At 63.0% G+C, this 57,671-nt stretch carries 49 protein-coding genes (1 of these 49 cut by a window edge); 40 read left to right on the top strand and 9 right to left on the bottom strand.

Annotation, left to right across the window (positions count from 1 at the left end; translation table 11 throughout):
• A protein-coding gene (locus tag CBW50_RS06335; RefSeq protein ID WP_301178799.1) for an NAD(P)-dependent oxidoreductase crosses the window boundary here: on the top strand, positions 1–177 show its end. It extends 708 nt beyond the left edge of the window; only the last 177 of its 885 coding nucleotides appear in the window; its start codon lies beyond the left edge, outside the window; its stop codon occupies positions 175–177.
• A 1-nt stretch (position 178) separates the two neighbouring features.
• Here CBW50_RS06335 and CBW50_RS06330 read toward each other — a convergent pair whose 3' ends face one another.
• Positions 179–1,372 carry a M20 aminoacylase family protein gene (locus CBW50_RS06330; protein WP_086144747.1) on the bottom strand — a complete coding sequence of 398 codons (1,194 nt, stop codon included), beginning with the start codon at positions 1,370–1,372 and terminating at the stop codon, positions 179–181.
• Between the two features lie 206 nt (positions 1,373–1,578).
• On the opposite strand from CBW50_RS06330, the gene CBW50_RS06325 reads away from it, so the two are divergent.
• The 4 genes from CBW50_RS06325 (at position 1,579) to CBW50_RS06310 (ending at position 8,401) form a co-directional block, all read left to right on the top strand.
• Entirely contained in the window at positions 1,579–3,654 is a 2,076-nt protein-coding gene (locus CBW50_RS06325) for a molybdopterin-dependent oxidoreductase (RefSeq protein ID WP_086144746.1), read from the top strand.
• A 1-nt stretch (position 3,655) separates the two neighbouring features.
• On the top strand, positions 3,656–4,705 hold the full coding sequence (locus CBW50_RS06320) for an aminopeptidase (RefSeq protein ID WP_086144745.1): 1,050 nt from the start codon (positions 3,656–3,658) through the stop codon (positions 4,703–4,705).
• 276 nt (positions 4,706–4,981) lie between these two features.
• Entirely contained in the window at positions 4,982–6,664 is a 1,683-nt protein-coding gene (locus CBW50_RS06315) for a long-chain fatty acid--CoA ligase (protein WP_086144744.1), read from the top strand.
• 54 nt (positions 6,665–6,718) lie between these two features.
• The gene (locus CBW50_RS06310) at positions 6,719–8,401 is read left to right on the top strand and encodes a long-chain-fatty-acid--CoA ligase (RefSeq protein WP_086144743.1); all 1,683 of its coding nucleotides are present in this window, start codon (positions 6,719–6,721) and stop codon (positions 8,399–8,401) included.
• Here the strand turns inward: CBW50_RS06310 and CBW50_RS06305 are convergent.
• Positions 8,398–9,570: an acyltransferase family protein gene (locus tag CBW50_RS06305; RefSeq protein WP_086144742.1), complete on the bottom strand. Its 1,173-nt coding sequence runs from the start codon at positions 9,568–9,570 to the stop codon at positions 8,398–8,400. The two genes, CBW50_RS06310 and CBW50_RS06305, sit on opposite strands and share 4 nt — an antisense overlap.
• A gap of 156 nt (positions 9,571–9,726) precedes the next feature.
• Here CBW50_RS06305 and CBW50_RS06300 point away from each other — a divergent pair, with 156 nt between their 5' ends.
• On the top strand, positions 9,727–10,593 hold the full coding sequence (locus CBW50_RS06300) for a LytTR family DNA-binding domain-containing protein (RefSeq protein WP_086144741.1): 867 nt from the start codon (positions 9,727–9,729) through the stop codon (positions 10,591–10,593).
• Here CBW50_RS06300 and CBW50_RS06295 read toward each other — a convergent pair.
• Together CBW50_RS06295 and CBW50_RS06290 are read right to left on the bottom strand one after the other, a co-directional pair.
• Positions 10,590–12,182 carry an alkaline phosphatase gene (locus tag CBW50_RS06295; protein ID WP_086144740.1) on the bottom strand — a complete coding sequence of 531 codons (1,593 nt, stop codon included), beginning with the start codon at positions 12,180–12,182 and terminating at the stop codon, positions 10,590–10,592. The two genes, CBW50_RS06300 and CBW50_RS06295, sit on opposite strands and share 4 nt — an antisense overlap.
• 36 nt (positions 12,183–12,218) lie before the next feature.
• The gene (locus tag CBW50_RS06290; RefSeq protein ID WP_086144739.1) at positions 12,219–12,659 is read right to left on the bottom strand and encodes an acyl-CoA thioesterase; all 441 of its coding nucleotides are present in this window, start codon (positions 12,657–12,659) and stop codon (positions 12,219–12,221) included.
• Positions 12,660–12,720: 61 nt separating this feature from the next.
• Here CBW50_RS06290 and CBW50_RS06285 point away from each other — a divergent pair, with 61 nt between their 5' ends.
• The 11 genes from CBW50_RS06285 (at position 12,721) to CBW50_RS30155 (ending at position 23,877) form a co-directional block, all read left to right on the top strand.
• Positions 12,721–14,580: an ABC transporter ATP-binding protein/permease gene (locus tag CBW50_RS06285; RefSeq protein ID WP_086144760.1), complete on the top strand. Its 1,860-nt coding sequence runs from the start codon at positions 12,721–12,723 to the stop codon at positions 14,578–14,580.
• Positions 14,581–14,775: 195 nt separating this feature from the next.
• On the top strand, positions 14,776–15,732 hold the full coding sequence (locus tag CBW50_RS06280) for an amino acid ABC transporter substrate-binding protein (protein ID WP_086144738.1): 957 nt from the start codon (positions 14,776–14,778) through the stop codon (positions 15,730–15,732).
• A gap of 98 nt (positions 15,733–15,830) precedes the next feature.
• Positions 15,831–16,580: an amino acid ABC transporter permease gene (locus CBW50_RS06275; protein WP_086144759.1), complete on the top strand. Its 750-nt coding sequence runs from the start codon at positions 15,831–15,833 to the stop codon at positions 16,578–16,580.
• 1 nt (position 16,581) lies between these two features.
• Complete coding sequence (locus tag CBW50_RS06270) at positions 16,582–17,274, top strand: ABC transporter permease subunit (protein ID WP_086144737.1); 693 nt, start codon at positions 16,582–16,584, stop codon at positions 17,272–17,274.
• A gap of 19 nt (positions 17,275–17,293) precedes the next feature.
• Positions 17,294–18,019 carry an amino acid ABC transporter ATP-binding protein gene (locus tag CBW50_RS06265; protein ID WP_086144736.1) on the top strand — a complete coding sequence of 242 codons (726 nt, stop codon included), beginning with the start codon at positions 17,294–17,296 and terminating at the stop codon, positions 18,017–18,019.
• Between the two features lie 37 nt (positions 18,020–18,056).
• Positions 18,057–19,505, top strand: coding sequence for an amidohydrolase family protein (locus tag CBW50_RS06260; RefSeq protein ID WP_226936396.1), 1,449 nt, complete (start codon positions 18,057–18,059; stop codon positions 19,503–19,505).
• Between the two features lie 150 nt (positions 19,506–19,655).
• Positions 19,656–20,708 carry a dihydroorotase gene (gene pyrC / locus CBW50_RS06255; RefSeq protein ID WP_086144734.1) on the top strand — a complete coding sequence of 351 codons (1,053 nt, stop codon included), beginning with the start codon at positions 19,656–19,658 and terminating at the stop codon, positions 20,706–20,708.
• 7 nt (positions 20,709–20,715) lie between these two features.
• On the top strand, positions 20,716–21,531 hold the full coding sequence (locus tag CBW50_RS06250; protein ID WP_086144733.1) for a DUF3025 domain-containing protein: 816 nt from the start codon (positions 20,716–20,718) through the stop codon (positions 21,529–21,531).
• A 3-nt stretch (positions 21,532–21,534) separates the two neighbouring features.
• Entirely contained in the window at positions 21,535–22,524 is a 990-nt protein-coding gene (locus tag CBW50_RS06245; RefSeq protein WP_086144732.1) for a Gfo/Idh/MocA family protein, read from the top strand.
• 13 nt (positions 22,525–22,537) lie between these two features.
• Positions 22,538–23,752, top strand: coding sequence for an MFS transporter (locus CBW50_RS06240; protein ID WP_086144731.1), 1,215 nt, complete (start codon positions 22,538–22,540; stop codon positions 23,750–23,752).
• Positions 23,752–23,877, top strand: coding sequence for a hypothetical protein (locus CBW50_RS30155; protein ID WP_264296513.1), 126 nt, complete (start codon positions 23,752–23,754; stop codon positions 23,875–23,877). Before CBW50_RS06240 ends, CBW50_RS30155 begins: the two co-directional genes overlap by 1 nt.
• 11 nt (positions 23,878–23,888) lie before the next feature.
• Here the strand turns inward: CBW50_RS30155 and recG are convergent, their stop codons facing one another.
• The gene (recG, locus tag CBW50_RS06235; protein ID WP_086144730.1) at positions 23,889–25,991 is read right to left on the bottom strand and encodes an ATP-dependent DNA helicase RecG; all 2,103 of its coding nucleotides are present in this window, start codon (positions 25,989–25,991) and stop codon (positions 23,889–23,891) included.
• Between the two features lie 173 nt (positions 25,992–26,164).
• Here recG and queA point away from each other — a divergent pair, with 173 nt between their 5' ends.
• From queA to CBW50_RS29275, 9 genes are all read left to right on the top strand, one after another.
• A complete protein-coding gene (queA, locus tag CBW50_RS06230) occupies positions 26,165–27,220 on the top strand; it encodes a tRNA preQ1(34) S-adenosylmethionine ribosyltransferase-isomerase QueA (RefSeq protein ID WP_086144729.1) in 1,056 nt (351 codons plus the stop codon).
• Positions 27,221–27,222: 2 nt separating this feature from the next.
• Entirely contained in the window at positions 27,223–28,362 is a 1,140-nt protein-coding gene (gene tgt / locus CBW50_RS06225; RefSeq protein ID WP_086144728.1) for a tRNA guanosine(34) transglycosylase Tgt, read from the top strand.
• A gap of 195 nt (positions 28,363–28,557) precedes the next feature.
• Positions 28,558–28,890 (top strand): preprotein translocase subunit YajC, encoded by a 333-nt coding sequence (gene yajC, locus CBW50_RS06220; RefSeq protein WP_076571845.1) that lies wholly within the window; start codon positions 28,558–28,560, stop codon positions 28,888–28,890.
• Between the two features lie 96 nt (positions 28,891–28,986).
• Entirely contained in the window at positions 28,987–30,852 is a 1,866-nt protein-coding gene (secD, locus tag CBW50_RS06215; protein WP_086144727.1) for a protein translocase subunit SecD, read from the top strand.
• Positions 30,853–30,942: 90 nt separating this feature from the next.
• On the top strand, positions 30,943–31,965 hold the full coding sequence (gene secF / locus CBW50_RS06210; protein WP_086144726.1) for a protein translocase subunit SecF: 1,023 nt from the start codon (positions 30,943–30,945) through the stop codon (positions 31,963–31,965).
• A 74-nt stretch (positions 31,966–32,039) separates the two neighbouring features.
• Entirely contained in the window at positions 32,040–32,789 is a 750-nt protein-coding gene (locus CBW50_RS06205) for a hypothetical protein (protein ID WP_139842413.1), read from the top strand.
• Positions 32,786–33,487, top strand: coding sequence for a YafY family protein (locus CBW50_RS06200; protein ID WP_172404690.1), 702 nt, complete (start codon positions 32,786–32,788; stop codon positions 33,485–33,487). The genes CBW50_RS06205 and CBW50_RS06200 overlap by 4 nt, the downstream gene beginning before the upstream one ends.
• A gap of 89 nt (positions 33,488–33,576) precedes the next feature.
• Positions 33,577–34,203 carry a glutathione S-transferase family protein gene (locus tag CBW50_RS06195; protein ID WP_086144724.1) on the top strand — a complete coding sequence of 209 codons (627 nt, stop codon included), beginning with the start codon at positions 33,577–33,579 and terminating at the stop codon, positions 34,201–34,203.
• A gap of 199 nt (positions 34,204–34,402) precedes the next feature.
• Positions 34,403–34,561 (top strand): hypothetical protein, encoded by a 159-nt coding sequence (locus CBW50_RS29275; protein WP_172404689.1) that lies wholly within the window; start codon positions 34,403–34,405, stop codon positions 34,559–34,561.
• Here the strand turns inward: CBW50_RS29275 and CBW50_RS06190 are convergent.
• The 3 genes from CBW50_RS06190 to CBW50_RS06180 all read right to left on the bottom strand — a co-directional run bounded on the left by CBW50_RS06190 (position 34,558) and on the right by CBW50_RS06180 (position 36,372).
• Complete coding sequence (locus CBW50_RS06190; protein ID WP_086144723.1) at positions 34,558–35,406, bottom strand: HDOD domain-containing protein; 849 nt, start codon at positions 35,404–35,406, stop codon at positions 34,558–34,560. The genes CBW50_RS29275 and CBW50_RS06190 overlap by 4 nt on opposite strands.
• A gap of 198 nt (positions 35,407–35,604) precedes the next feature.
• The gene (locus CBW50_RS06185) at positions 35,605–35,889 is read right to left on the bottom strand and encodes a hypothetical protein (protein WP_070290811.1); all 285 of its coding nucleotides are present in this window, start codon (positions 35,887–35,889) and stop codon (positions 35,605–35,607) included.
• Between the two features lie 48 nt (positions 35,890–35,937).
• Entirely contained in the window at positions 35,938–36,372 is a 435-nt protein-coding gene (locus CBW50_RS06180) for a MarR family winged helix-turn-helix transcriptional regulator (RefSeq protein ID WP_172404688.1), read from the bottom strand.
• Between the two features lie 132 nt (positions 36,373–36,504).
• Between CBW50_RS06180 and CBW50_RS06175 the strand changes: the two genes are divergently transcribed.
• The 10 genes from CBW50_RS06175 to CBW50_RS06130 all read left to right on the top strand — a co-directional run bounded on the left by CBW50_RS06175 (position 36,505) and on the right by CBW50_RS06130 (position 51,511).
• A complete protein-coding gene (locus CBW50_RS06175) occupies positions 36,505–37,449 on the top strand; it encodes a GlxA family transcriptional regulator (RefSeq protein ID WP_086144721.1) in 945 nt (314 codons plus the stop codon).
• A 148-nt stretch (positions 37,450–37,597) separates the two neighbouring features.
• Complete coding sequence (gene astC / locus CBW50_RS06170) at positions 37,598–38,839, top strand: acetylornithine/succinylornithine family transaminase (RefSeq protein ID WP_086144720.1); 1,242 nt, start codon at positions 37,598–37,600, stop codon at positions 38,837–38,839.
• 94 nt (positions 38,840–38,933) lie between these two features.
• Positions 38,934–39,965 carry an arginine N-succinyltransferase gene (locus CBW50_RS06165; protein WP_086144719.1) on the top strand — a complete coding sequence of 344 codons (1,032 nt, stop codon included), beginning with the start codon at positions 38,934–38,936 and terminating at the stop codon, positions 39,963–39,965.
• Positions 39,966–39,978: 13 nt separating this feature from the next.
• On the top strand, positions 39,979–41,028 hold the full coding sequence (gene astA, locus CBW50_RS06160) for an arginine N-succinyltransferase (protein WP_086144718.1): 1,050 nt from the start codon (positions 39,979–39,981) through the stop codon (positions 41,026–41,028).
• Positions 41,021–42,511 (top strand): succinylglutamate-semialdehyde dehydrogenase, encoded by a 1,491-nt coding sequence (astD, locus tag CBW50_RS06155; protein WP_086144717.1) that lies wholly within the window; start codon positions 41,021–41,023, stop codon positions 42,509–42,511. Before astA ends, astD begins: the two co-directional genes overlap by 8 nt.
• A 22-nt stretch (positions 42,512–42,533) precedes the next feature.
• Positions 42,534–43,874: an N-succinylarginine dihydrolase gene (gene astB, locus CBW50_RS06150; RefSeq protein ID WP_086144716.1), complete on the top strand. Its 1,341-nt coding sequence runs from the start codon at positions 42,534–42,536 to the stop codon at positions 43,872–43,874.
• 152 nt (positions 43,875–44,026) lie between these two features.
• Positions 44,027–48,739, top strand: a complete 4,713-nt coding sequence (locus tag CBW50_RS06145; RefSeq protein WP_086144715.1) for an NAD-glutamate dehydrogenase domain-containing protein — start codon at positions 44,027–44,029, stop codon at positions 48,737–48,739.
• Positions 48,739–49,770: a succinylglutamate desuccinylase gene (locus CBW50_RS06140; RefSeq protein ID WP_086144714.1), complete on the top strand. Its 1,032-nt coding sequence runs from the start codon at positions 48,739–48,741 to the stop codon at positions 49,768–49,770. Before CBW50_RS06145 ends, CBW50_RS06140 begins: the two co-directional genes overlap by 1 nt.
• Before the next feature lie 146 nt (positions 49,771–49,916).
• The gene (locus CBW50_RS06135) at positions 49,917–50,891 is read left to right on the top strand and encodes a DUF2167 domain-containing protein (RefSeq protein ID WP_086144757.1); all 975 of its coding nucleotides are present in this window, start codon (positions 49,917–49,919) and stop codon (positions 50,889–50,891) included.
• 110 nt (positions 50,892–51,001) lie between these two features.
• Positions 51,002–51,511, top strand: a complete 510-nt coding sequence (locus CBW50_RS06130) for a DUF1993 family protein (RefSeq protein WP_086144713.1) — start codon at positions 51,002–51,004, stop codon at positions 51,509–51,511.
• Positions 51,512–51,517: 6 nt separating this feature from the next.
• On the opposite strand, the gene CBW50_RS06125 is transcribed toward CBW50_RS06130, so the two are convergent.
• On the bottom strand, positions 51,518–52,075 hold the full coding sequence (locus CBW50_RS06125) for a glycine zipper 2TM domain-containing protein (RefSeq protein ID WP_086144712.1): 558 nt from the start codon (positions 52,073–52,075) through the stop codon (positions 51,518–51,520).
• A gap of 161 nt (positions 52,076–52,236) precedes the next feature.
• Between CBW50_RS06125 and CBW50_RS06120 the strand changes: the two genes are divergently transcribed.
• From CBW50_RS06120 to CBW50_RS06105, 4 genes are all read left to right on the top strand, one after another.
• The gene (locus CBW50_RS06120; protein WP_086144711.1) at positions 52,237–53,349 is read left to right on the top strand and encodes an NADH:flavin oxidoreductase/NADH oxidase; all 1,113 of its coding nucleotides are present in this window, start codon (positions 52,237–52,239) and stop codon (positions 53,347–53,349) included.
• A 154-nt stretch (positions 53,350–53,503) separates the two neighbouring features.
• Entirely contained in the window at positions 53,504–55,123 is a 1,620-nt protein-coding gene (locus tag CBW50_RS06115) for an ATP-binding cassette domain-containing protein (protein ID WP_172404687.1), read from the top strand.
• 218 nt (positions 55,124–55,341) lie between these two features.
• A complete protein-coding gene (locus CBW50_RS06110; RefSeq protein ID WP_086144710.1) occupies positions 55,342–55,803 on the top strand; it encodes a RidA family protein in 462 nt (153 codons plus the stop codon).
• Between the two features lie 127 nt (positions 55,804–55,930).
• On the top strand, positions 55,931–57,361 hold the full coding sequence (locus CBW50_RS06105) for an amino acid permease (RefSeq protein WP_086144709.1): 1,431 nt from the start codon (positions 55,931–55,933) through the stop codon (positions 57,359–57,361).
• Positions 57,362–57,671: the final 310 nt, after the last annotated feature.

Below are 57,671 nucleotides of genomic sequence, written 5' to 3'. Positions count from 1 at the left end.
ATCCTGGCGGCGGCGGAAGCGGCGCACGTCACCTTGCCGGTGACGCAACTGGTGACGCAGCGCTATGAAACTCTTGCCGAAACGTACCCGACGGCCGACCATGCGGCGGCCTTACTGGCCCTGGAAGCGTTGAATCCGGGCCAGCGCCTGGGCATTGCCCCGGATAAACTGAGCTGATTCAAGCGATGGGCAGGCTCGCTTCGGCCAGTCTGACCCAGAAACTGGCGCCGATCGGCAGTAATTGGTCGTTGAAGTCGTAACTGCCATTGTGCAAGACGCACGGCCCCAGGCCGTGGCCGCCATCGCGGTGCTCGCCATCGCCATTGCCGATGAAGATGTAGCAGCCGGCTTTTTCCTGCAGGAAAAACGCGAAATCTTCCGCGCCCATGGTCGGTTCGACATTCGCGTTGACCTTCTCGGCCCCCACCACGCTTTTCATCACGTCGACGGCAAACGCCGTTTCTTTCGCATGGTTGACCAGCGGCGGATAGTTGCGCTTGAAGTGGAACTCGACTTCCGCGCCAAAAGCGGCCGCCGTGTGCACGGCGATGTCGCGCATGCGCTCTTCGATCAGGTCCAGCACGGGCGTGGTGAAGGTGCGCACGGTGCCGACCAGGCTGGCGTCATCGGGAATCACGTTGGTGGCACTGCCCGCATGGATTTGCGTGATCGACAGCACGGCCGTATCGAGCGGGCTCTTGTTGCGCGTGATGACGGTTTGCCAGCTTTGCGCGATCTGCACGGCCACCATCACGGGGTCGATGCCCTTGTGGGGCTGGGCCGCGTGGGCGCCCTTGCCCTTGACGGTGACGTGGAATTCATTGCTCGACGCCATCATCGGCCCTTCCACCACGCTCAGCGTGCCCGTTTCCGCGCCTGGCCAGTTGTGCATGCCGTAGATGGCGTCCATGGGGAAGCGGGTAAACAAGCCGTCTGCTATCATTTCGCGCGCGCCGGCGCCGCCTTCCTCGGCCGGCTGGAAGACCAGGTAGACCGTGCCATCGAAGTTGCGGTGTTGCGCCAGATAATGGGCCGCGCCGAGCAGCATGGCCGTGTGGCCGTCGTGGCCGCAGGCGTGCATCTTGCCCGGGTGGCGCGAGGCATGCTCAAAGGTATTCATTTCCTGCATCGGCAAGGCATCCATGTCGGCGCGCAGGCCGATGGCACGCTTGGAGCTGCCATGCTGGATGATGCCGACCACGCCAGTGCGGCCCAGGCCGCGTACCACGGGAATGCCCCATTCCGTCAGTTTGGCGGCGACGACGTCCGAGGTGCGCTGTTCTTCGTAGCACAGCTCGGGGTGCGCATGCAGGTCGCGGCGGATACCTTGCAGCTCGGATTGAAACGCCAAGATCGGATCAACTAGTTTCATGGGACTCTCCTGTGGATGCTGGCACGCAGCAATGTATGGCGCGCCGGACCGCGTCTGTTTGATCAAAAACAGGCGCGGCTAACAATGCATTGTAGCCCTTGTTTGCCGGGTAAATCCAGCGCACGGACCAGCTTGCCATGGCGCCAACAGCAAGCGCGCGGAATGGTTTACAGTATCGCCTTCCGCCAACGTTTTTGGATTGCACCATGACCACCACCCAAGTGCGCGCCGCCTGCCCGCTCGATTGCCCAGATACCTGTGCCCTCCTGGTCACGGTGACCGATGGCGTGGCCACCGCCGTCAAGGGCGATCCCGAGCACCCGACCACGGCTGGCGTGCTGTGCACCAAGGTGTCGCGCTTCACGGAGCGCACCTACCATGCGGACCGCTTGCTGACGCCGCTGCGCCGCGTGGGCAGGAAAGGCGAAGGCAAGTTCGAGCCCATCAGCTGGGAGGAGGCACTGACGACCATCGCGGCCCGCCTGAAACCGATCGCCGCGCGCGATCCGCAGGCGATCTTGCCGTACAGCTACTGCGGCACCATGGGCCTAGTGCAGGGCGAATCGATGTCGTCGCGCTTTTTCAACCAGCTCGGTGCTTCCTTGCTGGACCGCACCATTTGCGCGTCGGCCGGCGCCACGGGCTACCGCTACACGGTGGGCGCCAGCATCGGCACGGACCTGGAGCAGTTCCAGAACGCCAAATTGATCATCATCTGGGGCGGCAACCCGATCGCCTCGAACCTGCACTTCTGGATGCGCGCGCAGGAAGCCAAGCGTCATGGCGCCACGCTGATCGCCATCGACCCGTACCGTTCGCTGACGGCCGAAAAATGCCACCAGCATATCGCCTTGCTGCCGGGCACCGACGCCGCCCTGGCGCTGGGTTTGATGCATGTCTTGATTGTGGAAGATATGCTCGATCACGATTACATCGAGCGCTACACTATTGGTTACGAGGCCTTGAAGCAGCGGGCCCTGGAATGGCCGCCCGAGCGCGTGGCCGAAGTGTGCGGCATCACGGCCACGGAAGTGGTGGAACTGGCGCGCCTGTACGGCCAGGCCTGCCGTTCTGGCGAGGGCGCCGCCATCCGTACCAACTACGGCGTGCAGCGCGTGCATGGCGGCGGCATGGCCGTGCGCAATATCGCCTGCCTGCCGGCCCTGACGGGCGCGTGGCGCCATCCGGCCGGCGGCATGCAGCTGTCGAGCTCGGGTTCCTTCCCCGTCAACCGCAAGGCCCTGCAGCGTCCAGATTTGCTCAAAGGCACGCCGCGCACGATCAACATGAGTACCATCGGCGACGATTTATTGAAAGAAAGCTCGCCCGAGTTCGGCCCGCAAGTCGAGGCCGTCATCGTCTACAACTCGAATCCGCTGGCGGTGGCGCCCGATTCCGCGAAAGTGGCACAGGGTTTTGCCCGCGAAGACCTGTTTACGGTCGTGCTCGAACACTTCCAGACCGATACTGTCGATTACGCCGACATCGTGCTGCCCGCCACCACGCAGCTGGAACACGTCGACGCCCATTCCACCTATGGCCATCTGTACATGATGGCGAACAACGCGGCCGTGGCGCCGCTGGGCGAAGCGAAGGCGAACACGGAAATCTTCCGCCTGCTGGCCCGATACATGGGCTTTGATGACCCTTGCTTCCAGGAAAGCGACGATGCGCTGGCGGCCAGGGCGTTCGACAACACAGATGCGCGCGCCGTGCATTTCGACTGGGAATCGCTGAAACGCAGGGGCTGGCAAAAGCTGGCCATGCCCGAGGCACCCTTTGCCGAAGGTGGTTTCCCCACGCCATCGGGAAAGTGCGAGCTGTATTCGGAGGCCATGGCGCAGGCGGGACTCGATCCCTTGCCGACCTATATTGCGCCGCACGAATCGCTGGCCAGCAATCCCGCGCTGGCGGCGCGCTTCCCGCTGGCCATGATTTCCCCGCCGGCACGCAATTTTCTCAATTCCACCTTTGTGAACGTGAAGAGCCTGCGCGCAGCCGAGGGCGAGCCGCACCTGGACATCCACCCTGACGACAGCGCCGCACGCGGCATCGCGGCGGGCGACATGGTGCGCATCTTCAATGACCGCGGCAGTTTTGTCGCCAAGGCCAGGGTCACGGACAAGGCGAGAAGAGGCCTGGTGGTGGGCTTGTCCGTGTGGTGGAAAAAGCTCGCCAGCGATGGCAAGAACGCCAATGAAGTCACCAGCCAGCGCCTGACGGACATGGGCCGCGCGCCCACCTTTTATGACACGCTGGTCGAAGTGGAAAAGGTTGCCTGACATGGTGCACTGGCCGGCCCGGCTGCTTGTCGGCGTGCTGTGCCTGTCGCTGGGCGGCTGCACGCAGCTGCGCTATTATGCCCAGGCGGCGCAGGGGCAATATGCACTGTGGTCCGGCGCGCGCCCCGTCGATGCCTGGCTCGATGACCCGGCCACCGAACCGCGCCTGAAAGTGCGCCTGGCCAAGGCGCAGCAGATCCGCCGCTTTGCCGTCAGCGAACTGGACTTGCCCGACAATGGCAGCTACAAGAATTACGCGGCCTTGCGGCGCCCCTTTGTGCTGTGGAATGTGGTGGCCACGCCGGAACTGTCGCTGCAGCCGCTGCAATGGTGTTTCCCCATCGCCGGCTGCGTCAATTACCGCGGCTATTACAGCAAGGATGAGGCGCTCGCGTATGCCGACGAGTTGCGCGCCCAGCATTACGACGTGCAGGTGGGCGGCGTGCCTGCGTATTCCACGCTGGGCTGGTTTGACGATCCCCTGCTGTCGACCTTTATCAACTACAACGATGCGGAACTGGCGCGTCTGATTTTCCATGAACTGGCGCACCAGGTGGTGTACGTGCCCGGCGATTCCGCTTTCAACGAATCGTTTGCCAGCGCCGTGGAAGAGGCGGGCGTGCAGCGCTGGCTGGCGCATGAGGGCAATGATGCCATGCGCATGGCCTACGCCCAGTACACGGCGCGGCGCCAGGATTTTCTGGCCCTGCTGCTGAAGTATCGGGGGGAACTGGAAGCCGTGTATGCAAGCGAGGCCAGCGACACGGACAAGCGCGCGCGCAAGGCGCAGATATTCGCGGCGTTGCAAGACGCCTATCAGTTGCTCAAGCAACACTGGGGTGGTTTTGCCGGTTACGACCGCTGGTTCGAGCAGCCCTTGAGCAATGCGCACCTGGCTTCCATCTCCACCTACAATGAATTTTTGCCTGCCTTCAAAAAATTGCTGGAAGAAAAAAAGAACTTTCGTGCTTTTTATGCTGCAGTGCACACAATGGCCCAGATCAAGAAGCCTGAGCGCAGGCAGGCGCTGGAACAATTGTCCAGCCCCTGACCCGTAAAGTTTGTCCCGCACGTCAGGGCGAGTGATCCTGCAACAGTGTATTTGCCATGCTGCATTGCAGCATAAAATGCCCCTAGAGTTGCCGCTCGAATACTGTTGAAAGCGCTTGCATGGAAGCGCGGCGCCCGATAGCATCGCATTAGTAGCATAGAGCAATTGCTCGTCAGAATGCTCAAACTGACTGCCGGACAACAGAATCCGCAGCAATGATCCGCGCCGGCAAGGTGCGCCGGCTCCCCCACGATGATTCGAGACAAGAGGCACAGGATGGAAAAAATTTGGCTGAAGTCGTACCCTCCCGGCGTCCCCGCCGACATCGATCCTGATCAATATCGTTCGCTGGTGCATTTGCTGGAAGAAGCGTTTCAAAAATATGCGGACCGCAATGCCTATGTCTGCATGGACAAATTTCTCACCTACGCCGAACTCGATACCTATTCGCGCCAGCTGGGGGCCTTTCTGCAAAGCCGTGGGCTGAAGAAGGGGGCCAGAGTCGCCCTGATGATGCCGAACGTGCTGCAGTATCCGGTGGCCATTGCCGCCGTGCTGCGCGCCGGCTATACGGTGGTCAACGTCAACCCGCTGTACACGCCGCGCGAACTTGAGCACCAGCTCAACGATTCGGGCAGCGAAGCCATCATCGTGCTGGAAAATTTTGCCCATACGGTCGAGCAAGTATTGAGCAAGACGGCCGTCAAGCACATCGTCGTCGCCAGCATGGGCGAGATGCTCGGTGGCTTGAAGGGCATGATCGTCAATTTTGTCGTGCGCAACGTCAAGAAGATGGTGCCCGCGTATTCCCTGCCGAACGCCATGCGTTTCAAGCAGGCGCTGGCGCTGGGCAGCCGCATGAAGCTCACGCCCGTCGAGCTGAGCATCCACGACGCCGCTTTCCTGCAATATACGGGCGGCACGACAGGCGTGTCGAAAGGCGCGACCTTGAGCCACCGCAATGTGATCGCCAACGTGCTGCAAAGCGAAGCGTGGTCGGGCGCGGCGCTCGACCAGAATAGCCGCGAGCAACTGATCATCGTCTGCGCCTTGCCGCTGTACCATATCTTTGCCCTGACGGCGTGCGCCATGTGGGGCACGCGCGTGGGGGCCCTGAATATCCTGATCCCGAATCCGCGCGATATCCCGGGCCTGATCAAGGAACTGGGCAAATACAAATTCAATTTGTTGCCGGCGGTCAATACGTTGTATAACGCGCTGGTCAATCACCCCGATTTCGCCAAACTCGATTTCTCGGGCTTGAAGATCGCCAATGGCGGCGGCATGGCGGTGCAGCAAGCCGTCAACGACAAGTGGCTGCAGGTGACGGGCGTGTCCATCATCGAAGGTTATGGCTTGTCGGAAACGTCGCCCGTCGCCACCTGCAACCGCGCCGACAGCACGGCGTTTTCCGGCACCATCGGCTTGCCCGTGCCATCGACCGACATCGCCATCCTCGACGATGACGGCAAGGAAGTACCGCTGGGCCAGACGGGCGAAATCGCCATCCGCGGCCCGCAAGTGATGAGCGGCTACTGGAACCGTCCCGATGAGACGGCCAAGGTCATGACACAAGATGGTTATTTCAAATCGGGCGACGTGGGCATCATGGACGAGCGTGGCTACGTGAAGATCGTGGACCGCAAGAAAGACATGATCCTCGTCTCCGGTTTCAACGTCTATCCCAACGAAGTCGAGGCCGTCATCGCGGCCCATCCGGGCGTGCTCGAATGCGCCTGCGTGGGCGTACCCGATGAACACTCGGGCGAGGCCGTGAAAGTCTTTGTCGTACGCAAGGACCCCAACCTGACCCAGGAAGTGCTGGCCGCGTATTGCAAGGAGCAGTTCACGGGCTACAAGCGGCCGAAATACATCGAATTCCGCGATGAACTGCCGAAGACCAACGTCGGCAAGATTTTGCGTCGCGCCTTGCGCGACGAGAAAAAGATAGCAGCATAAACAATGTGGATGCGCCAGGGGGGGCATCCCTTTTACAGATAAAGATGAGGCGAGATGGACAAGATTTGGTTGAAGTCGTACCCGGACAGCGTTCCCGCAGAGATTGATTGCACGCAATACCGTTCCGTCACGCATTTGCTGGAAGAGTCGTTCCAGAACTATGCGGACCGCAATGCCTTCGTGTGCATGGATAAATTCCTCACCTACCGCGAACTCGACAAGCTGTCGCTGCAAATGGGCGCCTGGCTGCAAAGCAAGGGCTTGCAACGGGGCGCGCGCGTGGCGATCATGCTGCCCAACGTGCTGCAATACCCGGTGGCGATGGCGGCGATCCTGCGCGCCGGCTATACGGTGGTGAACGTCAATCCGCTGTACACGCCGCGCGAATTGCAGCATCAGCTGATCGATTCGGGCAGCGAAGCGATCATCGTGCTGGAAAACTTTGCCACCACGGTCGAGCAGGTGCTGCCGCACACCCAGGTCAAGCACGTGATCGTCGCCACCATGGGCGACTTGCTGGGCGGCTTGAAGGGCACGATCGTCAACTTCGTCGTGCGCAAGATCAAGAAAATGGTGCCGGCGTTTTCCTTGCCGAACGCCATCAGCTTCAACAAGATGCTGGCCGAAGGCGCGCGCCTGACCTTGAAGCCGGTAGAGCAGGGCCATGACGATATCGTCTTCCTGCAATACACGGGCGGCACGACGGGCGTGTCGAAAGGCGCGATGTTGTTGCACCGCAATGTGATCGCCAACGTGCTGCAGAACGAGGCGTGGATGGCGCCTGTGATGACCAAGGAAATGCGCGCCACGTCGATGGGCTTCATGTGCGCCCTGCCCCTGTATCATATCTATTCGTTGACGGTCAGCGCCCTGATGGGCATGCGCCTGGGCGGCATGTGCGTGCTGATCCCGAATCCGCGCGACATCCCCGGTTTCGTCAAGGAATTGAGCAAGCACAAGATCGTCGTCTTCCCGGCCGTCAATACCTTGTACAACGCGCTGCTGAACAATGCCGACTTTGCCAAGCTCGATTTCTCCAGCTACAAGGTGTGCAATGGCGGCGGCATGGCGCTGCAGCGCAACGTGGCCGAACGCTGGCTGAAACTGACGGGCTGCCCGCTGATCGAAGGCTATGGCATGTCGGAAACGTCGCCCGTGGTGACGGGCAACCGCGTCGATATCACGGAATTCACGGGCACCATCGGCTTGCCTTTCCCGTCGACGGAAGTGGCCATTTTGAATGACGACGGCGTGGAAGTGGCGCTGGGCGAGCCGGGCGAAATMGCCGTGCGCGGCCCGCAAGTGATGGCGGGATATTGGCAGCGTCCGGACGAGACGGCCAAGTCGATGACGGCCGACGGCTACTTCAAGACGGGCGACGTGGGTGTCATGGACGAGCGCGGCTACGTGAAGATTGTCGACCGCAAGAAAGACATGATCATCGTCTCCGGCTTCAATGTGTATCCGAACGAGGTGGAAGACGTGGTCGCTTCCTGCCCGGGCGTGCTCGAATGTGCCTGCATCGGCGTGCCGGACGCGAACTCGGGCGAAGCCGTGAAAGTGTTTGTCGTGCGCAAGGACCCTAACCTGACAGTGGAACAGATCCGCGAGCATTGCAAGCATGAATTGACGGCATACAAGAAGCCGAAATACATCGAGTTTCGCGATGAATTGCCGAAAACCAACGTCGGCAAGATCTTGCGCCGTCAATTACGCGACGAAAAAAAAGCGGCTTAATGCGCCGATAGGGCCGTGTCCGCCGCCACGGCTTGCCGTGGCCGGGCGGACAGGCCAAAGCAGGGGCGCAGCCAGTGCACCTTGCTGATCAGCAGCGACGTGCCCAGCCAGCAGATGGCCACCGTGCCGGCCAGCACCAGCAGCGGCTCCAGCACGGGGCCAAGCTTCAGCGGCACCAGCCAGTAAGCCAGCAGGATAATCGCGCTCTGGTGCAGTATGTACCAGGGAAACACGGCCTGACGCGCCCATGGCAACCAGGCAAAAGGGCGGTTCAATAACGCATGCGACCAGCCCAGGATGGTGCAGATGGCCAGCCACATGTACAGGTTGCGCATGGGCCAGGAGCCGAACGAGGCCCAGGTCAGCAGGTTTTCCGAAGAAATCTGGTCAAAAAACATGTACACGGCAAACGCGCCCAGGCCCAGCCACAGCGCATGCCAGCGCAGCCGCGCCAGTTCGCCCCATAAACCCTTGTCATTGCCCAGCCACCAGCCATACACGAACAGCGTGCAATACATGGCGTGCGCGTACCAGTCCTTGACCAGCGCGTGGGTTTCCGGATAGCGCAGTTTCAGGAAGACCGTTGCCGCCAGCGTCGGCAGTGCGGGCAAGACCAGGAGGCGCCAGCCGCGCAGCCCCGTGAACAGCGGCCTGGCCCTGGCCAGCAGCGGCTGCAGCGCCACCAGCACAACGGTGTACAGCAGCAAGTACACCAGATACCACAGATGGTTCCAGGTAAAACCAAATTGCCAGCCGGCAAATGCACGGGCGGGCCAGGCGTAGCCGCCATAGTAGTGGAGCAGGAATTGCCCAAATCCAGGCTCAACCAGGCCGTTGCTGACGCCTTCGCAATAGGGCTGGATGGGAATGATGACGGCCATGCCGAACAGCAGCGGCAGCAACAGGCGCTTGACCCTGCGCCACAGGAAGGCGCCGCGTGTGTGCTGCGTCATCATGGCGCACGAGACGCCGGAAATGAGGAAGACGATTTCCATGCGCCAGCGGTTGAGAAAGATCAACGGCATGTTCAAGGCGTCGGTGGCGTAGCTGCTGTGTATGTGAAAGTTCCAACCATCCATGTACACGAGGGCAGTGTGATAGGCAATCAGCAGGCTGAAGACGAGAAAACGCAGGGCGTCGATATCGTGACGGCGGGAGGCTATGGTCATGGTTGGGGGACGAGTGGTGAAGGAAGGCCCAGCATAGGCAGCGACGGGGCAGCGTGCCAGCGAAATGGGACCAGCGGACGGCTGGCTGGGACGAATGGATCGCCTGGGACGGGTGCGGGACCTTACAATCATGCAACTAATTCACCATCCGAGACCATGCACATCGCTTCCACAGATCTGTTGCAACGTTATCAACGCTGGCGCCGCGTGGCCGAGCCGGGATTCTGGATCGTGCTGACCCTGTTGCAGGCCAGCGTGAACAGCTGGCTGGCGTGGATCGACCTGCAGCGCAGCGGAGTCGGCACGGCGTTTTGGGAAGTGGCCGTATGGGAATGGAGCAGCAATCTGGTGCTGCTGGCGCTGGTGCCCGTGGTCGTGCTGGCGGGGCAGTACAGGCCGCTGCACCTGGTGTTCCAGCGCCAGAACCTGCGCTGGCACCTGGCCGCGTCGGTCGTGTACAGCGTGGTGCACGTGGCGGCCATGGTGGCCTTGCGCAAGCTGGCGTACTGGAGCGTCGGCAGCGCTTACGATTTCGGTAATTGGTGGCGCGAGTTGCCGTATGAATACCTGAAAGATGTGCGTGCTTACTTCCTCGTCCTGCTGGCGGTGGGTTTTTACCAGTTGCTGCTGATGCGCTGGCAAGGCGAAGCGACACTGCTGGGTGAGCCCGATGAGGGGCCGGCCGTGGAACCGGTGCAACAGCCGGAGCGGTTTCTGGTGCGCAAGCTGGGCAAGGATTTTCTGCTGCCGGCTGCCGATATCGAGTGGATACAGGCCTGGGGCAACTATGTGAACTTGCACGTGCGCGGGCACGATTATCCGTTGCGCTCGACCATGGCGGCCATCGAGCGTCGCCTCGATAGTAAGCGCTTCCTGCGCGTACACCGCAGCTATATCGCCAATATTGATTTTGTGAAAACTATTGTGCCGCTGGAATCGGGCGATGCGCGCGCGCTGCTATCCACGGGCGGCGAAGTGCCCGTCAGCCGGCGCTACCGCGATGCCTTGAAAAGCATAGCCTAGCTTGCCTGCAAGCCCGCCTTGCCGTCCTGCACGGTGAAACTGGCCAGTGTCGCGATGCCGGACGCGCTGTCGCGCACATTTTCCAGGCCCTGGAACAGGGCCGTGCTTTTTTCTGGCGTGATCTCCAGCAACATATAGCCGCGCTTGTCGCTGCGTCCGTAGCGGATATGCGGGTTCATCGCCACGTACTGTTCGGTGCGCGCCTGCGGGCGGGAACTTGATGTGATCGAGGTGCCGCAAAACTCCGTGGCCAGCACGGGATTATCCTTGCCGGTGGGACGCATGGCGTTGCGGCTCAGTTCCGTGGCATAAAACGTATGCACGTCGCCCGACAGCACCAGCGGGTTGCTGGCCTGGCTGCTGCGCAAGGCGTCAAGCAGGCGCTGGCGCGCCATCGGGTAGCCATCCCAGCCATCGGTCCAGATGCGCTCGTCGCCGGGGCGCAGGATGGGCACCTGGCTCGACTGCGCCATCAGGGTTTGCTGGGCCAGGATATTCCAGCGCGCGGGCGAATTGTCGAGTCCGGCTTGCAGCCAGCGCTGCTGTTCCTCGCCCAGCATGGTGCGTTCCGGCTTGCGCAAGTCGGGGCAGTTGCGCGTGGTGACGGAATTCGCGCCGCCGCGGCCCGGCCTGGCGCAGGCGTGGTAGGCACGGTATTGCCGGTCGTCCAGCACATGGAAGCGTGCCAGGCGGCCCCAGTCGTAGCGCTGGTAGATGCGCATGTCGACAAAGCCGCTTCTCCCCAGCGGCAGCAGGCGCAGCGGCATGTGCTCATAAAACGCCTGGTAGGCGGCCGCGCGGCGCTGCAGGAACGTGGGCGTGAGCAACTCGTCGCGGTCGTTGCCGTAGTCGTTGGCCACTTCATGGTCGTCCCAGGTGACGATCCATGGCGCGGCCAGATGCGCGCCCTGCAAGTTGCGGTCGCTCTTGTATTGTGCGTAGCGGGCGCGGTACTCGTCCAGGGTAAAGCTTTCGTGCGTGCGCACGGCCCGCTCCGGGTGCTGCAGCTGGTATGGACCCCATTCATAGATGTAGTCGCCGAGAAAGGCCACCAGGTCGGGCGCGGCCGCGGCGATATGCCGGTGCGCCGCATACGCGCCGAATTCCCAGTGCTGGCACGAGGCCACGGCCAGTTTCAGCGACGCGGGCATGGCATCGGCCGCGGGCGCCGTGCGCGTGCGGCCCACTGGGCTGACGGCGTCGCCCAGCATGAAGCGGTACCAGTACCAGCGTCCTGGTGCGAGACCGCCCGCGTCGACGTGCACGCTGTGCGCGAGGGCCGGCGTGGCCGTCGCTTGCCCCTTGGCGGCGATGCGCCGGAAAGCCTCGTCTTCGGCCACTTCCCAGCGCACATTCAGGGCGATGGCGGGCGTGGCGGCGCCCTGCAGCGGATCGTAGCAGATGCGCGTCCACAGCACGACGGCGTCCGGCAAGGGCGATCCGGAGGCGACGCCGAGCGCAAACGGATAGCCGGTGCCGTTCAGGCGCGTGGCGGCGCCGGCGCTGGAACCGGACAGCACGCTGCCGGCGGCAGCCAGCGACACTATGCGGGCGGCGCTGTGCAGGAAGATGCGGCGCTGGCTATCCATGCCGTCTGAAAATCAAACGTGGGATTATTGCGACAATCAAGACGACAATAAGGTCTCGATCGGCGGCACCTTGCGCGGCTTGCGGTCGGAATCGGTCGCCACGTAGATCAGGGTTGCTTCCGTGACTTTGACGATGCAGGCCTGCAGGCGGTTGCGCTCGGCATACACCTCGACATTAACGGTGATCGAAGTATTGCCGACCTTGACGATATCGGCGTAAAAGGACAGCAGATCGCCGACGAAGACGGGATTTTTGAAGACGAAGGAATTGACGGCAATGGTGGCGACACGGCCGTTGGCGCGCCGCGTGGCCGGCAGCGAGCCGGCGATATCGACTTGCGCCATGATCCAGCCGCCGAAGACGTCGCCGTATACATTGGCGTCCGACGGCGCGGGCATCATGCGCAGTTCGGGCATTTTTCCGGCGGGCAGGCCGGAGGCGAGGCAGTTGTCGGGGCGGGCGGGGGAGGTGCTCATCTTTTATTCTCATGAAAGGCTACAATTGCTGCGATTGAACCATAAAAAGCCGACCTTCGCCATGCGCCGTTCCCAGACTCCCCCTCCGCCCCGCTCGCCAGCTTCCGCCAGCCACAGCGACTTCGCCACCATCAGGACCTTGCTGCCGTATCTGTGGGTCTACAAATGGCGCGTATTGCTGGCGCTGCTATGTCTGGTCGGCGCCAAGCTGGCCAACGTGGGCGTGCCCCTGATCCTGAAAAAACTCGTCGACGCCATGACGATCACGGCGACGCACCCGCAAGCGTTGCTGGTGCTGCCCGTGGGCTTGCTGGTGGCCTACGGCTTGCTGCGCCTGTCGACGACCTTGTTTACGGAATTGCGCGAATTCCTGTTCGCCCGCGTCACGCAGCGCGCCGTGCGCACCATCGCCCTGCAAGTGTTCCGCCACCTGCATGCGCTGTCCCTGCGTTTCCACTTGAACCGCCAGACGGGCGGCATGACGCGCGATATCGAACGGGGCACGCGCAGCGTCGGCTCGCTCATTTCCTACACCCTGTTCAATATCTTGCCGACGCTGGTGGAAATCACCCTCGTGCTCGCTTATCTGGTCTTGCATTACGACATCTGGTTCACCGTGATCACGGCGGTGGCGCTGGTGTCGTATATCGCGTTTACCGTGCTGGTGACGAACTGGCGCACGCATTTCCGCCGCACCATGAACGACCTCGATTCGAAGGCAAATACCAAGGCCATCGATTCGCTGATCAACTATGAAACCGTGAAATATTTCGGCAACGAGGATTACGAAGCGAAGCGCTATGACGAAGGCTTGCAGCGCTACGAATCGGCGGCCGTGAAATCGCAGACTTCCTTGTCCTTGCTCAATACGGGCCAGTCGCTGATCATCGCCACGGCCGTCACCCTGATCCTGTGGCGCGCCACAGTGGGCGTGATTGCGGGCACGATGACCCTGGGCGACCTGGTGCTGGTGAACGCCTTCATGATCCAGCTGTATATTCCGCTCAATTTCCTGGGCGTCATTTACCGCGAAATCAAGCAAAGCCTGGCCGACATGGAGCGATTGTTTTCCTTGCTGAACGAAAACCGCGAAATCGCCGACACGCCCGAGGCAAAACCGCTCGTCACGCGGGGCGCGGCCGTGCGTTTCGAGCATGTGGATTTCAGTTATGAAGCCAAGCGGCAAATCCTGTTTGACGTCGATTTCCAGATACCGGCCGGCACCACGACGGCCGTGGTGGGGCACAGCGGCTCGGGCAAGTCGACGCTGTCGCGTTTGCTGTTCCGCTTCTATGAGGTCGATGGCGGCGGCATCACCATCGATGGCCAGGATGTGCGCGCCGTCACCCAGGACTCGCTGCGCGCGGCCATCGGCATCGTGCCGCAGGATACGGTGCTGTTCAACGACACCATCGAGTACAACATTGCCTACGGCAAGCCGGGCGCCAGCAAGGAGGCCATCGTGGCGGCGGCCAAGGCGGCGTCGATCCATGACTTTATTGAAAGCTTGCCAGATGGCTACAACTCCATGGTGGGCGAGCGGGGGTTAAAACTGTCGGGCGGCGAAAAGCAGCGCGTGGCCATCGCCCGCACTCTGCTGAAAGACCCTGCCATCCTGATCTTCGACGAAGCCACGTCGGCGCTCGATTCGAAGGCCGAGCAGGCGATTCAGGCGCAATTGAAGGACATTGCCAGGAACCGCACCACCCTGGTGATTGCGCACCGGCTGTCGACGGTGGCCGATGCCCAGCAAATCCTCGTGCTTGACCATGGCCGCATCGTCGAACGGGGCACGCATCCGCAATTGCTGGTGCTTGACGGCTTGTATGCGCAGATGTGGCAACGCCAGCAGGCGAACCAGGACGATGACGAAGAGCAAGGCCAAACCGACGAATTCGCCGTGCTGGCACCGGCAAAATAAATCGCGGGGGGGAAATCAGTAGGAAAAATGCTACACGCGCCCTGATTCAGGCGCGCGCATAGCGCCTATTTGACGGCAATCGCAGAAAACGGCTGGTCCGGCGCTGAAAATGAAATAAAATTAATTCCATTGGTGGCGTCTGCACCACAGTTGTTTCGTTCGGAGTACATCCGGTTTGTCCGCCCAGGAGAATTTATGAAATTGACCAAAATCATCGCCACGCTGCTCAGCGTCGGTGTCATCAGCAGCATGTCGCCAGTCCAGGCCCAGGAATTGACCGGCACCTTGGCCAAGATCAAGAAAGCCGGCTCCGTCACCCTCGGCGTGCGTGACGGCTCCGTGCCCTTCTCCTATCTCGATGACAAGCAGCAATACCAGGGGTATTCGATCGACCTGTGCATGAAAGTCGTCACGGCCCTGCAAAAGCACCTGGGCCTGAGCGAACTGAAAGTGGTGATGAGCCCCGTCACGTCGGCCAACCGCATCCCGCTGATGGCCAACGGCACCATCGACCTCGAATGCGGCTCGACGACGAATAACCTGGAGCGCCAGCAGCAGGTGGCGTTCGCCCCCACCATGTTCGTCATCGGCAACCGCGTGCTGTCGAAAAAATCCTCGAACATCAAGACCCTGGAAGATTTGCGCGGCAAGACCCTGGTGGCCACGGCCGGCACGTCGACCATCAAGCAGATGACGATTTTGAACAAGGAAAAGAACCTGGGCATGACCATTGCCGTCGGCAAGGATCATCCTGAGTCCTTCCTGATGCTGGAAACGGGCCGCGCGGTGGCTGAGGCCAATGACGACATTTTGCTGGCGTCGCAAGTGGCCAACTCGAAGAACCCGAACGACTACGAAATCACCAAGGAAGCGCTGTCCGTCGAACCGTACGGCATCATGCTGCGCAAGGGCGACCCGGCCTTCAAGAAAGTGGTCGACGACGCGCTGATTCGCCTGTACAAGAGCGACGACATCAACCGCATCTACGCCAAGTGGTTCACGTCGCCGATCCCGCCGAAAAACATCAACCTGAAATTCCCCATGCCGCCGCAATTGAAAGCCGTGTTCATGAATCCGACCGACTCCGGTGACCCGGCCGCGTATGCGGCCGTGCCGGAAGCGCAGAAGACTTCGGACAAACGGAAAAAGTAAAGACTGCGTAACAAACCGGGAGGCGCAAGCCTCCCGATTCATTTGCGGGGCGGGTGGCTGGCTGGCCGCGCCCCTGGAGCTGCACGGGAAGGATGATCATGAATTACAACTGGAATTGGCGCATTTTCTGGGAGATATCTCCCGATGGCGTCGGCACGTATATGGACACGCTGTGGTCCGGCCTGACGTGGACCCTGGCCACGGCGGGTGCGGCCTGGATCATGGCACTGATATTGGGCCTGGTGATCGGCACGGTGCGCACCCTGCCGAATAAATGGATAGTCGGCGTGGCCAATGCCTACGTCGAACTGTTCCGCAACGTGCCGCTGCTGGTGCAGATGTTCCTGTGGTATTTCGTCATGCCGGAACTGCTGCCGCCGGATCTGGGCGCCTGGGTCAAGTCGTTGCCGAATGCGCCGTTCGTCACGGCCGTGCTGTGCCTGGGCTTTTTCACATCCTCGCGCGTGGCTGTGCAGGTGACGACGGGTATCGAGGCGCTGCCGCGCGGACAGAAACTGGCCGGCACGGCATTGGGACTGACCCTGCCGCAAACCTACCGTTTTATTCTGCTGCCGATGGCCGCGCGCGTCATCCTGCCGCCGCTCACCAGCGAATTTTTGAACATCATCAAGAATAGTTCCGTGGCGCTGACCATCGGCCTGATAGAACTGACGGCCAGCGCGCGCGCCATCCAGGAGTTTTCTTTCCAGGTGTTCGAGGCATTTTCGGCCGCCACCATCATCTACATCGTCGTCAACCTGCTGGTCGTGGTGCTGATGCACCTGATCGAGAAAAAGGTCGCCATCCCGGGCTTCATCGTCGCCGGCGCCAAGACGGGAGGACACTGATATGTTCGGTAACTTCGACTTCGACGTCATCTCCCGCTCATGGGTCTACCTGTTCCAGACCGGCATGGTGTTTACCTTGCAGCTGACGGCGCTGGCCATGGTGGGCGGCATCGTGCTGGGCACCTTGCTGGCGCTGATGCGCCTGTCCGGCAACCGCATCGTCTCGGGCGTGGCGTCGACCTACGTCAACCTGATACGCTCGATCCCGCTGGTGCTGGTGATCTTCTGGTTCTACTTCCTCGTACCGTATATCGCCGCCTGGATCATCGGCGCCAGCGAACCCGTGAAAGTGGGCGCGTTTTCGTCCGCGCTGATCACCTTCATCATGTTTGAGGCTGCCTACTATTGCGAGATCATGCGCAGCGGCATACAGTCGATTCCGCGCGGCCAGGTGTGGGCGGGCCAGGCGCTGGGCATGAACTACCGGCAGACCATGGCCAGCATCGTGCTGCCGCAGGCCTTCCGCAACATGATTCCCGTGCTGCTGACGCAGACCATCGTGCTGTTCCAGGACGTGTCGCTCGTGTACGTGCTGTCGATCCCCGATTTCGTCGGCGCAGCATCGAAAATCGCGCAGCGCGACGGCCGCCTGGTGGAGATGTACGTGTTTGTCGCCGTCGTGTATTTCGTGCTGTGCTATGCCTTGTCGTTCCTCGTCAAACGCCTGCAGAAACGCGTCGCCATCATTCGCTAACCGTAAAAGAAAGAATAAGATGATCGAACTCAATAACGTCAGCAAATGGTATGGCCAGTTCCAGGTACTGACCGACTGCACCACCAAGGTCGCCAAGGGCGACGTGATGGTCATTTGCGGCCCGTCCGGTTCCGGCAAGTCGACCCTGATCAAGACCGTCAACGGCCTTGAACCGATACAGCAGGGGCAGATCATCGTCGACGGCATCGCCGTCAACGACCCGAAGACGAATCTGTCGAAACTGCGCGCGCGCATCGGCATGGTGTTCCAGAATTTCGAGCTGTTTCCTCACCTGTCCATCCGCGAAAATCTGACCATCGGCCAGATCAAGGTGCTTGGCCGCGGCGCCGATGAAGCCAACGCCAAGGGCTTGAAATACCTGGACCGCGTAGGCCTGCTGTCGCAGCAGGATAAATTCCCGGGCCAGCTGTCGGGCGGCCAGCAGCAGCGCGTGGCGATCGCCCGCGCGCTGTCGATGGATCCGATCGCCATGCTGTTCGATGAGCCCACCTCGGCGCTCGACCCGGAGATGATCAACGAGGTGCTTGACGTGATGGTGGGCCTGGCGCAGGAAGGCATGACGATGATGGTCGTCACGCACGAAATGGGCTTTGCCAAGCGCGTGGCCAACCGCATCGTCTTCATGGACCAGGGCAAGATCATCGAGGATTGCAGCAAGGATGACTTCTTCAACACGACGCGTTCGGACCGGGCGCGCGATTTCCTCGCCAAGATCATCCATTAATTTTCCATTACTTTGAAGTTGAGTGCGAATGCCTGACATGAAACAAATCGCCGGCGCCATGCTGGCGCTGGGCATGCTGGCCCATGCCCACGCGGCTGACAGGATCGCCATCGATATCGCTCTGCGCGATGCCACCGTGATCGACGTTGCCGCTGGCCGCGCCGTCAAGGGCAAGACCGTGCTGCTCAAGGGCGATAGCATCGTCGCCGTCGTCGATGACGCGCAGCTGCGCAGCTACGCGCCGAAGCAGACCATCCGCCTGCCCGGCAAATATCTGATGCCGGGCCTGTGGGATACGCATGTGCATTTCGGCGGCGGCCCCGAGCTGATCGACGAGAACAAGCAGCTGTTGCCCCTGTACCTGGCGCACGGCATCACCACGGTGCGCGACTGTTCGGGCGACTTGCCCGACACGGTGCTGGCATGGCGCCGGCAGATCAACGCGGGCCAGCTGCAAGGCCCGACGATTTTTACTTCCGGCGCGAAGCTCGAAGGCATCAAGCCGCTGTGGAAGGGCACCATCGAAGTGGGCACGCCGCAGGAAGTCACGCGCGCGCTGGACGGCCTGCAGGCGCAGCAGGTCGACTTCGTGAAGATCACGGAAAACACCCTGAAACCGGAGCTGTACCTGGAAGCGCTGCACCAGGCACGCGAACGGGGCATGCGCACTTCGGGCCATATCCCCGTGCAGCTCACATTGGAGCAGATGGCCGATGCGGGCCTGGGCACGATCGAGCATCAATCATATCTGCTGCGTGCCACCACGCCGCGCGAGCAGGAGCTGACCGCCAAGGTGGCCGCCGGCGCGATGACGGGCAAGGAAGCGATGCGCGCCAGCGTGCAAAGCTACGACGAGCCGACGGCGCGCAAGGCTTTCAGCTACCTGGCCGCGCGCGGCACGGCCATCGTGCCGACCCTGTGGGGCTCGCGCGTGACGGCTTACCTGGACCGCGAAGACCACACGCACGATCCGGCCTTGCAGTACATCGGCAAAGGCTTGCGCGCCACCTACGACTGGCGCGTGCAGCGCGCCGCCAAGGATGGCCCGGAAGCGATCGCCCAGCGCCACGCGCAGTTCGAGCAATCGGCAAAGCTGCTGCCGATTTTGCAGCAGCAGGGCGTGAGCATCATCGCCGGCACCGATGCGGGCTTTTTGAATTCCTTCGACTATCCGGGCCAGGCCCTGCACGACGAGATCGGCCTGTATGTACAGTACGGGCTGACGCCGCAGCAGGCCTTGCAGTCGGCCGTCATCAACGGCCCCCGTTTCCTGGGCAAGCTGGACCGCTACGGCAGCGTGGCGGCCGGCAAGGCGGCCGATTTGCTGGTACTCGACGCGAACCCGCTGCAGGATATCGGCGCCACGCGCCAGATCCGCCTGATGGTCAGCCGCGGCCATGTGTACGACCGCGCCGCGCTGGACCGCATGCTGGCCGAACTGCGCGCCTGGGTGGCGCAGCAGGAGGCGGTGCCGGACAAGTCCTGATTCGCAGGTACTCAGGAGAACAAAACGGCCGGTGCGCACAGGCCGTTTTGTTCTCTGGCAGGCGTCGCATACCGGCCTTCCCGGCGGGCGGGGCGCGCGCGCGGCTGGTAAAATGGCGCTATCCGCAATGACCGCCTGAGAGCAGCCGCCATGTCCACACTCGATCACACCCCAGATTCCATCACCATCACCCGTCCCGACGACTGGCATTTGCACTTGCGCGACGGCGCCGTCATGGCCAGCGTGCTGCCGCACAGCGCGCGCCAGTTCGGCCGCGCCATCGTCATGCCGAACCTCAAACCCCCGGTCACCACCACGGCCGATGCCGCGGCCTACCGCGCGCGCATCCTGGCCGCCGTGCCGGAAGGCGTGAACTTCGATCCGCTGATGGTGCTGTATCTGACGAACAACACCTCGCCCGATGAAATTCGCCGCGCGCAGGACAGCGGCATCGTGCAAGCCGTCAAATTGTATCCGGCCGGCGCCACGACGAATTCCGACCTGGGCGTGACGGATTTGAAGAATTGCTACAAGGTGCTCGAAGTGATGCAGGAAGTGGGCATGCCCTTCCTCGTGCACGGCGAAGTGACGGACCCGGAAATCGATATTTTCGACCGCGAAGCCGTCTTCATCGAACGTGTGATGCGCCCGCTGCGCGGCGCCTTCCCGGCGCTGTCCGTCGTGTTCGAGCACATCACTACCAAGGATGCGGCGCAGTACGTGGCCGAAGCGGAAGGCCCGATCGCCGCCACCATCACGGCGCATCACCTGCTGTACAACCGCAACGAGATTTTCAAGGGCGGCATCCGCCCCCATTACTACTGCCTGCCCATCCTCAAGCGCGAAGAGCACCGCCTGGCCCTGATGACGGCGGCTGCCAGCGGCGACGAGCGCTTCTTCCTCGGCACCGACTCGGCGCCGCACGCGCAGGGCGCCAAGGAAATGGCTTGCGGCTGCGCCGGCTGCTACACGGCCCTGCACGCGATGGAAATGTATGCCGAAGCGTTCGAACGCGCCGGCGCGCTCGATAAACTGGAAGCGTTTGCCAGCTTCCACGGCCCGGCCTTCTACGGCGTGCCGCGCAACACGGACACCATCACCTTGCGCCGCGAAAGCTGGACCTTGCCGGCCTCGCTGCCGCTGGGCGACAGCCACGTGATTCCGCTCAACGCGGGCGAGCAGATCAACTGGAAAATGGTCTGATCTCTCCATGCTGCCATCGATAGACTGGACCCGCCCCTGGTTTGCCACGGTGCTGCCGGCGCGACGGCAGCTGGACCTGCAGCGCGACACGGTGATTGCCGCGCTCAACGGACGCGCGCAGGCGCTGGGCCTGCGCAATCCGTCCGGCTTGCCGCTGGCCTTCGTGCCGCAGGCGGACCTGCCCGAAGGCGTGGCCTACGAGGAGTTCATCGGCGCCACGGGCGGCGTGCCCACGCGCGACAATCTGCATGATTTTTTCAACGCACTCGTGTGGCTCACCTTCCCGCGTATCAAGCGGCAATTGAATGCGCTGCAGGCGGCGCAGATCGCCCTGTCCGGCGTCGGCAAATCGCGCGGTCCCGCGCGCGACGGTGCGACGATTTTCGACGAGAACTCCGCCTTGCTGGTACTGCGCGACAGCGATGCGGGGCGCGCGCTGGAAGCGGCCTTGCGCGGGCACGACTGGCGCAGCGCGTTCATCGCGCAGCGTGATAAATTTGGCGTGGGCGGCGACGCCGAAGTCTGGCTGTTCGGCCACGCGCTGATGGAAAAACTGGTGGCGCCGCGCAAGGCCATCACGGCGCATACGCGCGTGATCTTTGCCGGCGACGCCTATTTCACCCTGGACGATGCTGCACGGCGCGCCTGGCTTGACGAGCGGGTGGCGCTAGACCTGGCGCAGCAAGGCCTGACCACGGCGGACTTCACGCCGCTGCCTGTGCTGGGTTTGCCCGGCTGGTGCGAGGGCCAGGACGACGATTTTTACAATGACGCGGCGGTGTTCCGCCCGAAGCGCAAGGCGGCTGGCGCAGAAAGAGAGTAGAGCATGGAAAACACCATCCGCTGGGGCATCCTCGGCACCGGCAAGATCGCCCGCGCAATGGCCGATGGCTTGCGTGACGCGCCCGGTGCGCAGCTGGTGGCGGTCGCTTCGCGCAGCAGCGCCGGCGCGCAGGCTTTCGGCGCCGAATTCGGCATCGAGCACTGCCACGGTTCCTACCAGGCGCTGGCCATGGACCCGGACGTGGACGTGATCTACATCGCCACGCCGCATACCCTGCATGCGGAAAACGCCCTGATGTGCCTGGCCGCCGGCAAGCACGTCGTGTGCGAAAAGCCGTTCACGATGAACGCGCGCGAAGCGCAGGCCGTGGTTGACCTGGCGCGCGAGAAAAAGCTGTTTTTGATGGAAGCGATGTGGAGCCGCTTCTTGCCCGCCGTGCAGGAAGCGCGGCGCATCATCGCCAGCGGCGAAATCGGCGTGCTGCGGCAGGTGCAGGCCGATATCGGCTTTGTTGCCAGTTTCCCGCCCGAGCACCGCATGTTCAATCCCGAGCTCGGCGGCGGCGCGCTGCTCGACGTGGGCATCTATCCGCTGTCGATGGCGGCCTTCTTTCTCGGACCCGTGTCGGCCGTGCAGGCGCTGGCCGAGACGGGCGCCACCGGCGTCGATGAGCAGGTGGTGTTCTCGCTGCTGCACGCGGGTGGCGGCACGTCATCCTGCGCCTGCAGCCTGCGCGCGCAAACGCCGACGGAAATGACCATTTCCGGCAGCCTGGGACGCATCCGCCTGCCGAACCGGTTTTACAAGCCCGATCACCTGATCGTCGAAGCGATGGATGGCGCGCGCCGCGTCGTCGCCGCGCCGCATCTGGGCAATGGCTACGCGCATGAAGCGATCGAAGCGATGCGCTGCATCCGCGCCGGCCTGCTGGAAAGCCCCGTCATGCCGCAAGCGGAAAGCGTGGCGCTCATGCATAATCTGGACACCATGCGCGGCCAGATCGGTCTCGTTTACCGTGCCGACCAGGCCTAAGCAGGAATATTCCATGACATTGCACTCTTCCCGTCCCAGCCTGAAAACCGTCCTGATCGCCAGCGGCGTCGTCTTGACCCTGGCGATGGGCGTGCGCCACGGCCTGGGCTTCTGGATGCAGCCGATCTCGCAAGCCAACGGCTGGACACGCGAAACCTATTCGCTGGCGCTGGCCATGCAAAACCTGATGTGGGGCGTCTTCGGTCCGTTCGCCGGCATGGCGGCCGACCGTTTCGGCACCATGCGCGTCGTCATCGTTGGCGCCATCAGTTACATGGCGGGCCTCGTTTGGATGGCGCTGGTGACGCAGCCCACCCTGTTCATCGTCGGTTCCGGCATCTTCATCGGCCTGGCGCTGGCCTGCACGGCCTTTGGCGCCATCAGCGGCATCATCGGGCGCAGTGCGCCGCCAGAGCAGCGCTCGTGGGCCTTCGGCATCTCGTCTGCGGCCGGCTCGTTCGGCCAGTTCCTGATGATGCCGGTGGAGCAGCAGCTGATCTCCGCCGTGGGCTGGCAAAATGCCTTTTATGTGCTGGCCGCGCTGGTGCTGCTGGCCATGATCCCCATGGCCTCCTACCTGCGCGAGCCGCCCGTTTCGCACGCCAGCGGGGCGCAGCAAAGCGTTGGCGCCGCCTTCAGCGAAGCAGTCGGTACCCGTTCGTTCTGGCTGCTGCTGGCTGGCTATTTTGTCTGCGGTTTTCAGCTGGTGTTCATCGGCGTGCACTTGCCGGCCTATCTGAAGGACCAGGGCCTGATGAATCCGAATGTCGCCGTCACGGCGCTGGCTCTGATCGGTCTGTTCAACATCGTCGGCTCCTACTATGCGGGCAAGTTCGGCGGGAAAATCGCGAAACGCTATCTGCTGTCGGCCATCTATGTGACGCGCGCCGTGGTTATCACCGTTTTCCTGCTGGCGCCGTTGTCGGCGTGGTCCGTGTACCTGTTTGCCGCCGCCATGGGCGTGCTGTGGCTGTCGACCGTGCCGCTGACGAACGGCATCATCGCCGGCATCTTTGGCGTGAAACACCTGTCGATGCTGGCAGGGATGGTGTTCTTCTCGCACCAGGTGGGCAGCTTTCTCGGCGCGTGGCTGGGCGGCTACCTGTACGAGCACCAGGGCAGTTACCACGTCGTGTGGTTGATCACCATCGGCCTGGGCTTGCTGGCCGCATTGATCAACCTGCCGATCGACGAGCGCGCGGTCAAGCGCGTGGCGGTGGCCGCGTAATGGCCAGCTGGCGCGCATGGCTATGGCGCCTGGCTGGCGCCGTGCTGCTGGCCATCGTCTTCCTTGCCTATCTGCGGCCCGACTTCATGCTCGACCTGGCAAACCGCTTCTGGATGTGCATGTAGGGCGCCGGGCCTTACACCTTCAAAAACTCCTCTTTCCCGCCCAGCCAGCGCGCCAGGTGCGCTTCGACGGTGGTCGCGGCGGCGGCCGTGGTGGCGTGCAGCAGATCGTGCGCCACGTCGCGGGCCTGGTCTACTAACCACTGGTCCGTTTCCAGGTCGGCGAAGCGCAGCATGGCCTGGCCGGACTGACGCGCGCCGAGAAATTCGCCTGGACCGCGGATTTCCAGGTCGCGCCGGGCAATTTCAAAACCGTCCGTTGTCTCGCGCATGGTCATCAGGCGCTGGCGCGCCACGCCGCCCAGCGGACCCTGGTACAGCAGCAGGCAGACGCTGGCCGCCGAGCCGCGCCCCACGCGGCCGCGCAGCTGGTGCAGCTGCGACAGGCCGAAGCGCTCGGCGTGCTCGATCACCATCAGGGAGGCATTCGGCACGTCGACGCCCACCTCGATGACGGTGGTGGCCACCAGTACGTGGATCTGGCCGGCGATGAAGGCATCCATCACCTCCTGCTTTTCCGCCGGCTTCAGGCGGCCGTGCACCAGGCCCACCTGCAGTGCGGGCAGGGCCTCGGCCAGCATCATGTAGGTGTCGGTGGCCGTCTGCAGCTGCAGCGCTTCCGATTCCTCGATCAGCGGGCAGACCCAGTACACCTGGCGGCCCTCCAGCGCGGCCGCATACACGCGGGCGATGACTTCGTCGCGCCGGTTCTGGTCGATGGCGCGCGTGACGATGGGGCTGCGGCCGGGCGGCAGCTCGTCGATCACCGATACTTCCAGGTCGGCGTAATACGTCATGGCCAGGGTGCGCGGGATGGGCGTGGCCGACATCATCAGCTGGTGCGGCACGGCCGCGCTGTCGCCCTTGTTGCGCAGGGTCAGGCGCTGGCCCACGCCGAAGCGGTGCTGCTCGTCGACGATCACCAGGCCCAGTTTGGCGAACAGCACGTTATCCTGGATCAGCGCATGCGTGCCGATCACCAGTTGCGCCTCGCCCGATTCGATCAGGGCCAGCGCCGCCGTCTTTTCCTTTTTCTTCAGGCTGCCCGTCAGCCACGCCACTTTGACGCCCAGCGGCTCCATCCAGGCGGCGATCTTGCGGAAGTGCTGCTCGGCCAGGATCTCCGTGGGCGCCATCAGCGCGGCCTGGTAGCCGCTGTCGATGGCCTGCGTGGCCGACAGGGCGGCGACGACCGTCTTGCCGCTGCCGACGTCGCCCTGCAGCAGCCGCTGCATCGGATACGGCTGGCGCAGGTCGGCGCGGATTTCCTCGAGCACGCGCGCCTGCGCGCCCGTCAGCTTGAAGGGCAGGGCGGCGCCGAAGGCTTCCGACAGGGTGCCGACGATGGGCAAGGAGGCGGCGCCTTTCGAGCGGCGCGCGCGCTGGGCGCGTTTCAGCGACAGCTGCTGCGCCAGCAGTTCATCGAACTTCATGCGCACCCAGGCCGGGTGCGAGCGGTCGGAAAGCGCGCTTTCGTCGATTTCCTGGGGCGGATAGTGCAGCAGGCGCACGGCCGCCTGAAACGGCGACAAGCGCATGTCGCGCAGCAGCTGGTCCGGCAAGGTGTCCTGCCAGTCAATGCGGCGCATGGCGTCGGCGATCTCGCGCCGCAGCACGTGCTGCGACAGGCCCTCGCCGGATGGGTACACGGGGGTCAGGGCCGTGGGCAGCGGCGCGCCCTCGTTCACCACCTTGTACGTCGGGTGCACCATCTCGGCGCCAAAAAAGCCATGTTTGAGTTCGCCCCGGGCGCGCACGCGCGTGCCCTCGGCCAGCTGCTTGACCTGGCTGCCGTAGAAATTCATGAAGCGCAGCAGCAGATCGCCCGTCTCGTCGGCCAGCGTCACCAGCAGCTGCTTGCGCGGCTTGAAGCTGACTTCGCACTTGGTGACGACGCCTTCGACCTGCCACGACTCGCCGCCGCGCAGGCAGGCGTCGCGTATCGTGTACACCTTGGTCTCGTCTTCGTAGCGCATCGGCAGGTGCAGCACCAGGTCCATATCGGTGCGCAAGCCCAGTCTGGCCAGCTTGCTTTCCGTGCTGACCACTTTTTTGGCGGCTTTCGGCTTCGCAACAGGCTTGGCGGTGGGAGGAAGATCGGGCTTGGAATCGGGCATATGCAAGGTTTTGATGCCGTTAGCGTAAAATAGAGGGTTGGCCGGCACATCCTGTGCTTGCCGCAGTCATATATTCATTGCGGCGGATCATTGTAATGCCTGTATAGGCGCACAGTATAGTGCCAGATGCCCAGTTACGCATTCCTAATCATTTTTGACGTACTTTTGAAGCCATGTATTCGCTTTCCGATTTCGATTTTAATTTGCCGCAAGAAAATATTGCGCAAACACCATTGGCCGAGCGCAGCGCGTCGCGCCTGTTGCAGCTGGACGGCGACACCCTGGTCGACCGCCAGTTTTCTGACATCGTCGGACAACTAGCCGCGGGCGACCTGCTGGTGATGAACGACACGCGCGTGCTGAAAGCGCGCTTCTTCGGCGTCAAGGAAAGCGGCGGCAAGATCGAGGCGCTGGTCGAGCGCGTCCTGGACGACCGCACGGTGCTGGCCCAGGTGCGCGCCTCGAAATCGCCGCCGCCCGGTTGCCGCATCCGCCTGGCCGACGCCTTCGACGTGACGGTCGGCCAGCGCGCCGGCGAATTTTTCACATTGCACTTCGAGGCCGACGTGTTCGAGCTGATCGAGGCGCATGGCCGCTTGCCGCTGCCGCCTTACATCGAACACGATGCGGATGCATTCGATGAAACGCGCTACCAGACCGTCTTCAACAAGGTGCCGGGCGCTGTCGCCGCGCCGACGGCGGGCCTGCATTTCGACCAGGCCCTGCTCGATCAACTGAAGGCCAAGGGCGTCAACTTTGCCTATGTCACCCTGCACGTGGGCGCCGGCACCTTCCAGCCCGTCCGCACGGAAGTGCTGGCCGAGCACAAGATGCATACCGAGTGGTACACCATGCCGCAGGAAACCGTCGACGCCGTGCGCGCCGCGCAGCAGGCCGGGCGCGACGTGGTCGCTGTCGGCACAACCAGCCTGCGGGCGCTGGAATCGGCCTCGCAAAGCGGCCAGCTGCTTGCTGGCAGCGCCGATACGGCCCTGTTTATCACGCCCGGCTATGCCTTTAAAACGGTGACGCGCCTGATCACCAACTTCCATTTGCCGAAGTCGACCCTGCTGATGCTGGTGTCGGCCTTTGCCGGCTATGCGCCGATCCGCCGCGCCTACGCGCATGCGATCGCGCAGAACTACCGTTTCTTCAGCTATGGCGACGCGATGCTGCTGACCACGCAATCGCGCGCCCCGTTGAACCTTACCCATCCCGTGAAAGAATAAGAATGCTGGAATTTACCCTTCTCAAGACCGACACGAGCGGCCTGACCAAGGCACGCCGCGGCACCTTGAAACTCAACCATGGCGTCGTGCAGACGCCGATCTTCATGCCAGTGGGCACTTACGGCTCCGTGAAAGCCATGTCGCCGCTGGAACTCAACGAGATCGACGCACAGATTATCCTGGGCAACACGTTTCATCTGTGGTTGCGTCCGGGCAACACTGTCATGGAGAAATTCGGCGGCTTGCACGGTTTCATGGGCTGGAACAAGCCGATTTTGACGGATTCGGGTGGTTTCCAGGTGTTTTCGCTGGGCGCCATGCGCAAGATCACGGAAGAGGGCGTGCATTTCAATTCGCCCATCAACGGCGATAAACTGTTCCTGTCGCCGGAAGTGTCGATGCAGGTGCAGCGCGTCTTGAATTCCGACATCGTCATGCAGTTCGACGAATGCACGCCGTACGAGATCCAGGGCCGTCCGGCCACCATCGAGGAAGCGGCCAAGTCGATGCGCATGTCGCTGCGCTGGGCGCAGCGCTCGAAGGACGAGTTCCACCGTGGCGAAAACCCGAATGCGCTGTTCGGCATTGTGCAGGGCGGCATGTTCGAGATGCTGCGCGACGAGTCGCTGGCCAAGCTCGAAGAAATCGACTTCCCCGGCATCGCCATCGGCGGCCTGTCCGTCGGCGAGCCGAAGGAAGACATGATGCGCATGCTGGCCCACGTGGGTCCGCGCCTGCCGGCCAACAAGCCGCATTACCTGATGGGCGTGGGCACGCCGGAAGACCTGGTGGCGGGCGTATCGAACGGCATCGACATGTTCGACTGCGTCATGCCGACGCGTAACGCCCGCAACGGCTGGCTGTTTACCCGTTTCGGCGACATCAAGATCAAGAATGCCAAGTACAAGGAAGACCAGGCGCCGCTGGACGAGACCTGCAGCTGCTACGCCTGCCGCAACTTCTCGCGCGCCTATCTGCACCATTTGCACCGCTCCAAGGAAATCCTCGGCGCGCGCCTGAACACCATCCACAACCTGCATTACTACCTGGACCTGATGCGCCAGATGCGTGAAGCGCTGGACGAGGACCGTTTCCACGCGTTTACGCTGCAATTTCACGCCGAACGGGCGCGGGGTGCTTAAGAAAAGCTTAGGACGAGGCGCACGGGCGTCTTGTCCCGAGGATTTCTTGATAGATGCTTGGAGCAGGCGATAAAGCATTGCATAATGCCTTTTTAGCCCCATTTGAAGCTGCCATGCCTGCAATTGGGGGCTTGGCGTATTGCCAATGCTAGAATACAGCGCTATTTTTTCAAACTGATTAGAACTGGAGTCACCGTGTTTTTCATTTCCAACGCTTATGCGCAAGCCCCTGCCGATGCCCTGGGTTTCGGCGGCAACCTGACCAGCTTCCTGCCGCTGGTACTGATGTTCGTGGTCATGTATTTCCTGATGATCCGCCCACAGCAAAAACGCGCCAAAGAACAACGGGCGATGATGGATGCGCTGACCAAAGGTGACGAAGTCGTGACCGCTGGCGGCATGCTGGGCCGTGTATCCAAGGTAGTGGACGCTTACGTCACCATCGAAGTGGCGACCGGCACCGAAATCACGGTGCAAAAGAGCGCCATCACCACCTTGCTGCCTAAAGGCACCCTGAAGGCGCTGTAATTCCTCGCTGTCATTGCTTCGGCAATGATTCACCGGGGCGGCTACCCGCCGCCCCTCGCGACGCCTCCGACGCTCAACACTGAACGCTGAATCAATATGAATCGCTACCCTGCCTGGAAATACATCATCATTGCCGTCGCCTTATTGCTGGGCGCACTCTACACGGCGCCCAATTATTTCGGTGAATCACCGGCGCTGCAAGTAACCAGCGGCAAGTCGACCGTCAAAGTGACGGGCGAACTGATGACGCAAGTCGAGCAAATATTGACGAAAGAGAACGTCAAGTCGGAAGGTGTCACCATGGATGGCGCCGGCAACCTCGCCTCCGTGCGCGTGCGTTTTGCCGATCCCGATACCCAGTTCAAGGCAAAACTGGTGCTGGAAAAGGATCTGAATACGGATGCCAGCGACCCTGCCTACATCGTGACGGTCAATCTGCAAGCCAATACGCCGATGTGGATGCAGAAATTGCATGCCTTGCCCATGTTCCTGGGCCTGGACTTGCGCGGTGGCGTGCACTTCCTGATGCAGGTCGATGCGAAAGCCGTACTCAACAAGAAAGTCCAGGGCGTGCAGTCCGCCGCGCGTAGCGTGTTGCGCGACAAAAATATTCGCCACGCCGGCATCGAGCGCGTGGGCGACAGCGTGCAGATCAACTTCCGCGACGCGGAAACGCGCCTGAAGGCAAAAAATGTGTTGTCCGACCAGATGTCGGAACTGGCCTTTGCCGATGCGGGCGAAGGCAGCGATTTGAAACTGAACATCACCCTGAAGCCGGCGGCCCTGAAGGCCACCATTGACGAAGGCGTGAAGCAAAATATTTCCACCCTGTCCAAGCGCGTCAACGAGCTGGGCGTGGCCGAGCCGCTGATCCAGCAGCAAGGTCCCGACCGTATCGTGGTGCAACTGCCTGGCGTGCAGGACGTGGCCCGCGCGAAAGCCATCATCGGCCGCACGGCGACCCTGGAAGTGCGCCTGGTCGACGAAACCATCGTGCCCGGCACCGAACTGTCCAGCGCCATTCCGTTCAACTCGGAATTGTTCACCGTCGGCAAGGGCGTGCCTGTCGTGCTGGCGAAAGACGTGATCCTGACGGGCGACTATATCTCCAGCGCCACGGCCAGCTTCGATCAGAACCAGCAGGCGGCCGTGTCGATCGACCTGAACGGCGACGGCGGACGCAAGATGCGCGAAGCGACGCGCGAACGCGTGGGCAAGCGCATGGCCATCGTGCTGTTTGAAAAGGGCAAGCCGGAAGTGCTGTCGGTTGCGACCATCCAGCAGGAACTCGGTTCGCGCTTCCAGATCACCGGCATGGGCGGCGCGGAAAACGCGAATGAACTGGCGCTGCTGCTGCGCTCGGGCGCCCTGTCGGCGCCGATGACAGTCATCGAAGAACGCACGATCGGACCGCAGCTGGGCGCGGAAAACATCGCCAAGGGCTTCCACTCGACCTTGTACGGCTTCATCGCCATCGCCATCTTCATGATCGCCTACTACATGCTGTTCGGCGCCTTCAGCGTGCTGGCCCTGGCCACCAACCTGTTGTTGCTGGTCGGCTTGCTGTCGATGATTCAGGTGACCTTGACCTTGCCAGGTATCGCCGCTATCGCGCTGGCGCTGGGCATGGCGATTGACGCCAACGTGCTGATCAATGAACGTATCCGCGAAGAGCTACGTGCCGGCAATACGCCGCAAGCGGCGATCGCTGCCGGCTTCGACCGCGCCTGGGCGACGATTCTGGACTCGAACGTGACCACCCTGATCGTCGGCCTGGCGCTGCTGGCCTTTGGCAGCGGTCCCGTGCGCGGCTTCGCTGTCGTGCATTGCCTGGGTATCCTGACCTCAATGTTCTCCTCCGTCTTCGTGTCGCGCGGCGTGGTCAACCTCTGGTACGGCCGCAAGAAAAAGCTGACGACCTTGTCGATCGGCACGGTGTGGGTGCCGGGCGCCAGCAAATAAGCGACGGCCCCGACTCACCCAATAGCGTCAACAGCGATCGCGTCCGGTGGCCCAGCCGCCGGACGCACAGAATAGAACTCAGAGGATTTCATGGAATTTTTCCGGATCAAAAAAGATATTCCCTTCATGCGCCATGCGTTGATTTTCAACGTCATTTCGGCCGTGACCTTCCTTGCCGCCGTCTTCTTCCTGGTGCACAAGGGCTTGCACCTGTCCGTGGAATTCAAGGGCGGCACCCTGATGGAGGTGAAATACCCCAAGGCGGCCAATCTTGAAGGCATACGCGGCACCCTGATCGCCATGGGCTATGAAGAGCCGGGCGTGACCAGTTTCGACACGGCGCGCGATGTGATGATCCGCCTGCCGGTGGAAAAGGGCGTCAGCGCCGCGAACACCTCGCAGCGCGTGTTTGAAGCGTTGTGCAAGGCCGAGCAAGGCACGACCAAGGCCATCGACACCGTTACCGCCAAGGGCGAACATGTGCTCAAGAGCGCCTGCATGGATGCTGCCGGCAGCGAAGCGGTGGTCCTGCAGAAAGTCGAATTCGTCGGCCCGCAAGTGGGCGAGGAGCTGGCGCAGAACGGTTTGAATGCGCTGGTGGTGGTGATTATCGGCGTGATGATTTACCTGGCCGTGCGCTTTGAATGGAAATACGCTGTCTCGGCCATTATCGCCAACTTGCATGACGTGGTGATCATCCTGGGCTTCTTCGCCTTCTTCGAGTGGGAATTCTCGCTGACCGTACTGGCGGCCATCCTGGCGGTGCTGGGCTATTCGGTTAATGAATCGGTGGTGATTTTTGACCGTATCCGCGAAAACTTCCGCAAGCAGCGCAAGGCTTCCGTGCATGAAGTGATCGACAACGCGATCACCAGCACCATTTCGCGTACCATCATCACCCACGGCTCGACCCAGATGATGGTGCTGTCGATGCTGGTCTTCGGCGGCCAGACCCTGCACCATTTCGCCCTGGCGCTGACCATCGGTATCTGCTTCGGTATTTATTCGTCCGTGTTCGTCGCGGCCTCCATCGCCATGTGGCTGGGCGTCAAGCGCGAAGACTTGATCAAGCCGGTCAAGGAAAAAGACGAAACCGACGGCGCCGTGGTGTAAGCGCAGGTCTTTTGCAGGTTGAATGAAGAACGACCACCGTTTGCGGTGGTCGTTTTTTTTTGTAATGGATGATGATGAAGCGTTTTTTATGGGTAGGTGTGATGGCCGGCGTGACGGCGCTGGCCGGCGCGGCCGATTTCAGCCGTGTCGACGCCGGCAGCATCGCCATGCGCGGCGCGATTGCCGATGGCGATGCGGACCGGCTGCGCCAGTTGTACACGCACGAGACGACCTTGTTGCGCATCAATAGTGACGGCGGCGAGCCGCTGGCGGCGATGCAGCTGGGACGCCTGGTGCGCCAGCTACGGCTTGATCTCGCCATCGACACGGTGTGCGCGGGCAGCTGCGCCCTGTATGTCTTCCCGGCAGCTTACCGCAAGCACATTCCCGCAGACGCCGTGCTGGCGCTGCAGGAATCGGCTTTTCTGCGCGCGCAGGCGAGACCGGCACAGATGCGCCGCACCCTGGTTGACGCGGGCGTGGCGGCCCAGGACCTGAACCGCGAGACGCAAGCGCTGGCCGCGCGGCTGGCCGGCGTGGCAGTGCAGGAAGCGGCGTTTGCCGCGGAGCTGGGCATCGCGCCCGCCTTCTATCGCGACTTCCGGCAGGTCGCCGCACTGGCGGACGTCGTGCGGCAGCGCTTTCCTGACCAGGATGCCGCCGTCTACTGGTGGCCGGCCGCCGCCCGCCTGCAGCGCTGCTACGGCATCGCGGGCGTGGAAGAGGGGGCGCGCGCGGCGCGCCTGGCGCCTGACGACTACCTGTATGTGCCAGCCCTGTCTGCCCTCGTCATGGGCGACCACGCTCTGCAGGGCTGTCCATGAGCCGCAGCGGCCGCCTTTTCCTGCTGATGGACGCCATGCGGGCCAGGCGCGTGCCCGTCACGGCGGCCCAGCTGGCGCAGCAACTGGGTGTATCCGAGCGTACGATTTACCGCGATATCCAGACCCTGGCCGAACTGGGCGCGCCATTGCAGGGCGAGGCCGGCATCGGCTATGTGCTGCGCCGCGGCGCCTTCCTGCCGCCGCTGATGTTCGGACCCGATGAACTGGAGGCGCTCGTGCTGGGCGCGCGCTGGGTGCGCCGGCAGGGCGATGCCGGCCTGGCGCAGGCGGCCAGCAATGCCCTGGCGAAGATCGCCGCCGCCTCGCCGCGCGACTTGCGCGACAACATGGCCGACACCAGCCTGTGGGTGCCGCTGGGGCGTCCCGCCGATGGCACGCAGCCGGCCGACCGCTATGTGCAGCCGGTGCGCGAGGCCATCCGCTATGAGCAGAAAATCACGCTCGGTTACCAGGATGAGCACGGCAGTGCGACGCAACGCACGGTGTGGCCCTTTGCCCTGGCCTTTTTTGAGGGCAAGCGCCTGCTGGCCGCCTGGTGCGAGCTGCGCGGCGACTACCGGCATTTCCGCATCGACCGCATCGCCAGCGTGGCACCGCATGCCGAACGTTATCCCACGCGGCGCCACGTGCTGCTGGACGCCTGGCGCAAGGCGCACGATATTGATCCTGAAAGCTAGCGCGCCGGAAGCGCAGCCACGCTCCTGACAAAAACTGTCAGTGATGGCTCGTACGATGGTGGCTTCTTCACTCACCGGAGCCATCTATCATGCGCCTGTACCACCACCCCATGTCCTCGAATGCCCGCCGTGCCCTGATGACGGCGATCCACCTTGATTTGCCGCTGGAACTGGCGGAAGTCGACCTGATGAATGCGGACGACCGCCGCCGCCTGGCCGAGCTGAACCCGAACGGCAAGGTGCCGGTGCTGGCCGATGGCGATTTCCTGCTGTGGGAGTCGTGCGCCATCATGCAATATCTGGCGGAACAGGTGCCAGGCCAGACGCTTTATCCGCAGGCGCCGCAAGCTCGTGCCGACGTCAACCGCTGGCTGTTCTGGGCCGCGCAACATTTCGCGCCTGCCATCAGCGTGCTGACCTGGGAGCATGCATGGAAGGGCATCACGGGCGGCGGCCCGGCGGACCCGCTGGAGGTGGCGCGCGGCGAGCGCGACCTGGCTGAATGCGCCGTCGTGCTCGATGCCTACCTGGCCGGGCGCAGCTGGCTCAGCGGCGAGGCGCTGACCCTGGCCGATTTCGCCGTGGCCGCGCCGCTGATGTACAGCGAGCGCGTGCAACTGCCGCTGGGGCAGTACGCCAACATCCAGGCCTGGTTTGCGCGCGTGCGGCAGTTGCGTGCCTGGCAGGAAACGGAAGTGACGCTGATAGGAGAATAAATGTGGCTGCTAAGTGAGCCAGCGCACGGAGCCGGCACGGCGGCGCGGCATAAGATAGGGCTGTCTCTTTCAGGACATCCCTAGCTTTGGACTTTACCCGCTTTCGAGCGGGTTTTTTTTGCCTTGTGTTTGGCTGGAGCTTGAAAAGTTGACAAGTGCGCCGCATGTGGACCGTATTCTCTTTTCAGGAAAATCCGCCATGTTCATGCCGCGCCATCCGAAGCCGCTGTTACGTACCCGGGCTGTTGCCATGCAAGTCGTCAAGCAGGAGCAAACGAGCAAGGCCGTGGACAAGCATGTGCTGATCGTCGAGACAGCCAAGCCGGTGGCGCCGCCACCGGCCAGCAAGAAACGCTAGTGCACCAGCACCTTCAGCAGCGACTGCACTTCGTCGTCCGATTCGGCGAGGATGTTCGACAGGGTCATGTCGTCGCCGATCACGCAGTCGATGCTGCGGGCGGCGCGGGCGGCCCGGACGGCGATGGCGGCCGGGCTTTCGTTGAGCGGTGACGCCACTGGCGCCAAATCGTTCGCCAGCAACAGGGTGTCGCCCAGCGATTCGGGCGGGATGGCGCGCAAGCCCTCCCACAGGGAATCGATGGCGTGCATCACGGCTTCCGGTACCTTGAGTTTGGTCAACACGCCGTGGCCGATGGCCTGCTCGCCATGTTCGATCCAGTCCTGCGGTTCGCCGTCGAGAATGCCGGGAAATTCGGCCGCGCGCGACAGCAGATAAAAACCGCCCACTTCGTGCACGATGCCGGCAAACAGGGCCGTATCGGGATCGACCTTGGTGACGCGGCGGGCCAGCACCTGCGACAGTGCCGCCACATGGGCCGTATGCTCCCACAGCTGGGTGGCTTTGGCTTGCAGGACGGGATCGGTAATCGTGCTGCCCAGCTGGCGTACGATCAGCGAGGCCACCACGGACTGCAGGGTGCGCACGCCAAGGCGCTGCACGGCATTGCGCACGCTGGTGATCTCGTTGCCGGAACGGTTGAAGGCCGCGGAATTGGCGATGGCCACCGTGCGCGCGGCCAGCAGCGGGTCTGCCTGCACCAGCTTGGCGGCCGCTTCAATATGGCAGTCGGGATCGGCCAGCGCCTGCTGCAGCTTGAGCGAAGCGTCCACATTGGCGGGGAAGGTCAGCTCGCCACGAGCGGCTTGTGCGGCGATGCTTTTAAAGGCGTCGAGTCTGTTCATTGAAAAAATTATACTCGCAATATTTCCGTGTGGAACTTTTTAGCCGTGATCTTTTCGCAAACAGCCTGGCAAAAGGCAAGCAAAGCCCCCGTAAACGGCAAAAGGCATGCCACTGGATCAGCGGCATGCCTTTTCTAACGACAACGATCGTCAAAGCGCTGGACAGGGCCACCGCGCAGCAGGTCTTGTTATGCGTTGTTACAGGGATTCGCTGAAGATGGCATCGCAGCCCTCGACCAGCTCGTCGCTGTCTTCCAGCTCATCCGTCAGGCCCAGGTCGAACAATTCCTCGACGGCGTTCATGAAGCTGTTGTGCTTGGTCGCGCCGATCAGGCGGTAGATTTCGCCGTCTTCATTGCGCACGCCGATGATCAGCTTTTCCTGGCGTACCAGTTCTGGCGTGCTGGCGTTGAGCAACAAGTTGCCGATGATGTGTTTATCGAAATGAGCGGGCTTTTTGCCTTCGAGCAGTGTGGTTTTCAACTTGTTTTCCTTTGTCTTGTTTGAATCTGATGTTTGCGTGATGAATTGTCAGCCTTGGCCATTGGCAATGGCCTGCTTCAGGCCCGCCAGGGTCGTTTCCAGACGAATAAAATCGTCTTCGGTATAGTCGGCAAACAAGTGCTGCCCTTGTCTGGTCAGCTTGGGAAATACGTCATGGAACACTTGCTCTCCCTCGCAGCTCAGGCGTACGAAGTAGGAACGCTTGTCGCGCGTACAACGTTCGCGTATTACCAGACCTTTTTGTTCCAGCCGGTCCACGACGCCTGTCAGGGTGCCCTTGGTAATCAGGGTTTTTTGCCCCAGTTCCTTGTAGGACATGCCACAGGTGTTGCCGAGCGTGGCAATGATGTCGAATTGCGCATGCGTCAAGCCGTACTGGCGCACGAAGTCGCCGGAAAACCGCTCGAAGCCCTGCATGCATTCGGCCAGCAGCCGGATACTTTTTAAATATCGTTCACCCATAGGCCATGATTATATCCTTCCGTCCCGCTTTTTTCCGGCGCATCGGGCGGGCGCCTTGCATGGCGGGCGCAGCGCCGTCGAACTCCGGTATGATAGGCGAACTGTAGCCATAGCCCCGATCCCGCCCCGCCGATGTCCCTCGCTAATCTTTCCCGTATCGGCCTCGACAAACCGTTGCGGCTTCTGCTGATCCATGCCGGCGATGCCGAATCGATCACCTGGGCCGGCCTGGTACAGCCTTTGCGCCTGTGCGCGCGGGCGCTGGGGCCCGATGCCCTGCAACTCGATGTGCGCACGCCCGAGCAGGTGGCGCAGCAGGGCGGCAACTGGCATATCGCCCTGCTGGTGGCCGACGAGACGGAGGCGCCGCTGCGTGCCGAGCTGTGCCGGGCCGTGATCGAACGTTGCCGTTCGGCGCCATTCTGGGGGGGCGTAGGCGCGGCCGTGCTGTGGCTGGCCGACGCGGGCGTCATGGACGGCGTGCGCATCGCCCTGCCGTGGGCCTTGTACGCGGACGCCGAGGCGAAGGCCGAGCGCGCCATCCTGACGCCGCATTTGTTCGATATCGATGGTCCCCACATCACGTGTTGCGGTGGCGCGGCCAGCATCGACTTTTCGCTGACCCTGATCGAAACCGTGTTTGGCGCCGACGCGCAGGCGCTCGTCAAGGAAGCGCTGTGCGTGGACAAGGTGCGCGGCAAGGAAGAGCGCCAGCGGGTGGCGCTGCAGGCGCGTTTCGGCGTGCTGCAGCCGAAGCTGTCTGAAGCGGTGACCTTGATGGAAGCCAATATCGAGGAACCGCTGTCGACGGACGATATCGCCAGCCTGGTGGGCCTGTCGCGGCGCCAGCTGGAACGGCTGTTCAAGCAGTACCTGGGCAGCCTGCCGTCGCGCTATTACCTGGAACTGCGGCTGCAACGCTCCAGGCAACTATTGCTTGATACACATTATTCCATCGTGCAAGTGGGGTTGATGTGTGGTTTTTCGTCCGGTTCGCACTTTTCCACGGCCTTCGGTACCCTGTTTGGCAATACGCCCCGCGAAGAGCGGCAGCGCAAGCTCATGCCAGCCCCGTAGGACGCGGCGGCACGGGAATTTTCCTGTGATGAATTGTGAAAATCCTTGTCGCAGATTCAAAAGAGTTTTAGCATCCCGCTTTTTATAATGCTGTACACACGTGGCTGTCGTAGCTGCGGGAGTACCTAACATATTGATGGGGAATGCTATGAATGCCAAGCTTGATTCGACCGTAACCGCTCGCCCAGTCACCCGGGAAACCTTTGACCAGGTCCTGGTTCCTACCTACGCTCCCGCCGCCATGGTGCCGGTGCGTGCCTCCGGACTGGATCTGTGGGACCAGTCCGGCAAGCATTACCTCGATTTCACGTCCGGCATCGCCGTCACCAGCCTGGGGCACTGCAATCCGGCCCTGGTCGACGTGCTGACCAAGCAAATCAATTCCCTGTGGCATTTGGGCAACGGCTACACCAACGAGCCCGTGCTGCGCCTGGCGCTGGCCCTGACGGAAGCGACGTTTGCCGACCGCGCCTTCTTCTGCAACTCCGGCGCGGAAGCCAATGAAGCGGCCCTGAAACTGGCGCGCAAGTATGCGCACACCAAGTTCGGCGCGCACAAGTCGCGCATCATCTCCTGCTTCAGCTCTTTCCACGGCCGCACGCTGTTTACCGTCTCCGTCGGCGGCCAGGCCAAGTACACGGAAGGCTTCGAGCCGCTGCCGCAGGAAATCAACCACATCGCCTACAACGACATCGAAGCGGCGCGCGCCGCCATCGGTGACGACGTGTGCGCCGTGATCGTCGAGCCGGTACAGGGCGAAGGCGGCGTGGTGCCAGGCAATCCGGAATTCCTCAAGGAGCTGCGCGCCCTGTGCGACAAGACAGGCGCCCTGCTGATTTTCGACGAAGTCCAGAGCGGCATGGGCCGCACTGGCGCGTTGTTTGCCTATATGGGCTACGGCGTCACGCCGGATATCCTGACGGCCGCCAAGGCACTGGGCAATGGCTACCCGATCGGCGCCATGCTGACCACCAATGAGCTGGCGCAAACCCTGGCTGTCGGTACCCACGGCACCACCTACGGCGGCAATCCGCTGGCTGCCACCGTGGCCCTGAAAGTGCTGGAAATGATCAACACGCCAGCCTTCCTGGCGCGCGTGAAGGAAGCAAGCGTCAGCACCATCGCCATGCTGCAAGGCCTGATCACGGACTATCCGCAAGTGTTCTCCGTGGTGCGCGGTAGCGGCCTGCTGCTGGGCCTCGTGGTCAGCGACGCCTACAAGGGCCGTGCGAAGGATATCCAGAAGGCGGCAGAAGCGCAGGGCCTGATGGTGCTGATCGCCGGCATGGACGTGGTGCGCCTGGCGCCGGCACTGATCGTCTCGGACGAACAGATCGTCGAAGCGGGCCGCCTGCTGCGCGCCGCCATCGACGGCATGCTCAAGGCCTGAGGCCAGGCCAGCTCCCTGTTTGATCACCGGCCCGCTGCTTTGCTGCGGGCCGGCTTGGTTCTACCCCAGCATCGTCAGCATTGAAGGAGTACCCATGTATGTTGTCCGTCCGGTAGAAATTGCGGATATTGCAGCCCTCGAAGCGCTGGCCGCGGTAACCATGCCGGGTGTCCATACCCTGCCGAAGACGCGCGATAAAATCGCCGCCTCCGTCGAGCGCTCCATCGCCTCGTTTGCCGCCCACGTCGATATCCCCAGCGAAGAGTCATATCTCTTCGTGCTTGAATCCCTGCTCGACAAGAGCATCTTTGGCACGGCCGCCATCTTTGCCTCGGCCGGCTCGAACGGTACCTATTTTTCCTTTCGCAATGACGTCATCCAGCAGGTTTCGCGCGACCTGAACATCAGCCACAGCGTGCATGCGCTGACCCTGTGCTCGGAGCTGACGGCGTACTCGCAACTGTCCGGCTTCTATGTGCGCAACATGGAGCAGGCGGGCCTGGAAGCGGCCCTGCTGTCGCGCGCGCGGCTGCTGTTCGCCGTGCTGGCGCCGCACCGTTTCGGCGACCGCTTCTTCGTGCCGCTGGCCGGCATCACGGACGCCAATGGCCAGTCGCCGTTCTGGGATGCGCTGGGCCGCAAGTTCTTCCAGATGGATTTCCTCGACGCCGAAAAAGTCATTGGCGGCGCGCGCAACCGCACCCTGATCGTCGAGCTGATGCCCCATTACCCCGTGTATGTGCCGCTGTTGCCTGGCGACGCGCAGGCGGCCATGGGCCAGATCCACCCGAGTGGCGAACTGGCGTTCAACCTGCTGACGGAAGAAGGCTTTGAAGCGGACGATTACATCGATATTTTCGATGGTGGCCCGATCCTGCAGGCACACAAGAATTCGCTGCGCTCGTTTACGGGTTCGCTCACGCGCCGCGTGGTTGCGGGCGCCGCGCCCAGCCGTACGGGCCTGAAAGTCAATTACGCGATTGCGTCCGGCGCGGAGCGCAACTTCCGCGCCGTCACCTTCGCCTGCGATGCGCTCGAAGCGCAGGACACCGTCGGCTTGCCGGCCGAGCTGCTCGAAGCGCTGGCCGTGGCCGAAGGCGACAGCGTCATCTGCGTGCGCATTTAACCGAGAGAACCTTATGCTAGTTGTACGCGCCATCAACGCCTCTGACCTGAATGCCCTGTACGGCCTGGCCAGCCAGGTCGGCACCGGCATGACCACCCTCAAGCCCGACATGAAAATGCTGGGCGACCGCCTGGCCATCGCCTGCGCCTCGTTTGCCGAAACCATCCCGCCCGAAAAGCGCGACTACATGTTTGTCATGGAGGATACTGACACGGGCCGCCTGGCTGGCGTATGCGCCATCAAGGGCGCCGTGGGCCTGGAAGAGCCGTTCTATAACTACCGCATCGGCACCCTCGTGCATTCGAGCCGCGAACTCGACGTGTTTACACGCATGGAGACGCTGTACCTGTCGAACGACCTGACGGGCAGCACGGAGCTGTGCTCGCTGTTTCTGCACCCCGATTACCGCAGCGGCAACAACGGCAAGCTGCTGTCGAAAAGCCGGTTTCTGTTCATCGCCCAGTTCCCGCACCTGTTCACGGAAAAGCTGATTGCCGAAATGCGCGGCTACCAGGCGCCGGACGGCAGCTCGCCGTTCTACGAAGGTCTGGGCCGCCATTTCTTCAAGATGGATTTCCATCACGTCGATGATTTGACGAGCCTGGGCAAGAAATCGTTCATCGCCGAACTGATGCCACGCCAGCCCATGTACGTGGCCTACCTGCCCGACGAGGCGCAGGAAGTGATCGGCAAGGTGCATCTGAGCACGGCGCCCGCGCGCCGCCTGCTGGAACAGGAAGGCTTGCACTTCGAAGGCTATGTCGACATTTTCGACGCCGGTCCCGTGCTGCAGGCGCGCGTGTCCGAGCTGCGCGCCATGCGCGACAGCATGCCGGCCGTGCTCGATGCCGAGACTGCGCTGGACGCCGGCGAGGTGGCGCAAGCCGAGCCTTATCTGGTCTCCAACACCGACCTGAAAGATTTCCGCATGATCGTCACCAACGCCAATCCGCATGGCGGAAAAATCGCGCTGGACGACGATGAATTGCATTTGCTGCGTTGCCACAACGGCGACACCGTGCGCACTTTGTCACTCAACCCGAGGAAGCATCCCCATGTCTAATGTGTTTAATTCGTCTACTGCAGCATCGAACTTCATCAATGGCGCCTGGCTGCCAGGTACGGGCCGGGAACGCGTCACCATCGATCCGTCGAACGGCAAGCAGACCTGGGCCAGCCTGGAAGCGACGGAGAAAGAAGTCGAACAAGCCTGCCAGGCCGCCCGCGCGGCTTTCGACGCGTGGGCCGATACGCCCGTCGAAGAGCGCATCGCCATCTGCGTGCGCTTTCGCGAGCTGCTCAAGGAACATGCGGAAGCGCTGGCGCTCTTGATCTCGGAAGAAGTGGGTAAACCATTGTGGGAGTCGCGCACGGAAGTCGCTACCATGGCAAACAAGATCGATATTTCGGTGCAGTCGTACCACGCACGTACCGGCATCACGCAAGGCAAGATCGCCGACGGCGACGCCGTGCTGCGCCACCGCCCGCATGGCGTCTTCGGCGTCTTCGGCCCGTACAATTTCCCCGGTCACCTGCCGAATGGCCACATCGTGCCAGCCCTGATCGCCGGTAACACCATCGTCTTCAAGCCCAGCGAATATGCGCCGCGCACGGCAGTGAAAACCGTGCAGCTGTGGCAGCAGGCGGGCTTGCCGGACGGCGTCGTCAACCTCGTCAACGGCGGGCGCGACACGGGCGTGGCGCTGGGCGCCAATGCGCACCTCGACGGCGTGCTGTTTACGGGTTCCTGCCAGACGGGCATCAGCCTGCACCGCCAGTTCGGCGGCCAGCCGGGCAAGATGCTGGCGCTGGAAATGGGCGGCAACAACGCGCTCGTCGTGTGGGACGTGAAGGACGTGGACGCGGCCGTGCATCACGCGATCTTCTCCGCCTTCGTCTCGGCCGGCCAGCGCTGCACCTGTGCGCGCCGCCTGGTAGTGCAAGATAGCGCAGCGGGGTCTGCCTTCGTGGCGCGCCTGGTGGAAGTGGCGGCGAAACTGGGTATTGGCGCCTCCGACGCCCAGCCGCAGCCGTTCATGGGGCCAGTCGTGTCGAGTGCCGTGGCCGCGCGCCTGGTGCAGGCGCAGGCGGACATGGCCGCCAAGGGCGGCACGACCCTGCTGCAGATGCGCCAGTTGAATCCCGAGGCGGGCTTTGTCACGGCCGGCATCGTCGACGTCACCGATGCCGCCGGCATCCCCGACGAGGAGTGGTTCGGCCCGCTGCTGCAAGTGATCCGCGTGGCCGATTTCGATGCGGCGCTGAAGGTCGCCAACGCCACCGAATTCGGCCTGGCCGCAGCGCTCTTGTCCGACGATCCGGCGCTGTGGCAGCTGTTTCAAACGCGCGCGCGCGCCGGCATCATCAACTGGAACCGTCCGACCACGGGCGCGGCCAGCACGGCGCCGTTCGGCGGCATCGGCAAGTCGGGTAACCACCGGCCGAGCGCCTACTACGCGGCCGACTACTGCGCTTATCCGGTCGCCTCGATCGAGAACAGCGTACTGGAAATGCCGGCCAAGCTGTCGCCCGGCCTGAATTTTTAAGAAGGTTTATCAAGGAATACCCATGCACAGCACGCGCGAATACAACTTTGACGGCCTGGTCGGCCCATCGCATAACTATGCCGGACTCTCGTTCGGCAACGTGGCCTCGTTCAGCAATGTGAAAAGCGCCTCGAATCCGAAGCAGGCTGCCTTGCAGGGCCTGGCCAAGATGCGCGCACTGGCTGCGCGCGGTTTTGCGCAAGCCTTGCTGCCGCCGCAGGACCGTCCGAATTTCCGCCTGCTGCGCTCCATCGGTTTCACGGGCAGCGATGCCGAGGTGCTGGCGCGCGCCTACAAGGAGTCGCCCGTCATCCTGGCCTGCGCGTATTCGGCCTCGCCCATGTGGACGGCGAACGCCGCCACGGTCAGTCCGTCGGCCGACACGCAGGACGGCCGCGTGCACTTCACGGCAGCCAACCTGAATAACAAGCTGCACCGCGCCTTCGAGCACGCGCAGTCGGCGCGCAGCCTGCGCGCCATTTTCAGCGACGACAAGCACTTCGCCGTGCATGACGCGCTGCCGTCCACGCCGGCCTTCGGCGACGAGGGCGCGGCCAATCATACGCGGCTGGGGGCGAGCCACGGCGCGCCATCGGTCGAGATGTTCGTGTATGGCCGGGTGGAGTTCGATCCTTCCGCGCCGTCGCCGAAGCGCTACCCGGCGCGCCAGACCCTGGAAGCGTCGCAAGCCGTGGCGCGCCTGCATGGCCTGGATGCAAAGCGCACCGTGTACGTGCAGCAGAATCCGGAAGTGATCGACCAGGGCGTGTTCCACAACGACGTCATCGCCGTCGGCAACGGCAATGTGCTGTTCTATCACGAACAGGCGTTTGCCGATGAAGAGGCGAGCTTGTCGCAGCTGCGCCGCGCCGTTGCCGGTACGGGTGCCGAACTGCAGGCGCTGCGCGTGGACACGGGCCAGGTGCCAATTACGGATGCCGTCAGCAGTTATCTGTTCAACAGCCAGTTGCTGACGAAGGAGGGCGGCGGCATGGCGCTGGTGATCCCGCAGGAATGCCAGGAAAACCGCGCCGTGTCGCGCTACCTGGAAGGCCTGGTGGCAGGCGCCGGTCCCATCGATGAACTGATCCATTTCGACCTGCGCCAGAGCATGCGCAACGGCGGCGGGCCCGCCTGCCTGCGTTTGCGCGTGGCCCTGACGCAAACCGAGGCGCGCGCCATGCACCAGGGCGTGATCATGACGGAAACGCTGTACCATCGGCTGGTGCAGTGGGTGGAAAAGCACTACCGCGACCATCTGGAGCCGGGCGACCTGGCCGACCCGCAGCTGGCGCTGGAAGTGCATGCAGCGCTTGAAGAATTGACGATCATCCTCAACTTACCTGGATTGTACGACTTGTAGGCGACAGAAAAACACACAGAAAATCCGAGACACACTATCCGCAGTATCGAAAGAATTGGACGGGCGACCCCCGTCTCTTGACACCGCTGCCGCCCAGCCACAAGCCCGAACGACAGCGCTGGACATTCACATTACCGTAATGGAGATGCAAGATGAATCACACGCCACAAGATTTGCGCACACAAACGCTGGAGCTGATCAAGGACAAGGCGGCAGCGTCTGTCGTGCAACTGGTGCAGGCCTGGCTGGACTCGCTCGACGCCGAAGACCTGGCCGATATCGCGCCCGACAGCCTGGCGCCCGTACTGGTCGACGGTTTCACGCAAGCGGCCAAGCGCACTGGCAGCGGTTGCCAGATCGCCACCCTGCGCTATGCGGATGGCCGTGGCGGCATGGCGAGTGCCTTGCTGATCCTGAACGAAGACATGCCATACCTGGTCGACTCCATCGTCATGGCCATGCGCCGCCAGCACCTGGCCGTGCGCGGCGTGATGAATACCGTGCTGCCCGTGCGCCGCGCCGCTGACGGCAGCGTCGACGCGGTGCGCCAGGCTGGCGATCCGCTCGAATCGTATGTGCTGGTGCTGCTCGATGAGGAACTGGCGCCGGAAGCGCTGGCGGCGCTGGTCGGCTCCCTGGACATGGTGGCGCGCGACGCCGCCGTCGTGCGCCGCGACGCCGCTTCCATGAGCGAGCGTTTGGCCGCAGTGGCCACGGCTGCATCGCAGCATGGCGAAGAGGGCGCGGAAGTGGCCGCTTTCCTGGAGTGGGCCCGCAGCGGCGGCTTTGAAGTGTTCGGCTATGCCTACTATCGCGTCAAGCCGGGCGTGCGCGAACTCGAACGCGATATCCCGAGCCGGGTCGGCGTGCTGCAGGATACGGCGCACCCCGTGTACGGCACCTGCCTGGCGAATATCCCGGGCGACTTCGACACCCTGGCCAAGCGCGAATCGGCGCTGTCCATCGTCAAGGCCGACGTGGCAGGCACCCTGCATCGCGACCAGCAGCTCGATTTCATCGGCGTGCGCGACACCGACCCGCAAGGCGCCATCCTGGGCGAACATTGCTTCGTCGGCCTGTTCACCCGCGCCGGCAATTCCACTCCGCTGGCGGCGCTGCCGTTTGCGCGCGGCCGCGTGGCCAAGGTGCTGAGCCTGGCCGGCGTGCGCCAGCAAGGCTTCCGCGCCGAGAAATTCCGTGAAATCCTCGAATCCCTGCCGCGCACCGAAGCGCTGGAAGCGGACCTCGACTGGCTGGCGCAAGTGTGCGGTTCTGTCGTTTCGCTGTACAAGCAGCCGCGCACCAAGGTCTTCGCGCGCCGCGACGTGTACGCGCGCCACCTGAACGTGCTGGTCTACCTGCCGCGCGAGCGTTACAGCGCCAGCGTGGCATCGAGCCTGGCAAAAGCCCTGCAAGCCAGTTCCGGCGCCACGCACGTGAGCACGCAAACACTGGTGGCCGACGGTCCCCTGGCGCGCGTCTACCTGATCGCCCACGCCGCCCGTTACCCGCTGGACCTGGAAACGGATATCGAACAGCCGCTCCTTAGCGTGCTCGATGGCTGGCACAACGGCTTTGCCGCCGTGGCCGACGCCGTGCCCGACGTGGCCCTGCGCGCCAGCCTGCGCAAACTCTGCGCTACTTTACCGCTCGATTACGTGGCCGCCACGGCGCCGGCCGTCGCCTTCCGCGATCTCGACACCATCCTGCGCAACACCGATCCGGCGCACGTGGCCGTGCGCATCGAGACGGGCGCCGTCACCACCATCCGCCTGTATTCGGCCAACAAGGTGCCGCCGCTGTCGACCATCCTGCCAGCCCTGCACAATGCGGGCGTGGCCATCGACCGCGAACAGGCGTATTCGGTTTCTCTGTCCGACGGCACGCGCTATTTTGTCACCAGCCTGACGGTCGATGCTGCCAGCGCGGCGAAACTGGCGCAGCCATCCGTGGTCGCCGTGGCGCAGGAATTGTTTGCCGCCCTGTTCAACGACACGGCCGAAGATGGCCGCCTGAATGGTCTGGTCATCGAAGGCGGCTTGTCGACGCGCGAAGTGCAGCTGGTGCGCGCCTACACCAGCTACTGGCGCCAGACGGGCAGCCGTTTCTCGGTGCGCTACATCGCCGAAAGCCTGCGCAAGCAGCCGGCCCACGTAAAAGCCCTGGTCGAGGCCTTTTTGCAGCGCTTCGATCCGGCGCTGTCCGACGCACAGCACGCGGCCGCCCTGGAGGTGATTTCCACCATCAAGGCCGGCCTGCCGTCGGTGAACCATGCCGATACCGAGGAAATCCTCGGCGCGCTGGCCGACCTGATGAGCGCAACCCTGCGCACCAGCTACTTCCAGAACAATCAACAAGGCGACAAGATCATCTTCAAGTTCGACACCAGCAGCCTGGCGCTGGTGCCGGAGCCGCGTCCGTACCGCGAGATTTTTGTCTTCTCGCGCCGCTTTGAAGGCGTGCACCTGCGCGGTGGCCCCGTCGCCCGTGGCGGCTTGCGCTGGTCCGACCGCATGGAAGACTACCGCACCGAAGTGCTGGGCCTCGTCAAGGCCCAGATGGTCAAGAACGCCGTCATCGTGCCGGCCGGCGCGAAGGGCGGTTTTGTCTGCAAGATGATGCCGAAGGACGCCGTGCGCGAAACCATCGCGGCCGAAGGCGAAGCCGTGTACCGCCTGTTCATTTCCAGCCTGCTGGAAGTGACGGACAACCGCTCGCTGGGCAATATCGTCCCGCCGGTCGATACCGTCTGCTTCGACGACGCCGACCCGTACCTGGTGGTGGCCGCCGACAAGGGCACGGCCACGTTCTCGGACATCGCCAACGGCATCGCCGTGCAGCGCGGCTTCTGGCTCGGCGACGCGTTCGCCTCGGGCGGCTCGAACGGCTACGACCACAAGAAACTGGGCATCACGGCGAAGGGCGCATTCGAAGCCGTGAAACGCCATTTCTATGAGATGGACCACGACCTGAACACCACCCCGATCACCATGGTCGGCGTGGGCGACATGTCGGGCGACGTGTTCGGCAATGGCGTATTGCTGTCGCGCCAGCTGAAACTGGTGGCCGCATTTGACCACCGCCACATCTTCCTCGACCCGACACCGGACGTCGCCGTCTCGTTCGAAGAACGCGCGCGCCTGTTCGCCTTGCCGCGCTCCTCGTGGGACGACTATAACAAGGAGCTGATTTCGGCCGGCGGCGGCGTGTATCCGCGTTCAAGCCGCACCATCGAGCTGTCGCCGCAGATCCGCGCCGCGCTCGATATCGCCGAAACCTCGCTGGCGCCGGAAGAACTGATGCACCGCATCCTGAAATCCCCGGTGGACCTGTTCTACAACGGCGGCATCGGCACCTACATCAAGGCCTCGACGGAGACGCACGCGCAGGTGAAGGACCGCGCGAATGACCATATCCGCGTCAATGGCAATGAGCTGCGCGTGAAGGTTGTGGCCGAAGGGGGGAATTTGGGTGCGACCCAGGCCGGCCGCATCGAGTTCGCGCTGACGGGCGGGCGCATCTTCACCGATGCGATCGACAACTCGGCCGGCGTGGATTGCTCGGATCATGAAGTCAACGTGAAAATCTGGCTGGACGTGGAAGTCAATGCGGGCAAGCTGACGGAAGCGGAGCGCAACCGCGAGCTGTATGCGATGACGGACGACGTCGAGCGCCTGGTCTTGCGCGATAACACGCAGCAGACGCATTTGCTGGTGCGCGAGTTGCAGGCGCAAAGCGAGAGCGCCGTGCAGGATGGCTATGCCGCCCTGATCGCCAGCCTGGAAGAAGAGGGCGCCCTGTCGCGCGAACTGGAGCAACTGCCGTCGGTGGCCGAACTGGCGCGCAGGAAGAGCGACGGGCGTGGCCTGACCACGCCGGAACTGGCTGTGGTGATCGCCAACGTGAAGAACCGCTTCAAGCGCATCCTGTCCGCGCTGCCGTTGACGGACGAAACGTGGGCCGAGCCGGTGCTCAAACCCTACTTCCCATCCTTGCTGGTGGCAACCCGTTCGGCGCTCGACCATCCGCTGGCCAATGCCATCCTGGCGACCGTGCTGGCCAATGAAGTGATCAACCGCTGCGGCCCGCTGATGATCCGCAACCTGGCGGCGGAACATGGCGTGGACGAGTCAAGCGTAATCCTGGCCTGGGGCCAGGCCTGGGTGGCGCTGAATCTGGCGCCCGTGTTCGACGCGCTCGATGCGGACGCCTTGACGGTGCCGCGCGCGGTGTCGATCAAGGTCGATGCGCAAACGCGCGTGCTGCAGCAGACGATGATCGCCGGCGTGCTGTCCGTGCCGGCCGAGCAACTGCGCGGTGCGGGACTGGCCGAATTGACGCGCCTGTTTGGCGCGGAATCGAAGCGCGAGCTGCTCAAGGCTGTCGGCATCAAGTCCGAAGCGGCGCTGGTGCCTGGCTTGAGGCCGGCCTTCGTGCTGGCATGGGACGCCGTCGATGCCCTGGAAGTCGTTGCCGGCTTCCTGTTCCCGGCCCTGTCCGTGCCGCGTCCCGCCTCGATGGACCTGGCGGCCTTCCTGCAAGTGGGCCTGGCCTTGCGCATCCAGGCGGGCATCGATACGCTGGAGCGTGGCCTGAAACTGGCCGCGCAAGGCAAGTCGCAGGAACAGTTGCGCAACTACGCGCAGCAAGCGCTGCGCCGCACGCAACAGCGTCTGCTGACGCAGGTGCTGGCGTGCGCCGAGCAAGGCAATGCAGGCCAGGCCGTCGATGCCGTGACGGGCGCGCTGGGTTTGTCGGCCTATGTGGCGGCGACGGAGCTGGAGCAAGCCATGCTGGACGTGTGGACGCTCTCCGAGGCCGTGAATAAAATCACGGCAAAAGCCCCAGCGGAAGCGGCGGTGTAATGACGCAAGATGTAACGCAGGTAGTCACACAGGTAGTGCAGGGCGCTGGCGGCTTGCCGCCGGCCGTGCAGGCGCTGGCGCAGGCCGATTTCAGCGGCGTGGCCCAGCTGTTCGCCAACGCCGGCTTCACGGTGGCCCTGCCGGCGCCCGGCATGCTGCGGATCGTCAAGCCGCAAGCCGATGCGGGCCGCGCCAGCGTGGCCGTCTCGGTGGGCGTGCATGGCGACGAGACAGGGCCGATCGAAGTGCTGGCGCATCTGCTCGACGCGCTGTCGCGCGATGCGTCGGCACTGGCCGTCGACTTGCTCGTTTGCGTGGGCAATGTCGATGCGATCCGGGCCGGCAAGCGTTTCATTGACGCCGACCTCAATCGCATGTTCCGTCCCGTGCGCGGGTCGCTGGCGCAAGCGGCGGAAAGCGCGCGCGCCGATGAAATGATCGCTGCGACCAAGGCGTTCTTTGAAGCGGCGGGCCCCGTGCGCTGGCACCTGGATTTGCACACGGCCATCCGGCCCTCCGTGTATCCCACGTTTGCCATCGTGCCGGACCTCGTTGCCGACGACGCCAAGGCGCAGCTGATAGCCTGGCTGGGCCAGGCGGCCATCGGCGCCATCATCATGAACCCGCAATCGGCCGGCACCTACAGCTACTATTCGGCCGAGCATTTCGGCGCGGCCGCCAGCACGGTGGAACTGGGCCGCGTGGGCACCCTGGGGCAGAACGATTTATCGCTGTTCGACGACGTGTCGCGGGCGCTGGACGGCCTGCTGCGCGGACTGCCTGCGCAAGCCGTCAAGGCGCAACCGCACGTGTTCAAGGTGGCGCAGGAAATCATCAAGCACAGCGATGAATTCCGCATGGCCTTTGACCGTCGCACGCAAAACTTCACGTCTCTGCCGCAGCATGCCGTGATCGCCAGCGATGGCGACCACATCTACACAGTGCAGCACGCGGAAGAACTGGTGGTATTTCCCAACCCGGATGTGCGCGTCGGCTTGCGCGCGGGATTAATGGTGGTGCGCGTTTCCTGATCGTTCAGCCATCACAGCGCATCGGGCGCCAGCCGGGGAAACCCGCCTGGCGCTTTTTTCATAAAAAAATGCCGCACAGAAATAATTATCCATTAAGCAATCAATTGATTTAAAATATTTACCCTTTGCAATTTTTTGGACCGATCATGTTGAAACGCCTGCTGACAGCCTTGCTGTGCCTGACCCTCTCCGGCCTCGCGGCTGCCGCCCCTGCCGATGAGAAAGCAGCCGCCCCGGAAATGACGGCTGAACAGTTTCTCGCCCAGTTGCACCTGCAGCGCGGCAAGATCACCTTGCCTGGCGGCATCGCCACCCTGGATTTGCCCGCGAACTTCCGTTATCTGTCGCCGACGGACGCCGAGCGCGTGCTGGTCGATGCCTGGGGCAATCCACCGGGCATGGTATCGCTGGGCATGATCGTGCCGGCCAAGACCAGCGTGCTCGAGCGCGATAGCTGGGGCGTCATCGTCACGTATGAAAAGGAAGGGCATATCAAGGATGACGATGCGGACAGCATCAAGTACGATGAGTTGCTCAAGGACATGCAGGCATCCGTGCTGGAGAATAACGCGGAGCGCAAGAAGCAGGGCTATCCCGGCATCCATTTGATGGGCTGGGCGGAGAAACCCAGCTATGCCAAGGATACGCACAAGCTGTACTGGGCCAAGGACCTGATGGTCGATGGCGGCGAGCATTCATTGAACTACAACGTGCGCGTGCTGGGCCGCGAAGGCGTGCTGAACCTGAACGCGATCGCCAGCATGCAGCAGATCGCAACGATCAAGAAGGAAATGCAGCAAGTGACGGCGTTCACGGAATTTACCGAGGGTAACCGCTATACGGACTTCGACAGCAAGACGGACAAGGTGGCCGAGTATGGCCTGGCGGCGCTGGTGGCCGGTGGCGTGGCCAGCAAGCTGGGCCTGTTCGGCAAACTGCTGGCGCTGCTGCTGGCCTTCAAGAAAGTGCTGATCCTGGCCGTGGTCGGTGCCGGTGCGGCCATCGTCAAGTTTTTCGGCGGCAAGCGCAAGGAAAAGCCGCTGCCGCAGCCAGAACTGCAGCCGGAACCAGCCGAACAGCCCGGTCATGCGCCGGACGGCAAGGTGAATCTGGAAAAGTAGGATGCATTGAGCCGCTCCGTGCGCTGGCGCACAGGAGTGGCACATAAGCACGCTGCCGGAAGACAGCGCCTCGGGTACACTGGCTCATCGTTCACTATCAGGAGTCCGCCATGTCCGTGTCCATGTACCAGGCAACCATTCCCGTCTTCATCCGCGGCTTGCGGGTCGTCTCGGCCCTGCTGGAAAAAGCGCAAGCCCATGTGGAGGAAGACGGCATCGTGCCCGAGATTTTACTGGGCGCGCAGCTGGCGCCCGACATGCTGGACTTGACGGCGCAGGTGCAGCGCGTCAGCGATACCTCGAAAATGTCGGTCGAGCGCCTGAGCGGCGTGCCGGCGCCGAAGTTCGAGGATAACGAAGCCTCGTTCGAGCAGTTACAGGAGCGTATTGCCAACACCATCGCCTATATCGACAGCGTCAATGCGGGCCAGATGGCAGGCAGCGCACAGAAGGAAATCGTGCTGAACTGGACGGACGAGGGGACAAAATTCTCGGGCGACGATTACTTGCTCAGCTTTGCCTTGCCAAACTTCTATTTCCACGTTTCCATGGTCCACGCCATCCTGCGCAACAATGGCGTGGCCGTGGGCAAGCTCGACTATCTTGGCCCGTACGACTGAGACGGGTTATTGCTGCGGCTGCTGCTGAACCTGGTTCTGCACCGCATTGCCCAGCATGCCGCCGCCGATCACGCCGGCCACCGTCGCCAGCGCCTTGCCGCGGCCGCCGCCGACCTGGTTGCCGATCAAGCCGCCGATGACGGCGCCCGTGCCGATGCCCACGTAGTTCGGCTGTGACGGCGCCGGTGCAGGCACCGGCTGCGGCTGGCGTGCCGGTTCGCGGTAGGCCGTGTCGCGGTAGCCATCGTCATTATAGGCGGGACGCGCCTGCGCCACTTGCGTGTGGTGCACGACGCGCTTGTGCACGACGGGGGCCGGCGCTGGCGCTGGCGCCGCTTGCGCCACCACGGGAGCGGCCACCGGGGCCGCCACGGGCGCCGCCAGGGCTGTCGCGCCCGCCGGCGTCAACGCCGCCACGTCGGCCGGCACGGCGGCTACATTCGCCCGCGAATTGGGCAGGATGCCGGCGATGGACGCCGCGCCGACCAGGCACAGGACCGTCACGGAAATGGCGGCGCCTGCCATCAAGGGGTGGATGCGGCTGGCGGTAGTCGTCGTGTTCATGTGTTCTCCTGGGGTGGTATTACTGGTGTTGTTGATGTGTCCAGATTAGCGGCCGCGCCTGCCCAAGGCTAGCCCTTGCGCTGTATCAAACGTAAGCAGGTGTAAGGCTCCGATCGCCAAAGCGCAGTAGAATCGGTGCTTCCCCTTTTCCGGAGTGCGCCATGAGCCAGTTATTTACGCCGTTTGCGCTGGGCCCCTTGCGGGTGGCCAACCGCATCGCCATCGCGCCCATGTGCCAGTACTCGGCCGACAACGGCAACGCCACCGACTGGCACATGATCCATCTGGGACACCTGGCGCTGTCCGGCGCGGGCCTGCTGATGACGGAAGCGACGGCCGTCTCGCCCGAGGGGCGCATCTCGGCCGACGATCTGGGCCTGTGGTCGGACGCGAATCAAACGGCGCTGGCCAAGGTGGTGCAGGCGATCCGCCGCCACGCGGCTATTCCGCTGGTGGTGCAGCTGGGCCATGCGGGACGCAAGGCGTCGAGCCGCGCGCCCTGGCAGGGCGGCGCCTGCGTGCGCCTGGCCGATGGCGGCTGGCAAACGGTGGCGCCATCGGCCATCGCCCATGCACCGGGCGAAACCGTGCCGCTCGCGCTCGACGAGATGGGGTTGTTGCAAATCAAGGGCGCGTTTGTCGCCGCTGCCCAGCGCGTGCATGCACTGGGCATCGACGGCATCGAACTGCATGCGGCGCACGGCTATCTGCTGCACCAGTTCCTCTCGCCGCTTGCCAACCAGCGCAGCGATGCGTACGGCGGCAGCCTGGACAACCGCATGCGCTTTCCGCTGGAAGTGTATGAAGCCGTGCGCGCCGCCGTGCCCGCCAGCGTGGCGGTGGGCGTGCGCCTTTCCGCCACCGACTGGGTCGAGGGCGGCTGGGAAATCGAACAAAGCGTGCGCTTTGCGCAGGAGCTCAAGCAGCTGGGCACCGATTTCATCCACGTCTCCAGCGGCGGAATCTCTCCGCAGCAGCAGATTCCCGTGGGACCCGGCTACCAGGTGGCGTTTGCCGAGCGTATCAAGCGCGACAGCGGCTTGCCCACCATCAGCGTCGGCTTGATCACGGAAGCGCAGCAGGCCGAAGACATCATCGCGCAGGGCCAGTCCGACATGGTGGCGCTGGCGCGCGCCATCCTGTTCGATCCGCGCTGGCCGTGGCACGCTGCGGCGCAGCTGGGCGCGCAAGTGCAGGCGCCACCGCAGTACTGGCGCTCGCAGCCGCGTGAGTTCAAGAGCCTGTTCGGCGATACGACGCTGGGCCAGCGCTGACAGGTCTGCTCTGCTACACTGACGCTTCTTCATCCATTTCTCCAGGACGCTTCGACATGCGCCATTGATACTGCCGTGCTGTGCACGGCCTTGCCCTTCCCGCCAGCGCACCGTTGCGCCGCGCGGGTTCGCCAGCCTTGCTCAAGGAGTATCCATGCCCGCATTACTGCAACTCGACCGTCTTTCCTTGGTGCTGCCCGATGGCCGCGCCCTGTTTTCCGATTTGCAATTTTCTTTTGCCCCGCAACGTATCGGCCTCGTCGGCGATAACGGCGTGGGCAAGAGTGTGCTCGCGCGCCTGCTGGCAGGCCGGGCGCAGCCGTCTTCTGGCGCCGTGCGCTGCGACGGCAGCGTGCATTACGTGGCGCAGGAGCTCGATCCGGACCGCTATCCCAGCGTGGCGGCGCTTGCCGGCATGGACGACTTGCTGGCCGCGCTGGCGCGCATCGCTGAAGGCAGCGTCGACGAGGCCGACTACGCCCTGGTGGGCGAACGCTGGGATGCCCACGCCCGCCTGCGCCAGGCGCTCGATGCGCTCGATTTGCGTCATGTCGATGCCGGCACGCCAACGGCCAGCCTGAGCGGCGGCGAACGCCAGCGCATCGCCCTGCAGGGCGCCTGGCTGTCGCAGGCGGACTGGCTGGTGCTCGATGAACCGAGCAACCACCTTGATGCGCATCAACGCGCCCGCCTGGTGGCGCAGATGGCGCGCTGGCCGGGCGGCTTGTTGCTGATCAGCCATGACCGCGGCTTGCTGCAGCACGTCGATGCAATCGTCGAGCTGTCGCCGCAGGGCTTGTGCAGCTATGGCGGCAACTACCTGTTTTATGCGCAGCAGCGCGCGCTCGAGCAAGCCGGTTTTGCTGCCGCCCTGCAGGCGGAAAAGGCAGGTGCCCGACGCGAGCAGCGCGAAGCGCAGCAGCAGGCCGAGCGCCAGCAGCGCAGAGTCGGACGCGGCGAGAGGGAAGGGCGCGAAGGCAATCAGAGCAAGCTTCTGCTGGACGCGAAAAAGGAGAAGAGCCAGGATAGCCAGGGCAAGCTGCGCGTGCGCGCGCAGGAAGCGCAGCTGGCGCGCCAGCAACGGGTGCTGGAAGCGAGCGCCCGCTGCGCGCCCGAGACGGAGCGCCTGCTGCTGGCGCCGGACAGCCAGGTGCCCAACGGAAAACTGATCCTTGAGCTGCGCGCCCTGGTCTTGCCGCATGGCCAGGCGCAGCCCCTGGACCTGGTGCTCAGCGGCCCGCGCCGCCTGGCCGTGACGGGCGACAATGGCAGCGGCAAGTCGACGCTGCTGCGCGTGATCGCCGGGCAACTGGCGCCAGCCGGCGGCGAGGTGCTGTGTCCCGCGCGGGTGGTCTGGCTGGACCAGCATGCGGCCGCGCGTGAAGGCGAGCTGAGTGCTGTGCAGCGCGTGCAAAAACGCAACAGTACGCTGGCGGAAGGGGCCTTGCGCACGCGTCTGGCGCTGCTGGGCATCGCCGGCGCGCGCGCCACCATGCCCAGCCACCTGCTCAGCGGCGGCGAGCGCATGAAGGTGGCGCTGGCGGCCGAACTGTACGCGCAGGTGCCGCCGCAACTGCTGCTGCTCGACGAACCCGACAATCATCTGGACCTGGCCAGCCTGCAGGCGCTGGAACAGATGCTGCTGCAATACCTCGGTGCGTTACTTGTGGTATCGCATGACCAGGCATTTCTGGATGGCCTGAACCTTGACCCGGAGGGCTTGACTTTGTATAAAAGACAATCAAGTGAAAAGGATCACGCTCGATGCCTGTAGAGCATGCTTCATGAAACGATGCTGAATTTTGTTCGATTGTCGGTATAATCCACTGAATAACCGGGCCTATTTGTGAACTAAAACTGCTGGTTCACCAATATGATGACGTTTAATCTGGCACTGTTGTCGGTCACTACCGCGCTGCCAGGGCGTCACCTTCCGTGCCCTGCTGCGCATGAATTTTGGTTTCGCTTATATTGTTTTCTTGGAGAAATAGCATGTCGTTTTACGAAAAACTCAAAGCCCTCAACATTGAACTGCCAGTTGTTGCAGCGCCAGCTGCCGCCTATGTAATGCATGCCCGCACCGGCAACACCGTCTTCCTGTCCGGCCACCTGGCCAAGAAGGATGGCAAGGTATGGGTCGGCCAACTGGGCAAGAACGTCACCACGGAAGAAGGCAAGATCGCCGCGCGCGGCATCGCCATCGAACTGATCGCCACCCTGCAGGACGCGTGCGGCGGCGACTTGAGCAAAGTCAAACGCATCGTCAAGGTCATGAGCCTGGTCAACTCCACCGCCGAATTCACGGAACAGCACCTGGTCACCAATGGCGCCTCGGAATTGTTCGTTGAAGTCTTCGGCGACAGCGGCAAGCACGCCCGCTCCGCCTTCGGCGTGGCGCAGATCCCGCTGGGCGCTTGCGTCGAGATCGAGCTGATCGCTGAATTGGCTGCTTAACACCCCCTTAGCTGCAATACGCGCCGGCAATCACTAGCCGGCCAGCCGCATGATCCTCCCCTGCAAGAGCGGAACCGCCACAGGGGGGGCGGGAGCGTGCGGCTATCTAAAAATACGGAGACGAGTAATGAAAACAAGTGAACAAGGCTTGCACCGCGGCCTGGGCGAGCGGCAGATCCGCCTGATGGCGCTGGGCGCCGCGATTGGCGTGGGCCTGTTTCTGGGTTCCGGCAACGCCATCAAGATGGCCGGTCCTGGCATCATGCTGTCGTACATCATCGGTGGCGCCGTCATCTTCATGATCATGCGCGCGCTGGGCGAAATGGCCGTGCATAACCCCGTGGCCGGTTCCTTCAGCCGCTATGCCCAGGATTACCTGGGACCCCTGCAAGGCTATCTGACGGGCTGGAACTACTGGTTCCTGTGGCTGGTCACATGCGTGGCGGAAATTACCGCCGTTGCCATCTACATGGGCATCTGGTTCCCCGACGTGCCGCGCTGGATCTGGGCCCTGGCAGCCCTCGGTTCCATGGGCGCCATTAACCTGCTGGCCGTGAAAGCGTATGGCGAGTTCGAATTCTGGTTTGCCCTGATCAAGGTGGTGACCATCATCCTGATGATCGTCGGCGGCACGGGCATGATCATCTTCGGTCTCGGCAATGGCGGCGTGGCCGTCGGCATCTCGAACCTGTGGACGCATGGCGGTTTCTTCCCGAATGGCGCGCAGGGCGTGCTGATGTCCTTGCAGATGGTGATGTTTGCCTATCTGGGCGTGGAAATGATCGGCCTGACGGCCGGCGAAGCGGCGAACCCGAAGAAATCGATTCCCGACGCCATCAATTCCGTGTTCTGGCGCATCCTGATTTTCTATGTCGGCGCGCTGTTCGTCATCCTGTCGATCTATCCATGGAATGAAATCGGCACCACCGGCAGCCCCTTCGTGATGACGTTCGAACGCCTGGGCATCAAGACGGCCGCCGGCATCATCAACTTCGTCGTGCTGACGGCGGCCTTGTCGTCGTGCAATGGCGGCATCTTCAGCACGGGCCGCATGCTGTACAACCTGGCGCTGCAAGGCCAGGCGCCGAAGGCGTTTGCGGAAACGACGGCCAGCGGCGTGCCGCGCCGCGCCATCCTCGTGTCCGTCGTGGCGCTGCTGCTGGGCGTGCTGCTGAATTACATGGTGCCGGAAAAAGTGTTTATCTGGGTCACCTCGATCTCGACCTTCGGCGCAGTCTGGACCTGGGGCGTGATCCTGGTCACGCAGATCCAGTTCCGCAAGACCTTGACGCCGCTGGAAATCAAGAACCTGGCCTTCCGCATGCCGTTCGCGCCGTATGGTTCTTGGATTTCGCTGGCCTTCCTGGCCCTGGTCATCGGCCTGATGGCGTATTTCCCCGATACGCGCATCGCCCTGATGGTCGGCCCAGCCTGGCTGATCCTGTTGACGGTGCTGTACTACGTGCTGGGCCTGGCGCCAAAGGACAAGCGCGACGACGTGCCGCAAGGCTACGAAGCGGGCTGGCCAGCGGCCGATGCGCCACACGTCAAGAAGTAAACCAGCGTCGTTGAGCTGAATCAAAAGCGCGCCCCTGCCCCTGCAGGGGCGCGCTTTTTCTTTCATAGAGGCAACTTCGTCCGTGCCAGCACTGTTGCGGCTTTGCCGGCGCATGCCTGGCGTTGTTTCCTTGCATCAAAGTTCTGTTTAGCTGAGCCGGTGAAAGCCCTATAATCGCTTAGTTTTGAAAATGGACGCGATCTTTCCGGTTTTTTGCCAGGTAAGTAATCGCCAGGAAATTATTGTGAATTTATAGCAAACAGAAGTGGATGTGATGCAAGGCGCCCGGCGCGACGCAGTGCGAGCACTG

It is taken from the genome of Janthinobacterium sp. GW458P, from assembly GCF_002127585.1.
Taxonomy (GTDB): Bacteria; Pseudomonadota; Gammaproteobacteria; order Burkholderiales; family Burkholderiaceae_D; genus Janthinobacterium.
This window is presented reverse-complemented; position numbering and strand designations above follow the sequence as displayed.

Excerpts from the sequence above, each read along its gene's own strand:
- astB (WP_086144716.1), top strand. The coding sequence starts at position 42,534 with ATGCACAGCACGCGCGAATACAACTTTGACGGCCTGGTCGGCCCATCG.
- CBW50_RS06175 (WP_086144721.1), top strand. The coding sequence starts at position 36,505 with ATGTCCCTCGCTAATCTTTCCCGTATCGGCCTCGACAAACCGTTGCGG.
- CBW50_RS06325 (WP_086144746.1), top strand. The coding sequence starts at position 1,579 with ATGACCACCACCCAAGTGCGCGCCGCCTGCCCGCTCGATTGCCCAGAT.
- CBW50_RS06240 (WP_086144731.1), top strand. The coding sequence starts at position 22,538 with ATGACATTGCACTCTTCCCGTCCCAGCCTGAAAACCGTCCTGATCGCC.
- CBW50_RS06105 (WP_086144709.1), top strand. The coding sequence starts at position 55,931 with ATGAAAACAAGTGAACAAGGCTTGCACCGCGGCCTGGGCGAGCGGCAG.
- CBW50_RS06280 (WP_086144738.1), top strand. The coding sequence starts at position 14,776 with ATGAAATTGACCAAAATCATCGCCACGCTGCTCAGCGTCGGTGTCATC.
- CBW50_RS06145 (WP_086144715.1), top strand. The coding sequence starts at position 44,027 with ATGAATCACACGCCACAAGATTTGCGCACACAAACGCTGGAGCTGATC.
- CBW50_RS06110 (WP_086144710.1), top strand. The coding sequence starts at position 55,342 with ATGTCGTTTTACGAAAAACTCAAAGCCCTCAACATTGAACTGCCAGTT.
- CBW50_RS06270 (WP_086144737.1), top strand. The coding sequence starts at position 16,582 with ATGTTCGGTAACTTCGACTTCGACGTCATCTCCCGCTCATGGGTCTAC.
- CBW50_RS30155 (WP_264296513.1), top strand. The coding sequence starts at position 23,752 with ATGGCCAGCTGGCGCGCATGGCTATGGCGCCTGGCTGGCGCCGTGCTG.
- CBW50_RS06285 (WP_086144760.1), top strand. The coding sequence starts at position 12,721 with ATGCGCCGTTCCCAGACTCCCCCTCCGCCCCGCTCGCCAGCTTCCGCC.
- CBW50_RS06300 (WP_086144741.1), top strand. The coding sequence starts at position 9,727 with ATGCACATCGCTTCCACAGATCTGTTGCAACGTTATCAACGCTGGCGC.
- CBW50_RS06195 (WP_086144724.1), top strand. The coding sequence starts at position 33,577 with ATGCGCCTGTACCACCACCCCATGTCCTCGAATGCCCGCCGTGCCCTG.
- astA (WP_086144718.1), top strand. The coding sequence starts at position 39,979 with ATGCTAGTTGTACGCGCCATCAACGCCTCTGACCTGAATGCCCTGTAC.
- CBW50_RS06115 (WP_172404687.1), top strand. The coding sequence starts at position 53,504 with ATGCCCGCATTACTGCAACTCGACCGTCTTTCCTTGGTGCTGCCCGAT.
- CBW50_RS06260 (WP_226936396.1), top strand. The coding sequence starts at position 18,057 with ATGAAACAAATCGCCGGCGCCATGCTGGCGCTGGGCATGCTGGCCCAT.
- CBW50_RS29275 (WP_172404689.1), top strand. The coding sequence starts at position 34,403 with ATGTTCATGCCGCGCCATCCGAAGCCGCTGTTACGTACCCGGGCTGTT.
- astC (WP_086144720.1), top strand. The coding sequence starts at position 37,598 with ATGAATGCCAAGCTTGATTCGACCGTAACCGCTCGCCCAGTCACCCGG.
- CBW50_RS06295 (WP_086144740.1), bottom strand. The coding sequence starts at position 12,182 with ATGGATAGCCAGCGCCGCATCTTCCTGCACAGCGCCGCCCGCATAGTG.
- CBW50_RS06125 (WP_086144712.1), bottom strand. The coding sequence starts at position 52,075 with ATGAACACGACGACTACCGCCAGCCGCATCCACCCCTTGATGGCAGGC.
- CBW50_RS06245 (WP_086144732.1), top strand. The coding sequence starts at position 21,535 with ATGGAAAACACCATCCGCTGGGGCATCCTCGGCACCGGCAAGATCGCC.
- CBW50_RS06205 (WP_139842413.1), top strand. The coding sequence starts at position 32,040 with ATGAAGCGTTTTTTATGGGTAGGTGTGATGGCCGGCGTGACGGCGCTG.
- secD (WP_086144727.1), top strand. The coding sequence starts at position 28,987 with ATGAATCGCTACCCTGCCTGGAAATACATCATCATTGCCGTCGCCTTA.
- recG (WP_086144730.1), bottom strand. The coding sequence starts at position 25,991 with ATGCCCGATTCCAAGCCCGATCTTCCTCCCACCGCCAAGCCTGTTGCG.
- CBW50_RS06165 (WP_086144719.1), top strand. The coding sequence starts at position 38,934 with ATGTATGTTGTCCGTCCGGTAGAAATTGCGGATATTGCAGCCCTCGAA.
- tgt (WP_086144728.1), top strand. The coding sequence starts at position 27,223 with ATGCTGGAATTTACCCTTCTCAAGACCGACACGAGCGGCCTGACCAAG.
- CBW50_RS06265 (WP_086144736.1), top strand. The coding sequence starts at position 17,294 with ATGATCGAACTCAATAACGTCAGCAAATGGTATGGCCAGTTCCAGGTA.
- CBW50_RS06190 (WP_086144723.1), bottom strand. The coding sequence starts at position 35,406 with ATGAACAGACTCGACGCCTTTAAAAGCATCGCCGCACAAGCCGCTCGT.
- CBW50_RS06120 (WP_086144711.1), top strand. The coding sequence starts at position 52,237 with ATGAGCCAGTTATTTACGCCGTTTGCGCTGGGCCCCTTGCGGGTGGCC.
- CBW50_RS06330 (WP_086144747.1), bottom strand. The coding sequence starts at position 1,372 with ATGAAACTAGTTGATCCGATCTTGGCGTTTCAATCCGAGCTGCAAGGT.
- CBW50_RS06315 (WP_086144744.1), top strand. The coding sequence starts at position 4,982 with ATGGAAAAAATTTGGCTGAAGTCGTACCCTCCCGGCGTCCCCGCCGAC.
- CBW50_RS06135 (WP_086144757.1), top strand. The coding sequence starts at position 49,917 with ATGTTGAAACGCCTGCTGACAGCCTTGCTGTGCCTGACCCTCTCCGGC.
- CBW50_RS06250 (WP_086144733.1), top strand. The coding sequence starts at position 20,716 with ATGCTGCCATCGATAGACTGGACCCGCCCCTGGTTTGCCACGGTGCTG.
- CBW50_RS06200 (WP_172404690.1), top strand. The coding sequence starts at position 32,786 with ATGAGCCGCAGCGGCCGCCTTTTCCTGCTGATGGACGCCATGCGGGCC.
- CBW50_RS06275 (WP_086144759.1), top strand. The coding sequence starts at position 15,831 with ATGAATTACAACTGGAATTGGCGCATTTTCTGGGAGATATCTCCCGAT.
- CBW50_RS06130 (WP_086144713.1), top strand. The coding sequence starts at position 51,002 with ATGTCCGTGTCCATGTACCAGGCAACCATTCCCGTCTTCATCCGCGGC.
- CBW50_RS06180 (WP_172404688.1), bottom strand. The coding sequence starts at position 36,372 with ATGGGTGAACGATATTTAAAAAGTATCCGGCTGCTGGCCGAATGCATG.
- CBW50_RS06290 (WP_086144739.1), bottom strand. The coding sequence starts at position 12,659 with ATGAGCACCTCCCCCGCCCGCCCCGACAACTGCCTCGCCTCCGGCCTG.
- CBW50_RS06320 (WP_086144745.1), top strand. The coding sequence starts at position 3,656 with ATGGTGCACTGGCCGGCCCGGCTGCTTGTCGGCGTGCTGTGCCTGTCG.
- CBW50_RS06305 (WP_086144742.1), bottom strand. The coding sequence starts at position 9,570 with ATGACCATAGCCTCCCGCCGTCACGATATCGACGCCCTGCGTTTTCTC.
- CBW50_RS06140 (WP_086144714.1), top strand. The coding sequence starts at position 48,739 with ATGACGCAAGATGTAACGCAGGTAGTCACACAGGTAGTGCAGGGCGCT.
- pyrC (WP_086144734.1), top strand. The coding sequence starts at position 19,656 with ATGTCCACACTCGATCACACCCCAGATTCCATCACCATCACCCGTCCC.
- astD (WP_086144717.1), top strand. The coding sequence starts at position 41,021 with ATGTCTAATGTGTTTAATTCGTCTACTGCAGCATCGAACTTCATCAAT.
- secF (WP_086144726.1), top strand. The coding sequence starts at position 30,943 with ATGGAATTTTTCCGGATCAAAAAAGATATTCCCTTCATGCGCCATGCG.
- queA (WP_086144729.1), top strand. The coding sequence starts at position 26,165 with ATGTATTCGCTTTCCGATTTCGATTTTAATTTGCCGCAAGAAAATATT.